Raw genomic sequence first — 56087 nt, 5'->3', positions numbered from 1 at the left:
AGCGACATCGCGCACGATTGAGTGATGAAGCGCAGGTCGGCTTCTTCATCCCGGGACAACATTGTGATGTCGGCATTGGAAACCGCAGCCGACAGAAGTTGCTTGCAATAGATGGCAAAGTGGCAGGACGCCGAGCCGACGTCGGAATGAACGATCAATAGGTCCACGTCGTGCGCCGGCGTCTTCCCATGAAAGCGTGATCCGAAGCCGGTAGATTTGAACCCTCTCCGTCATCCGCGCCGCGCGGCCTTCTCGCGCTCGCGTTCCGGTGGAGTCTGATAGTTCCAGAAGGCCTCTTGTCCCAGAGCCCCCATGAACTCGGCGATGGTACCATATATTCGAGGGGCTCGGACATCGTCGTGACCTGACCTTGAGCGGGCTTCTGCAACGACAGCGTCGATCGGCCGGGAGCCTGAAGAACAGTCATTGCGTAGGGCTACAACGTCGGCTGCGTCCAGTTCGATCGCAACCGAGAGCACTCTGAGCAGCGGCTGAAAGTTCTTTCTTGCTCCCTGTCTCCCTGCTATCCTGAAAGTGAGGAGACGGCGCCATGAGCGAGAGCCGAAAGCTGGCTGCAATCCTGGCTGCGGACGTGGTTGGGTACAGTCGTCTTGCCGGCGCCGACGAGGAACGCATCCTGGCGAGGCTACGGGCACTGCGCAGCGATCTCATCGATCCGACGATCGCCGTTCACCATGGCAGGGTGGTGAAGCGAACTGGCGATGGTGCGCTCGTCGAGTTCCGCAGCGTGGTGGACGCCGTGCGTTGCGCCATTGAGGTGCAGAACGGCATGGTTGAACGCAATGACGGCGTGCCGCAGGACCGTCGCATCGAGTTCCGGATCGGTATCCATTTGGGCGATGTCGTCGAGGAAAGCGACGGCGATCTGATGGGCGACGGCGTCAATATCGCCTCGCGATTGGAGGGCGTCGCCGCGGCGGGCGCTATCTGCCTATCCGAGGATGCCTATCGCCAAGTCAAGGCGAGGCTCGACCTCTCGGTCAGCGATCTCGGCAACACGCAACTCAAGAACATCGCCGAACCAATCCGGGTCTATTCGCTGCAAGTCGGCAACGCCGGGACCAAGGCAGCCGCGGCCTCGGAAACCGCGACGAGCCAACCTGCGACGGCAACGTCGCCGAAGCTGTCGATCGCCGTCCTGCCCTTCGCCAACATGAGTGGTGACGCTGAACAGGACTACTTCGCCGACGGCATCTCGGAAGACATTATCACGGCGCTATCGAAGTTGAGGCAGCTCTTCGTCATCGCCCGCCATTCGTCGTTTACCTTCAAGGGCAAGAACGTCCATGTGCAGGAGGTGGGCACGAATCTCGGCGTGCGGTATGTTCTTGAGGGCAGTGTCCGCAAATCGGGGAACAGGGCACGCATTACGGCGCAGCTTATCGACGCGACCACCGGCGGGCATCTATGGGCGGAGCGGTTCGATCGCGACCTGACCGACATATTCGCTGTTCAGGACGATGTAACGCAGCAGATCGTCGATGCGCTGGCGGTCAACCTGACAGAGGGCGATCGGAAAAGGCTGGTGCCGGGGCAGACCGGGCATCCCGAGGCGTACGACTGCTTCTTGCGCGGCCGGGAGCTGTGGCATCGCCTGACGAAGCAAACGAACAGCGACGCCCGCGACCTTTTGCAACATGCCGTCGAACTGGACCCGAACTTCGCTTCGGCGCACGCCTTTCTCGCCCTGACCCACGGGCTCGACTATTTGAACCGGTGGAGCGCGTTGCCGCAGCGCTCGATTCAGCAGGCCGAAGAGGCTGCGACGCTTTCGGTGGCACGGGATGACAGCGATCCCGTGGCCCACTGGGCACTGAGTGTGGTCAGTCTTTACTCGCGACAGCACGATAGAGCTCTCAGCGAGGCCGAGCGTGCAATAAGTCTCAATCCGAACTTCGCCGAAGGGCAGGTCAGCCTCGGGGAGGCACTTCTCTATTCAGGCAGATCCGAGGAGGCACTCGCCTGTTTCGATCGGGCCAGGATCTTGAACCCGTACTTTCCGGATGTCGTTCTCCACTTTCAGGCCTGGGCCTGGTTTCAACTGCGAAGGTACGAAGAAGCGGTTGAATTGTTGGTGCAGCGCGTGACTCGCAATCCCGTCACCGACGTCTCGCGCGCGCGCTTCTGGCCGCCTGTTACGGACACCTCGTCCGTTTCGAAGAGGCTCGGGCGACGTGGCAAGAGGTGGTGCGCGTCAATCCCGACTACTCCTTGGAATACCGCCGCAAAGTCTTGCCCTTCAAGAACCCCGCCGATTTCGAGCTCGTCATGGGAGGGCTACGCAAAGCCGGCGTCGTATAATGATGGGTGACAAATGTCCGATCTTGAACCACCATTTCCACAGAAGATGAGCAATAGCCAATGCCGGCTTAACCACCACCTCCAGCGTAATCGCCAGCAAGGTCTGCTTCGAGGAGTCTGCAAAGCCTCTCTCTAAGGCCGGCATGGCGGCGCAAAGCGGAAATCATTTCCGAAAGGCTACTGAGCGATTGCGTAAACCGCGATAGTTGTGACAAACAGCGGGTGATACGGCAATGCGGACCCTGTCGGGCTCACTGGAGCGGACCGGCCCAGTACAAATGTCAAAGCGGACGGTTCCGTATTCGGAATGCGATGCGTGATCAACAGAGGCGCTGCCTTGCAACACGCGATTAGCTCCAACGCCATGCGATCTCCCCCCGTATGCGCCTGAGAACACGCCCCAGTTCGTTTCGACCTCGACCCGCTTGTCGTTCCCGGTTTTTCCGATTGAAACAATCGTACATTCCCGTTTCCTCCGCCACCTCCGGACAAGTAAACCTTCGGCCAATCCGGCACGCCGCTATGCGCGCCACCAAAAGCGGAAGGGACAGAGCAATGGAAGCAAACAAACATCAGGAACATATACTCGTTGTCGGCGGCGGTTCCGGTATGGGTCTGGCCGTGGCCAACAGGCTACTGGAATGGGGAGCAACGGTGACGATTGCCGGTCGATCTTCCGAACGGCTCACGCTGGCTCGCGAACGGCTTGGCGCTGATACGCCACGACTCCACACTGTCGTCGCAGATGTCACGCGTGAGGACGACGTAGAGCGACTGTTCGCATCGACGGGTGATCTCCACCATATTGTCTGGACCGCCGCCGACGTTGGTGGCGTCTACGTGCCTTTGGACGATATGGATATTCCGACGGCGCGCCGGGTGGTCGATTCGAAAGTGATCGCGCCGGTCATGCTCGCTAAGCATGGGGCTCCGCGCCTGATCCCCGGCGGCTCAATTACCCTAACCTCCGGTATCGCTGCCTACCGACCGGCGCCGAAGGGTTCTGTCGTCGCCGCTATCAACGGAGCACTTGAGTCTCTGGTTTACGCCCTCGCCGTCGAACTGGCACCACTGAGGGTCAATGCCGTCTCGCCGGGTTGGGTCGACACCCCTATTTGGGAGTCCGTTGCGGGCGCGGGCAAAACCGCCGCGTTGGAAGCTATGGCAAAGCGGTTGCTTGTCCAACGGATCGGACAGCCGGACGATATCGCACAAGCGATCGAAGCGGTGATTCGCAATACATTCATGACCGGGACCGTTGTCCATGTCGACGGCGGGCAGCGTCTGGTCTAGCGCCCGAAACTTTCCCTGGCGACGGCGAGAAAGGCAGCCGTCGCCGGAGGTCGCGCGCGTCGGGCGCGCCAAATCATTGTGAGGGGCACTGTCGAGCTGGTGCCCGACCACGGAACGGCGACGACAAGATCGCGCGCGGGAACAAGGGCCGATCTCGGAACCATCGCGCATCCCAGCCCGGCCTCGACCAGCCCTTTTATCGAACCAATACTTGCGAACTCCCCGATGATCCTTGGGCTTGCCGGGAGCGTTGCTGCGAAGGCCTCATCGAACATCCTTCGATAGATGCATCCAGTCGGAGTAACGAGGAAAACCTCCCCGGCGAGGCTCTCCGGCCCGATCATCGCGTGCTTTGCCAGACGATGGCCGGCCGGCATGACGATCATCAGCGCATCTTCCGCAACGGCCTCGCCTTGGATGTCTAAGGATGCTTTTGCCTCCCCGAAAAGGAAGCCGATATCCAAGGCGCCGCTTTTCACCCCGCTGCGCAGACCGCCGCTGTCGGCGGTTTTCAGAGCGAGTTCCACCGCCGGGTAACGGCGGTGGAACTCCGCCAGCAGTTGCGGCAACCGGTTGGCACAAAGCGTTTCAAGGCCACCGATAACGAGACTTCCAGCCACCACGCTGCCAGCGTCGGCAATAGCTGAATGCGTTTCCTCGGCCAGCCTGAGCAGCTCCGCCGCGTAAGCGACCAGCCGCTCTCCGGCGGGCGTGAGCATCAGCTTTCTGCGGGACCGGTCGAAAAGCCGAGTACCAAGGTCGGCTTCCAACGCCTGGATTTGCTCGGTTACACTTGATTGAGACAGGTGAACGCGTTCGGCCGCGTGGGTGAAGTTGAGTGTGTCGGCGACAGCGGCGAATGTGGTGAGATGGCGAAGCTGAATGTTTGCCTCCAGTCGAAAAGAGCGAGAGTGTCTCCGATGTAGCATTGCTTATTACAAACTGCCACTTGTCGTAGATTTATCGCTCCGCTCCTCCGATCACTCGAATAGCAGACTGACCGCCTTTCGGAATTAGGGCGGGTTGTGTCGACGACCGGCATGGAGGCGCGAAGCCGACCTTGGTTGGGCTCATCCTCTGCGGTCGCTTCGGGACCGAAAGCAGTCAATGCGTAGTAGCGCTGCCATCAAAAATTTCAAAACGACTTGCCAGAGTCGATTCTCAGGCCGCAATCAAAATATCAACCAAGCGCGTAGCGGCAGCTGCCTTCCAACTCACCCCGGCGACGGGATTGGCGACAGCCGCAACCGCGCGCAGTAGATCGAGGGGATCTATCGAGTCGGATTTCACCGCTCGCAACAGCGATGCGGGCAGTCAACATCCCGATACTCTCCCTGATTTGCGCACCCGAGGCTGCCTAGAGATCCGACGCAACATAGACCTCAAGAAGGAAAAACTGGCGGCGCGCATGCAGACGGCGGTCCTGAGGGCCGCCGTCAATTTTGATCAGGCGAAGCCTTCGAGTACGACCTTGCCGATCGTCGAGCCGCTTTCGAGTTGCTCGTGAGCCTTCTTGAGATTCTCGGCGTTGATCGCGCCGAGGTTGACCGTGGCTGTCGACCGAATACGCCCGGCATCGACCGCGCTGGAAATCTCGTTGAGGATTAGGCCTTGCTGATACATGTCGGGCGTCTCGTAAATGGCGCGGGTGAACATCAGCTCGTGGTGGATGGAAACCGCCTTGCGCTTGAACTTCATGATGTCGAAACCCGACGGATCGTCGATGAGGCAGAAGCGACCCTGCGGCGCTATCAATTCAGCGATGTCATCGACGTGCTGAGCGGTCTGCGTCGTCGAGAAGACGAAAGCAGGAGCGCCGATACCCAGTGCCGCGATCTCGCCTGCGAGGGGCTTGGAGTGATCTATGACGTAGTGCGCGCCCAGCGACGTGACAAAGTCCTTCGTTTCTGGACGCGAGGCAGTCGCGATGACAGTCAGGTCGGTGAACTGCCTGGCAATCTGGACGGCGATCGATCCGACACCGCCCGCACCGCCGATAATAAGGACCGAGGGAGCCGCACCGGGGACAGGCTTCTTCACGTCGAGGCGGTCGAAGAATGCTTCCCAAGCGGTCAGCGAAGTCAGTGGAAGCGCTGCGGCTTCGGCCCATCCGAGCTTCGACGGCTTCTTGCCGACAATTCGCTCGTCGACGAGATGGAATTCGGCGTTCGCACCAGTCCGGGTGATGGAACCCGCATACCAGACTTCGTCGCCAGGCTTGAAGTTGGTGACAGCGTCACCGACCGCGGCGACAACGCCGGCGGCGTCCCAGCCGATGACCTTCCACTCGGCATCCCCTGCAGGTGGCGTGCTACGGCGGACCTTGTAGTCGACCGGATTGACCGAGACGGCTTTTACCTCGACGAGGATGTCGCGGCCCTCAGGCATCGGTTGCGGCAGCTCGATGTCGACGAGCGAATCTTGCGCCAAGATGGGTGACGGCGTCTTGTATCCGATGGCTTTCATTGATGTCTCCATTTCCTGTTTGTCAATGTCACTTGCCGAAGTCGCGAAGGGCCGCCTCGCCAGCCTCCTGGTCCTGGGCCCAGCTTCCGCCCGAAATCCCGAGGCCGCCGATAATCGCGCCGTCTTCCATGATCGGGAAACCGCCCGCAGCCGCCATGACACGGGGGACGTGCCTGAGGTTCGACGCGCCTCGATCTTCCAGGAGATCGACCCACTGCGCGGTTGAAAGTCCGAACGAGGCCGCGGTGTAAGCCTTGTCGATGGCGATGTTGACCGCGAGGTACGAGCTCCGATCACTTCGTTCGAAGGCCTTGAGATTGCCTGCCGCGTCCACGATCGCGACGACCGGCTCGAACCCGACGCGCTCGGAGGCGGCGATGGTAGCGGCAACGAGACGGGCCGCGGCTTCGCGGGTGATGGAGCGGGAGATGAAGCTATTTTGAGACATGCGTGTTCCTATTGCATTGGTGCGAAGCTAACGGTTTTCGCCAGCGGTCGCCGACTGATGTGTTCGTCAGTGATCCCAATGTAGCGATACATTCACACATGCGGGATACGCACAACGTTTGCCAATAGTATCCGTTTTGATACTGTGAAAGCCGCGGCAAGCGCTTGGAATTAGCTCGTTTAGATATCAGCTAGTTGCATCGGCGGCGCAGGTCGCCGGACACGCGACTGCCTGGCCTAGTGTGTCTGGACGGGCCGGCTTTCGGCCTTGTCGGCGCAGTACGTGCCCTGTAAATGCTGAACAATCGAGTACATGCCAGAGTGCATGTAGGTGCACAAAGGATACTAGCGTGGCCAAGGTCCGACATTCGCGTTTCGACTGCAATCCCGGCTGTTCCGTGGAGGCGGCCATTAGCCTGATCGACGGTAAATGGAAGTGCGTTGTGCTCTTCCATCTCTTGGGTGGAACGATGCGGTTCAACGAAATCCGACGCCATGTCGGCGGCGTAACGCAACGAACCCTGACAAACCAACTCCGCGAGCTTGAGGACGATGGCCTTGTCGAGCGAAAGGTCTATGCGCAGGTGCCTCCGAAGGTGGAGTACACGATCTCGCCACTGGGCCGCAGCCTGGAGCCCATCCTTGTCTCCCTGAAGGCATGGGGAGATGAAAACATCGGTCGGTTCGGAAAGCCCGTGGCGGCGAACGCCGCTTGACCGCCGCGCCCCCAGGTTCTCCAGGATCGCCGCCGCTTCCATGGCGGCGAGGATCGAGGCGCGACAGCGATTGTTTTCTGGGACGTCAAGCGACTGGCATTGCGCTCAAGCGCGGCCACCCGCTCCTGCGCATCTGGGCGGTAACGAACGATGAGGGTTCGAACCAGATCCACCTTGCTCGGAAAATGGTGGTGTATGCTTGCCTTGAGAAGGCCGACGACTTCAGCGCCATGGTCAATAAACTGCTCATAGGACGCACTAACTTCCAGTAGGAAGGTCAATCGAGTTTATGGTTTTCCGGTATGATTGGCAGCGATCGCACGATGCCGTTTGACGACTTCACCCATAATGAACTTCATCAGGCTCTCGATGAAAGTCGGATCGAGTCCGGCGCTCCTTGACAACTCCTTGAGCCGAACATGCTGGCGCTCTTCTCTCTCCTTATCCACGGCAGGTAGACTGAACTGTGCTTTGAGCACGCCGATCTCGTTTGTGCTACGAAAGCGCTCCGCCAATATATGAACCAGAGCCGCGTCGATATTGTCGATTGTCTGCCTGTGCGCCAAGAGCTGCGCTTCTGCGTTTGCATTTTGCATCACATTACCTTTCGCTACTTAATGCCGTCCTTTATCCGAGATCGCCTCACGCGTTGTGGTTGAATTCGGATCATTTCAGACGTTCATATCCGTCAATTCTTGGGATGATGCCCCCGTCGCTATTTGCCTAGGCCGCCGCTATTCGACGCTCAACTTGCAATTCCACTCGTCATCTTGGAGTTTCCACACAGCCTCGGCCGATAGCGGTCATCACCGCTCACCAGAGCGCCCGCCAACAAGCTGCATCCGGCGCTCTGGTCGTCTCTTGGTCAACCGTCGGTCGAGAGGGTGACCGCCCTCCATGCCTCGATCTCATCTTGCATGCGCTCAAGCCTTGCCGATACGAATTTGAGAGCATCGCTTCCAAGCAGGAGTTGCGGCGGCGGATTGTCGGAGGCGATCAGCGTCAACACGGCGGTCGCCAGCTTGTCGGGATCGCCGAGCTGGTGACCGCTCTTTTCCTGACGCGCCTCGCGGATGGGATCGAACAGGGGGTCGTAATCGGCGATCGACCTGTCGGTGCGAACCATCGAACGTCCTGCCCAATCCGTCCGGAACGACCCGGGACATAGGGTCGTCACATGCACTCCGAACGGAGCCATCTCGGACCGCATGACCTCCGATATGCCCTGCAGAGCGAACTTGCTGCCGCAGTAATAGGCGATGCCCGGCATAGTGATCATTCCGCCCATCGAGGTTACGTTGACGATGAAGCCGCGACGCCTTGATCGGAAACGGGGTAAGAACGCCTTGGCGACCGCGACGGCACCGAAGACGTTGACGTCGAACTGACGTCGCATCTCTTCAAGCGAAGATTCCTCGAGCACGCCCTCGTGACCATATCCAGCGTTGTTGATGAGAACGTCTACCGGGCCGTATTCGTTTTCGACGTGCTCGACGACGTTCGGAATTCGATCAAATTCGGTTACATCGCAAAGCACTGTATGGGCAGCCGGGAGGAGTTCCTCGAGCTTCGCTCTCGAAGCTTCAGAGCGGACAGTGCCAATGACGGTATGCCCATCGGCTATTGCCGCCGTCGCGATTGCCAGACCGAAGCCGGAATTCGCGCCGGTTATGAAGAAGGTTTTCTTAGACATTTTTGCTTTCCACATTGTTGCCCGAGGACTTGACTGATATTCTTTGTGCAGCCGTTATTCGATCTCATTTTGTCTAAAGATTTTGCCAATTCCTATGACAGTGCAGCTAAACCAAGAAAAGCGGCGGGAGCTGGTTGAGCTAGCCGGAGCTCTCGCACCGCGCCAAGGCTACAACGCGACCGGACTACGTGACGTCCGGCTCCTCAGAACCGAAGCGGTGCTGAACAACGGCGCTGGCCCAACGTCCGCATCATCCTGCGGGCCGATTCCGGCTTTGCCCGCGACGAACTGATGGACTGGTGCGAGGCAAACGGCGTCGACTATGTATTTGGCCTTGCCCGCAACAAGCGGTTGGAAAAGAAGATCGCCGAGGCCCTGGAGGAAGCGAGCTTTGCGGCCAAGGCAAGCGGCCAGGCTGCCCGCGTCTTCCGCGACTTCCTGTGGTCGACGAAGGACAGCTGGTCATGCCGACGGCGGGTGGTGGCCAAGGCCGAATGGACGGTGGCGGGGGCCAATCCGCGCTTCATCGTCACCTCGCTGGAACCGGAATACTGGGAGGCACAACCGCTTTACGAGGAGCTCTACTGCGCGCGCGGCGACATGGAGAACCGCATCAAGGAATGCCAGCTCGATCTCTATGCCGACCGCACCAGCGCCCACACCATGCTCGCCAATCAGTTGCGGCTCTGGTTTGCATCCTTGGCCTATGTGCTGATCTGTGCGCTACGCCGCCTCGGCCTCACCGGTAGCCGCCTTGCCGATGCCACCTGCGGCACGATCCGATTGAAGCTCTTGAAGATCGGCGCCCAGGTCCGCATCTCGGTCCGCCGCATCAAGGTCGCGATGGCTTCGGCCTGCCCCTATGCCGAGGAATTTGCCCTGGCTCACGCCCGAATATGCGCTGCGGCCCGATGATGCCGCCGGACCCGAGCCCTTCCCGCCAACGACAGAGGATACATCGCCGGCCCAAACAAAACGCCCCACATCGCGGCGACGACCGCGCGCGTCCCCGGTATCGACGCCACGCCACCCGACAGCGCGCCCAATCAATACCAGAGGCGCTGTGAGAAAAGCGGGCTAGCGCTCGCGGCCGCTCACCGGGCGGCAAATTGCGCTTCCGCCTGATCGTCGGATACGCCGGGTTTTGTGTCTTCCAGCGCTACGAAACCAGGCGTCGTGCGCCTCGCTATTAGGGACCAGTTCAATTGGAAGTGTGCCTTCATTGGCGGTACGGGTCAGAAGATTCCTAACGGCATCCGAAACGGTGAGACCCAAACGGGCGATCGCTATGCCTCGTTACCTTGACGGCACCGCAGCAACCTATGCTTGGGGCTCCCTGAGGAGTATTATCCAATCCTGAAATACAAGCTTGTAAGCGGGACAAAGCAAGGCCTGCATAGGGCGAGGAGGTCCATGCTTTCGGGAGGAAGAGATGAAATCCAGAACCCAAATCAGTGGAAGCCCGTCGCGTCGCCGATTTCTGAGCGGCGCAGCCATGGCCGGTGCGGCGATGATTACGACACCGAGCGTGGTCAAGGCACAGGGCCCAGTCAACATGCGCTGGCAGAGCACTTGGCCGTCAAAGGACATCTTCCACGAATTCGCGCTTGATTTCGCAAAGAAGGTTACTGACATGACCGGCGGCGATCTCAAAATAGAAGTGTTGATCGCCTGCGACAAGATCATGAATTGGACGGGCGTCATGTTGAGCGACAGCACCCACTGCTCGATCAACGCCTGGCCGCCAAGAATGGCGAAGACTGCGGAGAAGAGTGCCGAGCCGACGAAGAGCCAGCAGACCATGGCAGTGGTCTTCGCCGTGAGGAACACTGCCTCCTTTGTGCGTTTCCAGTTGAGCGTCCGGGCCTGGAACGCTAGCAAGAAAGCGCCGGCGGCACCGACGGCGGCGGACTCGGTGGCCGTCGTGATGCCGAACAGAATGACGGCGAGGACGACGACGGTCAGGATCCCGAGCGGCATGACCGACGAGGCCAGCAGCTTCACCACCTGCAGCCGCTCGGCATTCATATTCCTGTAGTAGCGCACGAGGACCACCATCGCCATCGCCGCTATGATCCCGAACGTCAGGTAGAAGCTGGTTGACGGCCCAGTTAAAACCGCCGGGCCGGCATCCGCTCCGGGTCCGCCGAGCTCTTCTAGCCCTTCTGGCACTTCCGCCTCCGCCGAATCCTGGGGGTGGATGACGACATACCACCAGATGAGAGCCAGGGTGAAAGCCGTCAGCGACAAAGGCACGAGCGCGGCGAAGGCATTCTTGACCAGCTTCCAATAGGTGAGCCGTCCCTCCTCCGTTTCGATAGCCATCGCCTTTGATGGTGAAACCAGTGCACGGAGAAGCCCGGCGAGCATGTTGTTCGAATAATGCCCCTGAAAGCGTCCCATCCAGGCGGCCACGGGAACTCGCGTCTGTTCCTCGGGCAAGGCGGGCGCGATCCTTGGGTTGATCATCGCCCAGGCGAGAACGTAGACGAGATAGAGAAATGCCAGAAAGAAGCCGGGAAACATCGTGGCCGCATAGAGCTTGACCACCGATTGCCCCGCGACGGCAGCGTAGACGATGATCATCACCGATGGCGGGATCAGAATGCCCAGCGTGCCGCCCGCGGTGATCACCCCGGAGGCAAGCTTGACGTCATAGCCGGCGCGCAGCATCGGGTTCATCGCGATGACGCCCATCAGCACCACGACTGCGCCTACGAGGCCGCTGGCGATACCCCAGAAGGTGCAGATAATCAGCGTCGCTACGGCCAGCGAGGCAGGCACCCGCCGGAACGAAAGCTGGATGCTGTAGAACATCTTGTCGACCAGCGCGCCGCGCTCCATCACGTAGCCCATCAGCACGAAGAGCGGGATCGAGACCAGGACGTCGTTAGTCATAGCGCCGTAGGTGCGCTGAACCATCAAATCGAAGACGCGATTGTCGATCCAATGTTCGGCGGGATTGTAGAATGCGTAGAAGCCGAAGACCATGCCGAGCCCCATCAGCGTGAAGGCTGTCGGGAAGCCCATCACGATGACGACCACAATGAGAACTAGCATCGTCAATCCGAGGAACGGATCACTCACATCTCCATGTCTCCACCTCGGCCTCGTTGCCGGGCCGCCCTGTCGATATCCTGAGCACGCTCGATCGCCGCCTCGCGCGTCTGCGTATCTATGTGCTCGCTATTGGCAAGCTGCTCCGCGACGACGTCGATTTCCTCCACATCCTTGAGCCGGCCCGGCCATGCGCCGGTTTTCAGGCAGACGATGCAGCGCGCGATCTCGGCGAGCCCCTGTAGCATGACAAGCGCGCCCGCGATCGGAATGACTGTCTTGAAGTAGTAGATCGGCGGACCTTCGGCCGTGATGGTCGAATGCTCGCCAATCCGCCAGGAAAGTGCTGCATAGTCATAACCGGTATAGATGAGCGCGGCGACGCCTGGCAGGAAGAACAGGATGTAAAGGATGAGATCAAGCGTCGCCTGTATTCGGGGTCGCAGCGAGCTGTAAAGAAAGTCGCCGCGGACATGGGCGTTCTGCGCCAGCGCATAAGCTCCAGCGAGCATAAACAGGGTGCCGTAAAGCATGTTGGTGGCGTCGAATATCCACGCGGTTGGCATGTTCATGATGTAGCGCTTGAAGACTTCGACGCAGACGAGCGTCATCAGCCCGATGATCAGCCAGGCGGCGGCTTTGCCGACCCATACGCTGATCGCATCGACCCTGATGATAAACTGCTGAACCTGCACGGCTGGCCCCGAAATAGCCGACTATCTTCGCCAGAGCTTCATCGCTTTCCGGCGATAACGTTATAGTTCCTTCGCAACACCGTCGCGGCCGAAATAATGATCGAAGGCTATCCGACGGTTGGCAAGGGTATCCTGTTCCCATCGCGTTACCCGTTCCGCAAAGGCTATCTGGGACTCGATGACTTCCTTGAACAGCGGGTTTTCCGCCTTCTTCTTCGTCACAACATCGTCATAGATTTCCAGTTGCCTCTTCAGGATTGCGTCCGGCGTTTTGTAGAACTTGACCTTGTCGACTGTCTGCATCTCCACGTAGTCTTTCGAATAGCGGTCGACCGCCTTCCAGGCCATATCCTGGGAAGCGGCCTCCGAGGCGTTGGAGATGATCGCCTTCATCTGGTCAGGCAAAGCATCGTACTTCGTCTTGTTGAACAGAATCTCGAACTGCTCGGCATTCTGGTGAAAGCTTTGCAGCATGCAGATCTTGGAAACGTCCGGAAAACCGAGGGCCCGGTCGGACGAGGCGTTGTTGAACTCGGCCGCGTCCAGTAGACCGCGGTCCAATGCCGCGACGATCTCGCCACCCGGCAGCGCGTTGACCGCGGCACCGAGACCGGTGAACACATCAATGGAAATACCGACGGTGCGGAACTTCAGGCCCTGAAAGTCCTCGACCTTCACCACCGGCTTCTTGAACCAGCCGAGCGGCTGGGTCGGCATCGGTCCGTAGAGGAACGAAACCACATTGGCTCCGATCGATTGATAGAGCTTTTGGAGCAGGTCTTTGCCGCCGCCGTATTTGTGCCATGCGAGCAGCATGTTGGCATCCATGCCAAAGCCCGGCCCCGAGCCCCAAAGCGCCAGCGCCGCCTGTTTGCCGTAATGGTACGCGACCACGCCGTGCCCGCCGTCGAGCGTCCCTTTGGAGACGGTCTTCATCCTCGGCTGGCCGCTGGAATGGACCGAAATCATCATCATCTTCGTACCGATCTTCCTGCCGATGCTCCGACACTTCGGCATCGATCCGATCCTCTGGGGCGTGCTCGTCTTCGTCAATCTGCAGGCGGCGTTCCTTTCGCCGCCGGTTGCGATGTCGGCCTATTACCTCAAGGGTGTCTCGCCGCCGCACGTCACCCTCAACCAGATCTTCGCAGGCATGATGCCTTATATGCTGATCGTCATTCTCTGCATGGTTATCATGTATGTCTGGCCGGGCATGACGCTCTGGCTCCCAGCCTATCTGTATGGCTAAACGAAGTCTCAGCGTTGTATCTATGCACAGCATGGCTTGGCCACATCTGTTCCTAGAAGACATCCTCACTTATTCGGATCGCGTCGACCGCGAAGGAGCGTCAACTGCGGTCTCTGCCCGCATTCGGCTTGAAGTTCACCAGCTGGGATTTGAGCTCAATTTCACGAACGCCCGAGCCGCCTCACTTGGGCTCACCCAGTCAAAGACGCGTTGTTCCTCCGCTACCGTGGGCTTGGCTCATTGAGCCGGTGTGATCAACGCGACAGTTGGGAAATAAGATCGGTACCGACCGACATCTCGCGTTAACAGCGGGAGCAGTTGAACCGCGGCATGGGCGCCAACGATAAAATCCGGCAGGACTCCTGTACGAGAACCACCGGCTCGACGATACCGTGTGAATACTTTTCCGGCGAGAAATAGCGCGGCTCGCGGAATGGGCGCGACTACCAGTCCCGCGTCGTCTATGAACGCATCAAGTTCCTCGATCCGCTCATAGCGAACCGCAAGTTCGGCATAGACTACATCATTGATCAACAATGGACCGGCAAGACTGGCCGTCTCAAGTTGCTCGACCGACCAGTCTGCCCAGGTCGAGTCATTAGTCACAAGGTCGAGCAAGACATTCGTGTCGACAAGCGTCACGCTTCACCACGCGTGAGTGCCATGATCGCATCCGTATCGAGCCCTTTTCCGGCATGCCCCCGAAGCTTTTGAAAGCGGCTGGCAGGTTGCTGTCTATCAGCCCTTGTCAGCACTATGCTACCATCCGCAGCTCGACGGAAGTCGACCTCGCTTCCGGGCACAATGCCAAGCAGCTCTCGCACCGCTTTCGGGATTGTCACCTGTCCCTTGGCTGTTACTGTCGTTGTCATGCTGTGCGCCTCGTAATACCTTTCTTTGACTAGGTATTACTTTCTGATTCCGATTTCAAGATATTTGTCCCATCCGACTGTTGGCTGGAAACCGCTCAAAAGTAAGCGGTGCTAATGGCGTCAGGTCTGAAGTTCCAGGGCATGAGCGCCTCATTGCACGTTGCGAACATGGAATGTGCGTTCGCAATCCTTACCTATGCTCGCACGCCGTGCCCGTTCCCCAAACGACCGGCGGAGGTCGGCTTCCCCGACATTTTGTGTCTGGGCGAGCCCACCGCCCTAGTCCGCCGGACTTTCCTCATCAGACAAACGGTGGGGTCGCCATCGCCAGCGGAAGAAATACTCCACTAAGGTTTAAGCTTGCATTATTCGAGTGTCCCGCAGAAGCCGCGTTGCGACAAAGTCATTGCGGTAGGCTATCCAAACCGAAATTGCTCCTAGATAGTTCCACTGTATCTGGACGAATGGAAAAGCACCTATGGCAACTGGACTTCTCGCACTGCTCGATGACGTCGCGGCAATTGCGAAACTTGCGGCTGCGTCGCTGGATGATGTCGCCGCTCAAACAGCAAAAACAGGCGCGAAAGCGGCGGGAGTCGTGATCGACGATGCGGCGGTAACACCGAGATACGTGGTTGGCCTGTCGCCCGCGCGAGAATTGCCAATTATCGCTAAGATCGCCCTCGGATCCTTGAAGAACAAGCTTCTCTTTCTTCTGCCGGCGTGTATTTTTCTCGGCTACTTTGCGCCTTGGGCGATCACGCCGCTACTGATGGTCGGGGGCGTTTATCTTTGCTACGAGGGAGCCGAAAAGCTCTATGAAGCGATTGCCCCACACGACGCGCACAAGCATGAGGCGGCAGAGATGGGAACATCCGACCCGGTCGCGTTGGAAAACCAGAAGGTTGCGGGCGCAATCAGAACGGACTTTATACTCTCAGCAGAAATCATGGCACTAACCCTCGCGAACGTCGCCGCTTCCAATATCTACACGCAAGCTGCTGTCCTGGCGTCCGTCGGCATCCTCATCACCTTGGCCGTCTATGGCGTTGTCGCCCTCATTGTGAAGGCGGACGACATAGGGCTCGCGCTCGCTACTTCCTCAGTCGGCTTGGTCAGGGCGTTCGGCCGCGGCCTCGTTATCGGCGTCCCCTTGTTTCTCAGCATCCTCGCAATGATTGGGACCGCCGCCATGCTCTGGGTGGGCGGCAGCATTCTCGTCCACGGAATGGCCCAACTGGGCTTCCATGGACCGGAACATTTCATTGACACGATTGCAGTCGGCGTCGGTGCCGTATCGGCATATCTCACGGGGGTTCTGCATTGGACGACCACATCCGCGCTTCAGGCAGTGCTGGCGATTTTGATCGGCGGCATGACCATTGTGTTGGTGCATGCGTCGGCCCGGTTGATCAGGCGGCTCCGACCTCAAAATCCGTAAGTGGGTGTCACCTAATTCTTTCTGGGTGAACTCTGACGAACCGCGATCGGTTTCGGGCGCGCCGTTCGAGCTCCGTCGACACAAAGGCCCACCCGTAGTCGCTGTTGATGGCGTCGGCATCATATCCCTTGTCGGCCAGCAAGCGGCGAGGCCTGTTTACCGGCATCGCGAGAGGAGCTGGAACAGCGAGATAATGTTTCGCCACCCGTTAGGACGAAGCCAAGGGGGCGTCAGCTCGGGCATGGATTGTCATAAAGCCGCCGCGATCGACCAAAAGCCTCCTTATGAGTCCCCCTTTAGCGCCCGCTGCCTGTGAATGGCCCCGAACCGTGGTGCTGTCCAGCATGTGCTGCCAATCGTCCGTCAGGCCCATCTCGACAAGCCAAGAGGGCATCCCATACCCCTTGCTCAGCCCAGCGCCGGAACCGGACATAGACAGAATTCCACTTCCCGTATCGCTCATGCATATCCCGCCACGGGCAGCCGACCCGCAAAACATGCAGCATGCCGTTCATGAACTGACGGTTATCATGGGAAGGGCGCGATTTGCGGCCCGAACAAGCGCTCTTTCAGGATCGTATCGCGCTCGTTCCAGAGCGCGAGCGCAAAGCAGAGCCGCTGGCCGTCGTTCGAGATGCCGCCAAGGCCATCTTCGCCCCAGCGACAGGCCCGCGAGCGCGCCTGGTCGTGGGTGAAATAGTTCCAGAAGCCGCCCTGCGGATGTGTCAGCTGGCATTTGAAAGGCTGCTTTTCCATTGACCACTTAATGATCTACATTCTGGTCAATAGGGAGTATGTGCATGAAGCTTTCAGAGCAGGTCAAGCCAATCAGTTATCTCAAGGCGCATGCGCCTGAGATCATCCGGACGCTAAAGGACAATCCGCAGCCGGTCGTCATTACGCTTCACGGAGAGGCGAAAGCCATTCTTCAGGACGTCGGCCAATACGAAGAAACACAAGAGACGCTGGCGCTCCTGAAGGTACTGGCGCTCACCAACCGGCAGGTGGAAGAAGGGAAAGTGCGCCCCGTTGCGGACGCCTTCTCGCGCATCCGCAAGCGTCTAGCCGACAGCCAATCCTGATGCCATATCGTGTCGTTTGCTGAGGAAGCGGAACGCGACATCGAGGATCTCTATCGCTTCATCGCCAGCCGCGATGGGACCGAGGCGGGAGAGCGCGGGCTGTTCTATGGCTGCTCGAGTGAATTAGGCTTCGCCCCCTCGCATTCTGGCAATCGCACTGGTTTGGCGAGCTTCGCCAGCGCCTCATCCTTTGAGCACGGGGGGAAGCCAGCTAGCGGCATCGTCTCTATGAACCGACTGCGCTCCACCGAGCTTAGGCCGGGTTCGTTGATCATGCTCTCTACAGTCAGGTCCGGGTGCTGCTTGAGAGCTTCTGTAGCCGAGGCAGTCGCTTCATCGGTTCGGCCGAGAGCCGCGAGGGAGCTGCTTCGAACCACCCATGTCCACTTTTGGTAGTTGTTAGGCGTCATGCGCTCCAGCATTTTAACCGCGTCCTCATACCGGCCCGCCATAAAATAGGCAGGTGCGAAGAAGTTGGACGCCCACATCGGATAATTCGGGTCCAGCCTCATTACCTGGTCGACCATTTGAGCGCCGCGATCGGGTTCGCCGAAGCGTGCTGCAAAGCCAGTATAAAAAGTCAGGATTTCGGACGAACCCGGAGCTAGACGAAGGGCCGTATCCAGCTCAGACTTGGCACGGCCCATGTCCCCCTTGTTGGCAAGACTCATACCAAACACCGCGTGTGCTTCAGCATCGCTCGGATCAAGCTGCACCGCACGTTCGGCCACATCGTCGGCCGCCTTGCGATTGCCCTCTGGATCGACGCCAAACAACTCCAGAATCTCATGAGCATGGTAAAGTTCTACCCAAGCCCGTGCCAGCGCCGGGTCCAGCTCTACGGCGCGGTTGAGAAGCGTGATGGCTTCCTCCTCATCTGCTCTAGTGAGCTTTTCAATCTTCTCGGACCCCAGAAGATAGAAATCATAAGCATTCAGGTTTTCAGGCCGCTTGCGTTTGGCTGCCGCCCGCCCGGCCTCTTGAACCAGTCCCACACCGCCGCCGAGGCGGTTGGCGACCTGCTCTGCGATTTCGGTTTGAACGGCGAACACGTCCTCATCCGGCCGGTCCCAATTTTCCGACCAAAGATGGTGGCCGTTTTTTGCATCGATCAACTGTGCTGTGATCCGCACCCGACCGCTCTGCCGCTGGATCGAGCCTTCCAGCACAAAGCCGACATGGAGCGCATTTGCGACCTGGCGGACATCCACCGGCTTGCCTTTATAAGCATCCGTCGAGTTCCGTGCGACCACCTCGAATTCAGGAAACCGCGCGAGGTCGGTGATGATGTCCTCAGTCAGGCCATCGGCCAGACGCCCGGCAGCCCCGTCGCCGCTAAAATTGTCGAAGGGCAACACCGCCACCGACGGCTTGCCGCTTAAAGGTTCTGGATGCAGGAACCACCATACCCCGCCGCCCGCCAGAGCAAGCGCCACGATCGATGCTGTCGTCGTTTTTGCCCAGCGCGGCATCATTCCGAAAAGCGGGCGACGCGCCCGTTTGCCATTAAGTCTCAGCCGATACATCCGCACCGGCCGGCTGATGTTCTTGACCTGCTGCTCGCCGGCGAAATCGAGCGGCCAGTCGAGTTTTCCCTGGAGATGATCGTATGCCGTCCCCGACACCATCACGCCGCCCGGCTCGGCAAAATGCTCCAGCCGCGCTGCCACATTCACCCCATCGCCATAGACATCCCCATCCACCAACACCACATCGCCCAGATTGATCCCGACGCGGAACACGATACGCTCAGGCTCCTGTAGGTCGGCGTTACGCGCCGCCACGGCATTCTGAAACTCCGCAGCGCAGGCAACGGCATCAACGACGCTGTCGAAGGCAACGAGCGCGCCGTCGCCCATCAGCTTGATGACACTGCCATGGCGCTGGGAGATGGCGGGATTGATCAGCTCGGCGCGGATGGCTTTCAGTCGCTTGATAGTACCGGCCTCATCGGCCTCCATCGCCTTCGAGTAGCCTACCATATCCGCCGCCAGGATCGCGAGCAGCTTCCGGTCGAGAGCGGGAGTACTCATCTTCGTTGCCCTGCATGAACATGCAATATGTCGGAAGTCTACACCCATCGACGCGCAGCAACTAGCACACCGCCAAAACCGTGAGAGAAGCACGGGCCGCGAAGGACGCCGGTTGGTCGGTCACAGCTCCTATGGAACAGTGATTTTCGGTTGGATTGCGCCAACGCGGGACATTGACAGAGGTGGATGTCATCGTATCTTCGCGTGAAGGTTCGACGGGGTGAGTCATGTCCGCGGTTACGCAACACATCATCGATCGAGGCGACGGCGCGCGCGTCGAACTTTTCCAGACTCAACCTACACCAAACAATGGGGCGATACTGTTCGTACATGGAAATTAGGGTGGGCTTCTCTTAGGTGGAAGAGAGGCTGTCGATGACGGATCGCTGGTTCGGTTTTCATTTCGCCTGGGTGTCACGGCGGCGGCAATCTCTCAGCCTGGTTTTGGTGCATCGGACTGGCCTGCCGATTTCTGCGGGCCGACCACTCAGCAAGCTTGGAGTTTCTGAGGCAGCAGCCATCAGTCGATCCCGGGCGTATAGTTCTCTACGGAAATAGCCGAGGGGCTGTGGCGTCCGCAATGGTGGCCGCGAAAGTTGATGGCCTCAGGGCGCTAATCCTAACCGGTGGCATTTACGATTTTACGAGAAGCCTATGGAAGCAGTTCGAGAGGCTTGCAGCAAGCTATTCAGAAAGAGGCAGGCGTTTCAAACGAAAGCTTTTTGGAACGGTCCGCACTCCATCATTCGCAACAAATTCAAGCTGAAACCTTGCTTCTACACGGCAAGTACGATGATCGTGCATCGGTCGATCAAGCTGAACGATTTTACGAGGCTCTCGCACAGTTGGGTGTGCCGGTACAGTTCCATGCGCTCGAAGGCGGTCATCGCCTTCCCCGAGAACAGGTCACGCCCATCCTCCGGGAATTCTTAACGCGAATATTTTCGCCAGTCGCAGCGCTTCACTGATCTGCGCCAGCTTCGGGGCGACTGCGGACGACATCTCAACCCGCTCCGCTCAGAAATGCGCTTGACGTCGACGCGCCGATTAGAGAAGCGCAAATGCTCTCAAATTCGACGGTCGTAAATGATTGCGCGATCTGGCATTCTTTGGGTCACAATCAGGATTGAACGGAGGATACGAAAATGAGTGAAGAACACAATCAATTTGATGGTCCTCAGTTGCAGGGAACCCATTACAAGCGGGCCGATATGTCAGGCGCTAATTTCGATGGCGTAAACCTTGCAGATGCTCGGTTTTATGCTGTTTTGACTAAGGCAAGGTTCACCGACACCAATTTAAGCGAAGCGGTTTTTGACGATATCACCCTTGCGGATGCGCGCTTTAGTAACGTCAATCTGTCTGGGGCCGCCATCACGAACGCAAACCTTTCGCGCTTAATCATAAGCGGCGTCACGTTGGCAGATTCGGACATCAAAGATGCCGATTTAACTCGGATGCGAATCAACGGCGTTCTGGTGACCGATCTGTTCATTGCCTATGAACAGGCGAAAACCTCAAAGCCATTTACTGCTGAGATAATGGATGACGACTCGCCCCACAAACCGGACACGGCTCGGTGACTACACCTCCCACCCTGATCTATACCGACGCTCTTGCAGCAGGGAGACGAGTTCAAGTTTAACGTCCAGGGTTTTCCTCAACCGTGTTGAAAGAGCATCTGACAAATGATCGCCGCTCCAATCTCGCGTTGTGGTATATACGACATAGGGATTTATCACGCATTTGAAGTCCAACATTAGCGAGATGGCGGTTGGTGCGTAGGCCATATAGCTATGGGGTAAGCCCCCAGCGCAGACAAAAGTCACGACCTGATCGAACCACGCCGCTTTCTTGCCACCTTCTCCTGTAGCGCCTGTTAGCTCTATCAGATTTTTAGCCGCGCTGCCGATGGACCAATTGTAGATTGGGACCGACAGCACAATCCCGTCGGCATTTTTAATAGCATCGTGTGTGTGAAGATATGATGGATGAAGATAGCAATCAGCGTTGTCGAAATCGGGGAGAGAGGTGTTCCGTAGATCAATGAATTGCGATTCATGACCGCGTAATTGCAGAAGGCGCTCCATTTCCCGAGCAAGAACATAACTGCGACTTCGGGGATCGAGACTACATGACAAGATGGTGATCTTCAGCGCTTTCGAATGACCGGTCATACATTCCACAATCGCTTGACAAAATTCCGCTACGAAAAGCAATTCGCCACCTCAACCATGGTTGAGGTCAAGTTAAATAATAACCCGCGGTGCGCCGCCCCATCGCAGAAATTGCAACAATTGATGACCGCAATGGGCCGGCAGGATCTTTAGATCACGTCTCACCCTGAGGGTTGCAGGCTCGGCGGTGCCTTGGCGTCGAGCCGGACAGTACGGCCCTATTATGGGATAAGAACGCAGCAACCAAGAGGGCTTTATTCGCCGGTCGCCACCTGGACCAGCCACCGCCGAATTGTAGCCTCCTCCATCTCACCGAACCCGGCAACCAACTGCTCTTCGAGGAATTGTACCTGTGTACGGCATTCGGCCAATAGGTTCGATCCTTTCTCTGTAAGGCTTACTCGGAGAATGCGCCCGTGCACGGGATGGGGTGATCTGAAAATGAGCGCAGCTCGCTCAAGGTTGGCAATGATCACGCCTACAGTCTGCGGAGTAAGCAAGGCCATCCGGGCTATGTCCGCGCTCGACAATTCTGGATATGCCTTGATCATGGTCATGACTACGAACTGAGGTGGAGTCACGCTCAGGTGGGCGAGAGCACGGTCCATACGATTTCGATGCCCCCCTGCTGCTTGTCGCAACAGATATCCGAGGTGGCCAGTCTCGCCGCGCTTACCCTCACCTGCCTGCGGCGGGATATTTGTCGAACTTTCGACCAGCTTGCTCATGTAGTAAGGACTCTTATATGTTAGCATAGTTCTGGCAACTTGCATATCACATCAAGTTTGAGGCTTTAAGGAGCGCAACGATGGTCAAAACGGTTTTTCTCGCGGGAGCCAGTGGAGCTATTGGACGACGCCTCGCTCCACTGTTGGTATCCGACGGCTGGAGGGTTTTTGGGACAACCCGAACGGCGACAAAGGAGGAATCCTTGCGGGACCTCGGAGTTGAACCGATTGTCGTTGATATTTTTGACAAAGCGGCTGTCATTGGAGCGGTTCTGGAAGCCAGGCCGGAAGTTGTCATCCATCAGCTAACGGATCTGCCACCTGCACTCGATCAGGCCCGCATGGCTGAAGCTGCACCACGAAATGCGCGAATTCGTGACGAAGGCACTCGTAATCTGGTTGAAGCCGCAAGCAAGGCCGGCGCAACCAGGTTTGTTGCTCAGAGCATCGCCTTTGCCTACGCCGATAAGGCCTTGCCGTACGAGGAAGGAGATGCACTAGCCGTCACAGCCGATGGCCGTGCGGGAGTTTCTGCCCGCGGTATAGCAAGTCTTGAAACACAGGTTCTCGGTGCTCCCTTTACCGGTATCGTCCTGCGTTACGGGCGACTCTATGGTCCGGGAACGGGATTCGACAACCCGCCCGGACCTGCTGCTATCCATGTAGATGCTGCTGCTAAAGCCGCCGCGCAAGCGGCGAAGACCGGCGCTTCGGGGATTTACAATGTGGCGGAGGATGATGGCACGGTAACCACTGACAAAGCGCAGCGAGCGCTTGCATGGCAGCCGGCATGGAGAATGAGTTGAGGGTTGTGCCAAGCACCTGAGTGCTCGATGAGGAAGGCTTGGATTTCGTCCAAGGATCGATCCGCCGTGCCTTTTGCCTGGGCACGTGCAACCTTTCGGCCGATTACTTCCCCAACTTGGGACTTTCACCGGCTGATGCTCCGTCTTTGGTGGAGACAATTAGTCTGAAATTTAGCGTGAGATATGGAGACGAGAATGCCCTACATGGCTGAGACCGGCATGGAGAAAGCCGCTTTGCTGATCATGCATTATCAAGCGGACGTCTTTTCGATCCTAGCAGATAATATTCCCACAGACTTGCTCGACCGCACCAATTCACTGATTGCGAAATGGCGCGTGAGCGGCAATCCCGTGATTTTTGCAAATTTTGCGATCGACTATGGGTCCCGTCATGAAAACAATATGCTGATCAACAATATAAAGAAGACTGGATTCTTCCGTGACCCAGCGCCGGTCAGTGGGCTGGATATTGTTGATAGCGACTGGCGATACGCTTGTCCGCGCGCGAACGTCTTTCACGATACATCTTTGCACGCCGACTTGCAGGCTCATGGGATTAATACGCTAGTCATGGCGGGCGTAGCGAGCAGCGGCGTCCTGTTTTCTACCGTCGGATGGGCGAGCGATGCAGACTATCGAATGTACATCGTGCAGGATTGCTGTTTTGATCCGGATCCTACTGCCCACGAAGCGCTATTCCGGACCAGTTTCGCCACGCGGGCGGTAATTCTCTAGTTCGATGCAGGATGCGACCCGCATTCGAGGCAAGGTGCGAAATGGGTCGCCGACGCTGCGTGAGGAAGGCCGAACGGCTGCAAGACCGGACTGCTCAGCGACCGCACCGGCGTCAATCGCTTTTGCGCACTTCAGCACCTCTGCAGAAGCCAAACGCCTGCCGGGCTGAGCCCTGCTCCGATCAGAAAGACGGAAATCCTAGGTTTTCGGATCGCAGATCGGCTGATGCACACAGCCGCAGCGGTTTACGATCCAGACAGCCCCTGCCTTACGCACGCCGGCCAGTGCCGCCCTGTGGTGGGTGACGCCAAAGGGACCGACAAGGGCCGGCGTCTCGCCGTCGGGCTCGAACGGCCACTCGACGTCCCCCGTCGCAACGCGGGTCGGAATCAGCCAATAGTCGCCGCTCCTGTAGTAGCCGAGACTTTCAAACCAGACCTGAAGGCCGCGCTCGAGTTCAACCCAGTCGTCCCGACGCCGCTGAGGGATACCGCAGCGCGTCCGATAATTTTATCTAACTTGACCGATTACGATCTTTTGATACCTGTGACGAAAATAGGCAAAATGAGTGAGGATACCTTCTGACCTTGCCCCCTCATCGAGCAGCGCTGTTTGGCGAAACGGGGGCTGGCCGAGGCGTCGCCAATACGATCATCGAAAAGGACTTCTGGGTCTGCTGGACATTGAAGCGGCTGTTCGGACTGCACGAGAACGGTACGGCCACTCTTGTCTTCACCTGACCACGTGCTGGTGTAGGTCTTCGCCGTTGCCACTCTTGTTGCGCCCCGCCGATAGCTAGAACGTCATCGCACCGCTGCCCCACGGGCCGTGGTGGAAGTCCTTGCCGTCGAGGCGGTCGAAACCATACGCGCCGAAGAAGTCACGCTGCGCCTGGATCAGGTTCGCGGGGCCGCGGCCTTGGCGATAGGCGTCGAATAGGTCAGCGCCGGAACCGGCAGTGCCTCTGCATTTAAAGGCGTTCGAATTTATCAGAACGCGAGTTGGACCTTCATCGACTTCGTGCGGTCGCCGGCAGCTTCGAATGCGCTGACGGCATCCTCGATCGAATAGGTGCCGGTCAAGAGAGGCTTGAGATCGACCCGTCGCTGATTGATGAGATCGACGGCCAGGCCGAACTCCTCATGGAAGCGGAAAGTCCCCTTCATTTCGATTTCCTTGGCAACAACCATGTTCTGTGGGATCGACACGTCCCCACCGAGCCCGAGTTGGACAAGCGCTGAGCGCGGGCGAAGAACCTCGAGGCCGGATCGGACGGCACGCTCGTTACCAGACGCTTCGAACTGAACGTCGAAATATCCCTTGTTGGCGGAATAGACCGAGAGTTCCTCCGGATTATTGGCAACGTTGATCACGCGGTCGGCCCCGATCTCAAGCGCCTTGCCGAGCACCGTGTCCATTACATCCGTCGCGACAACTTCGCGTGCGCCATGAGCACGCGCGGCGATGATGGCAAGCGCCCCGATCGGGCCACAACCCGTGACGAGAACGCGCTTGCCGATGAGCGGGCCTGCGCGGTTGACAGCGTGGAGCGTCACCGCAAAAGGCTCGGCCATTGCCGCTTCGTTGATCGAGATGCCGGCGGCGACCTTATGGCACTGCCAGGCCTCGGCAACCAGCCGCTGGCGGAATGCGCCCTGGATGTGCGGCATTGGCATGGCGGAACCGTAGAACCGCATGTTGAAGCAATGGTTCTGCTCGCCGCGCAGACAGTATTCGCAGGCGTTGCAGGGTCGGCTTGGCGACACCGCGACCCGATCACCGACAGCAAGGTGAGAAACGCCCGTTCCAAGCGCCTTGACCGTCCCGGCCACTTCATGACCGAGGATCATCGGCTCGCGGACGCGCACGGTGCCGAAGCCGCCATGATTGTAATAGTGCAGGTCGGACCCGCAGATGCCACCAGCCTCTATGGCGATTTCCACCTGACCGGCTCCAACCGTTTCGACCTCACGTTCCTCGACGCGCAAATCCTTGGCCGCGTGAATGACGACTGCTTTCATGATGATTTCCTCACACGACGGGGGTCGGTCGAGACTTGCCGGCGAAATGCGCAGCCAAATTATCGCGCACGAGTTGGCCCATTGCCTTCCTGGTCTCGACCGTACCAGATCCGTGATGCGGCTGCAGCACCACATTGTCGAGCTCGAAAAACCGCGGATCGATGCCAGGCTCGTTGAGAAAGACATCGAGACCAGCGGCCTTGATCGCTCGACGTTGAAGCGCGGCAATGAGCGCATCTTCGTCAACGGTCGAACCACGTGACACGTTGATGAGAATGCCGTCCCGACCCAGCGCCTCGAGCACCTTACCATTGATGATGTTTTTCGTTCCATCACCGCACCGCTCGCGATGACGGAGTAGCCCTCCACCGCCCGCTGGATCTTTACCTGAACGGCCGCACCTCGGCCGGTAACCACTACGCCGGCCCAGCCTTCTGCGGCGCCGTACTGTTCATGTCTTTGTACTGTTCTATCGCAACACGTGCATTGAACAAAAGACGGCGGGGGCCAAGTTGCTTGTCCAATCCGGACTTGCGAACTATCTCGAGCACGCCCGGGTTCAATCCCACGAGCCAAACCGTGACACCCTCTCTCACCGCGCGCTCATCATTTTCGATCATCATCTGGAGAGCTGAATATTCGATGTCGGAGACGCGGCTCATGTCGATGGCCAGCACACGAGGCTTGTGCTCTGTGACCAAGGCCCCGATCTGGTCGGTCACGTCCTGCGCATTGATAAAGAAAAGACGACCTTCCGGACGCACGATTAGCAGTCCCTCGAAGGTTTCGTCGTCGGGATGATCGGGAGAGACGGGGCGAAGCACGTCAGCCCCGCGCTTTTTTCCGATCACTGAGACGCGCGGATGCGCCGCCTGGTAAGCGAGGGTGATGAGCGACAGGATGATTGCGACAATGATGCCCTGCAATGTACCGAATGTCAGGACACCGACCGCCGCAACCAATGCCCACCAGAACTCCATCGCTCGGATCCGCCGAATTTGCACAAACTCTGCCGGCTTTATCAGGCCGACAGAGTAGACGATGACGATCGCCGCCAGGACGGCATTCGGCAGGAGTCCGAGGATCGGCGCGAACAACAACATCGTGGCCAAGGCCGCGGCCGCTATGACGAACGAGGCCCTTTGCGAGCGACCGCCCGCCGAGCGAACGACACTCGTCTGGGACGTTCCGCCGCCCGCTGGCATCGCCCCTAAGACGGCGCCCGCGAGATTGGCGGCACCGGTCGCTGTGAGTTCGCGGCTTGGGTCGATGAGCGGGTCCCCGGGAGCTTGAAAGGCGCGACCTGCCGCAATGGTCTCTGTGAAGCTCATCAGCGCGAGCCCCAACGCGGCTGGCAACAGGCTCTGTGCCAAGGTGAAGTCGGGCAAGGCAAGAGACGGTAAGCCCTGAGGGATATGTCCGACCGTCGAGACACCGAGCTGTGAAAGATGGAAGAGCCAAGAGGCGGCAATGGCTCCCGCTACAATGACGAGCGGAGCTGGAGAATGGGGCTTGAGGTTTTCCATCGCCACCAGCAGAACAAGCGTCAGCCCGCCGACGAGAAGTGTCGGCAAATGAATGTCCGGAACATGGAAGATGACGCTTGCGAGATCGAAGAAGAAGGAATGCTTTTGGATATGAATCCCCAGAAGCTTCGGCAGTTGATCCAGCAAAATGACGAAGCCGATTCCAGCCTTGAAGCCGGTTAACACCGGCGATGATATGAAGTTTGCGATAAAGCCGAGGCGCACCAGCCTAGCCACAATCAGCGCTGCACCGACAAGAAGAGTGAGTGTGGCGGTTGCGGCCGCAAGCCTTTGCGGGTCTTCGTCCGGCACGACCAGACCGAGGGCGGCGCCGGTGAGGATGGCGAGCGTTGTTGTCGAGGTAACGCTCAGTACCCGCGACGACCCGAGCAGGCCATATACGATAGCGGGGATTAACGCGGTGTAGAGCCCAACCGCCACAGGCAACCCCGCGACCGTGGCGTAGGCCATCGCCTTGGGCAGCACCACGGTTGCGGCCGTCAGGCCGGCAATGACATCGAAGCGAAGAGCAGTGGAACCTGATGCCGCACTGCTGCTATCTGTCGGATGGGCCTGCATCGGTCTGACCTTTACGGGAACGGCACCCCAAGCCTAGTCTCTGATCAGCGACGCGGTCAATGCCCGAAGAGCGGGGCTTGGGTAGGGCGCCCCGGAGGGGCGGCTGCTATTGCTGGTACGCGTTATAGTTTGCCGATCCTAGCGTAGGTTCGGCCGCTCGCGGCACCAGCGATCGTATCTGGATGCTTCGGGGCAACCTTGGTATAGTGTGGGCCTCCGGAGCCAAGTAGGGTCGCTCTTCTGTGGAAAATCCCGTTGCTGCGGTCTCATCCCGTAACGCGCCTTTGCGAACCCTGATGTCGGCACAGGCAGCGCTGTCGCCGGCGGAATCCTCCCTGGACCGTCGCGAGCTGGTCCAGTGCATCGGCAGGATCCGAGCGGGAGCCGCGACGACGGGTGATCCCATGCCTTCGACGGTTTCTCTGACGGGTGACCAAGATGCCCGATGAGACGACTCCTGCCGGCGGCACCCACCGTCAACTCGGGCTTGGCACAGCCGGCCTGATCGAGCGCAGCATCACTTTGCTGATGGTCGTGGTCCTGCTTGTCGGCGTGCTCGCAATATTGAAGCCCTTCGCCGCCGCCATCCTTTTCGGGGCGACGTTGGCGATTGCCGCCTGGCCCTTGCGGCAATGGATGATCGGCCGGGGTGTCGGGCCTCGCCTGACTGCAGTGCTGCTTCTCCTGCTTTCGCTCCTGGTGATCGTGTTGCCGGCACTGATCATGGCTCCGGTTCTCACCGACGAACTGAAGGCGTTCACGGAGAGCGTCGAGAACTACTTCTCGGCAACACCACAACGTCCCGGCTGGATCGAGAACGTCCCCCTGGTCGGTGGCAAACTTGCTTCTGCATGGGATGGCCTACTAGAAGCGAAGGGTGACGTCGCCACTGCACTTGCACCCCAATCCGAGATTTTGCAGCGGTGGCTAATCACGGCGGCGCGTGCGCTTGGCGACAGCGTCGTCCAGATGATCCTGGCGCTGATCGTGGCAACCATGTTTTGTATCAACGGGAGCAAGCTGGTTGAAGAACTGGATAGCATCGTCGTCCGGCTGGGCGGGGCAACGGCGCATGCCAGCCTTCTTGCAGCCGCAGGCGCGGTTCGCAGCGTCTCCTATGGCGTGATCGGCACAGCTCTCGCGCAGGCAGCGCTACTGGTGCTCGGCCTGGCACTTGCAGGTGTACCTGGTGCGACCACGCTCGGCTTCGTCGGTCTACTGCTCTCCATCAGCCAGATCGGAGCCCCCCTCCTGGTGCTGATCTGGGGTGGTGCGGCGTGGTGGCTGTTCGGGCAGGACCAGGTCGGATGGGGGAGCTTCATGGTCGCATGGGGAATTTTGGTCAGTATGGTCGACAACGTTCTCAAACCATGGCTGATCGGTCGCGGCATTCGAATGCCTATGCCTCTGACGATCCTGGGCGTTTTCGGTGGCTTTATCGCCTTTGGCTTCCTTGGTCTGTTTATTGGACCGACGCTGCTTGCTGTCGCTTTCGTCCTGCTGCAGGCATGGCGGACGAGTCCGCCCGGCTAACAACTTGCTTCCAATTGGACCGCGGCAAAGACGAGTTACCGAGGATTGCCGCTTAAACTTCCAGAAGATGTCGTCGGACTTCGTCTCCTTGGAGACAAGCGGAATCGGAGGCGCCGATGCAAGTGCTCTAGACATCAACATGGACGCAGAAACGCGCAAGAGCGCGGCGCCTTGCCCGCATCCGGGACAGCGGTGGGTCAAATGCGTTGGCCGGCGAAATATGATATACCCGTGTATATCACGAGGAGGTGAACCTGCCAGATGTAACTGAAGAGGCGCGGTCGACAACGATGATGGGGGGTGAAAAAGGTAAGTGGCTGACGCAACCCAAAACCAATTGGCGCGCTGGCTGCGGGGGTTTCAAGTTCTTCGTCAGTTCCATGATTTTGTTGCAGGGATCGTGCTGACCACCATGCTGGTGCCGGTCGGCATCGCCCATGCCGCAGCGTCGGCGATACCTGGATTTTACGGGCTCTAGGCGACGATTGTCCCTTGTTAGCCTATGCGGTGTTTGGCGTGTCGCCGTCGACCGAGCCGGCTCCATCAGGCGCAGTTCGGGCCGACAGCGAGAGCCGGTGGTTCCTCCGAGCAACGCCGGCTGGCACTCGCAACAGATTGCAGAATGTCCACGCCGCTGCACGAATGCGTGAATGCTGACATACAAGGATGTCGACTTCGGTTGCCAAAATGGGAGCATGTCATGGCAGAGGACAAGATGAAACTGGATGTGGATTTTGACCAGAAGCGTGAGATCCCTGTGGGGGACAGCGGCCGCGTACGCTTTCGTTTCCGCGACATTGCCGTGGAGCCCGGAAAGGCGGTTTCGCTTAAGGATTTCGACCCGGATTTTACCGGCGGCTATGACGACAAGGCCGGGGCGCTCGAAAAAGTGGCGGCAAACGTCGATCGACTGTCTGCGATGCAGGAAGTTCTCTATGCACAGGATAACTACGCCCTGTTGATCATTTTTCAGGCCATGGACGCGGCGGGCAAGGATGGCGCGATCCGCCATGTCATGTCCGGGATCAATCCGCAGGGCTGCCAGGTTACAAGCTTTAAGGCGCCGTCGGCGGAGGATCTAGACTATGGCTATCTTTGGCGCGCATCAAAGGCGCTGCCAGGGCGCGGCATGATCGGCATTTTCAACCGATCCTACTACGAGGATGTTCTGGTCGTCAGGGTTCATCCGGAGTTGCTTGAAAAGCAAAAGCTTCCGCCGCGCGCTCGCAAAGGAGATATCTGGCAACGCCGGTTCAAGGAGATAAACAACTTTGAAAAATATCTTCGGCAAAACGGCACAATCGTTTTGAAGTTTTTTCTCAATGTATCCAAGAAGGAGCAGAAGAATCGCTTCCTGGCGCGGATAGACGAGCCAGAAAAGAATTGGAAGTTTTCGCCGGCGGATTATGCAGAGCGAAAACACTGGGACGACTACCAAAAGGCGTTCGAGGATATGCTGGAAAACACCAGCACGGAGTGGGCTCCCTGGTTCGTCATTCCGGCCGACAACAAATGGTTTGCCCGGCTGGCGATTTCGGAGGTGATCTCCGGGGCCTTCGAGAGGATCGATCTGCAGATGCCTGTGGTCAGTGAAGCGCGAAAGAAGGAACTGATGCAGATACGAAGACAGCTTCTCGACGAAAAGGACTGATGGCGCGGCTCTGTCGCTGGCATGTTGTCCGTGGCCACCCGTGCCTGTCGCCTCAGGGCAGCGCGGTGATTTGAAACACGTGGTAGCCCCACGGCGGCAGATCGAGATAGAGCCCCCTTGAGACGAGGGCGCTCCCGTCGCGGTCATAGCTGGCGAGACCCATCAGATCCTTGAGCCGCACGGCTCGACAGGCCAGGTCGGAGAACGGGAGCTGGACAAAACACTGGCTCTGGTTTGGAGCATAGTTGACGACGATCATCTGCCGCTGGCCGTCATTCTTCTCCCAGGACCAGGAGATGAAGCAATCCGACGTCCAGTTGCCCTCCCAGGCCGGAACGCAATCGAGCAGACGCCACTGGCCATCGCGGACGATCGGCTCCCGGAGCACCGCCAGAAGGTCTTCGTAGAACTGCTGGCAGGCCTCACTCACCGGCTCCAGTGGCGCACGGATCAAGTGTGGCGAGATGCGCTTTTTCCGCCCCTGGAACTGACCCTGATGGAAGAACCGCAGCCCAGGCGAAAGGAAGGTCACAATCGCCGCGGCTTGGTGCATCTCGGGCGTGAAGGTCGCAGCGACCCGGGGCTCGTCGTGGTTCTCCAAAAACCGAGCAAGCTTCTGCTGGTAGTCGAGCCCCGCGTACAGATGCTCGCGCACCGGCCGCGCGCGCCCCTCGCGCAAGCGATCGTAAAGCCCCTTGTCGTAGGCGTAGTCAAAGCCCTGCTGCTGCAGCGTCCATTCCATGTCCCAGTACACCTCGGCCATGAAGGTAAACCGCGGGAATTGTTTGCGGACGCGTTGCGTCGCTTGCGGCCAGAACAGCTCGACGTGGATGTGCCACGTCCGTTCGAATATCTCCGGCAACACCAGCATCGCCATGTCGCAGCGGACCCCGTCGCACTGCTTGGCGATGCGCAACAGCTCGCCGATCATCGCGCGCTGCAAGTTCGGATTGCCGTAGTTGAGCTGTAGCGTGTCGGGCCAGCCGTCGAAATATGGGTCGCGGCCGTAGGCTAGCACCAGCGGCCCTCTGGACGTTCGCACGCGGCAGTAGTTCTGCGGTGCCTTTGCGAAATCGGCGTCGCTGCCGTGGACGAAATAGTCGGGATGCTGTTCGACCCACCGGTGATCCGGCGCCATGTGATTTGGCACGAAGTCGAGCAGCAGCCGCAGCCCACGCTGCTTGAGCCGTTCGCGCAGGCGCGCCAGCGCAGCATCGCCGCCCAGACGGGAGTGCACCGTGTAATCGGCTATGGCGAAGCCCGATCCTGCGATGTCTGTCTCGCGCAGGTCGGGCAATGTCTCCTCAAACTGGTGGCGCCAGTCCAGGTTGGTGCGAGATACACTTTGTGCCGCTGGACCGGTCTGCCAGACGCTTAGCAACCAGATCCAGTCGAACCCCATCTCGGCAAGGCGCTCCAGCTCAGTGTCCGGAATGTCATCAAGCGTGGCCGGCCGGCCGAGCCCTTGGGACAGCTCGGTAAGCCAGACGCGCGTGTTGATCTGAAAGAGCGAGGGATGGAATGCCGTGTTCACCTCAGTTCCCTCTCCGCAATGGCTGCTCTTCTATGCGCTGCCTCGCGAGGCAGCTCCATACGCCCGTTCCCGGACGAGGCGGTCCACGAGCCGCCTTTTCTCCTTCTCCTCCAGAATGTCGGCGGCGCCGGTACGGCCGAAGAGGTCGAGCAGGCGCGCGATCACGCCCGTCCAACCGGTCTGGTGACTCGCCCCGAGGCCCGCCCCGTTGTCCCCGTTGAAATACTCGTAGAAGAGGATGAGGTCGCGCCAGTGCGGGTCCTCCTGAAACTTCGCGGTCCCTCCATAGACCGGGCGACGGCCGTTCGCATCTCTCAGGAAAATGCTCGCGAGCCGCTGCTTTATCTCCTGAGCCACCTCGAAGAGCGTCATGTGGCGACCGGAGCCGGTCGGACACTCGACCTTGAAGTCGTCGCCGTAGAAACCGTAGAGATTGAGGAGCCCACGCACGATTAGCGCGTTGACCGGCATCCAGACGGGGCCCCGCCAGTTCGAGTTCCCGCCGAACATCCCCGTGTCCGATTCGGCCGGCAGGTAGGAGACGCGGTGGGCGTCACCCCCGACATGAAGAACGAACGGGTGGTCCTGGTGGTAGCGGGAGAGAGAGCGGATACCGTACGGGCTCAGGAACTCCCTCTCGTCGAGCAGATAGGCGAGCACCCTCTCGAGGCGTTTCCTGGACAGCGGCGAGAGCAGGCGGCGCCCGGCATAGCCGACAAAACCGTGCTCGGTTGGAGCGACCTGCGCCACGACGTCGGGATGTCGCTCCCTGAAAAGGTTGACGAGTTCGCGAAGCTTTGGATATCGCTCGAAATCGTCTGGGCCGAAGATTGTGGAGGCGCAAAGCGGGATAAGCCCTACCATCGACCGGACCTTGAGGCGGGTCGCCGATCCGTCCGGCAGCCGCAGCACGTCGTAGAAGAATCCATCCGTCTCATCCCACATCTCGTCATTGTGCTCACCGATGCGGTCCATTGCGTAGGCGATCCACATGAAGTGCTCAATGAACTTGAACGCCGCCTCCTCGTAGACGGGATCGTGGTCGGCGAGTATGAGAGCGATCTCGATCATGCTCTGGCAGTAAAACGCCATCCAGGCGGTGCCATCGGCCTGTTCGAGCGACCCGCCGGTCGGAAGCGGCGCGCTGCGGTCGAAGACACCGATGTTGTCGAGGCCGAGGAACCCGCCGGCGAAAACGTTCCGGCCATCGGGGTCCTTGCGGTTCACCCACCAGTTGAAGTTGAGCATGAGACCCTGGAACGAGCGCTCCAGGAAGTCGATATCCTCCTGCCCGAGGGCTTGCTCCGTCCTGTAGAGAAAAAGCGTCGCCCACGCATGCACGGGCGGATTGACATCGCTGAAGTTCCACTCGTAGGCCGGGATCTGCCCATTCGGATGCACATACAGGCTTCGCAGCATGAGGAGGAGTTGCGCTTTTGCGAAGTCCAAATCGACGAGCGCGAGCGCGAGCGTGTGGAACGCGAGGTCCCATGCAGCGTACCACGGGTATTCCCATTTGTCGGGCATGGAGATGATATCGCCATTGAACATGTGGAACCACTCGGCGTTGCGCATCCGCCGCCTGGAGGTTCCGACGAGAGGATGCGCCTCGTGCTCCTTGAGCCAGGTGTCCACGTCGTAGAAGTAGTACTGTTTCGACCAGAGCATCCCCGCAAGCGCCTGGCGGTGGACCCGCCGCTCGTCCTCGTTCAGCGACCCGGGGGTAATCCGCTGGTAGAACTCGTCGGCATCCTTCTTGCGGGCGGCCACCGTCGCATCGAAGCTCTTCGCGAACGGCCTCGCCGGCAGCCTTGCCGACAATCGCAACCGGACGATCGAGGCACCGCCCGCCGGCACGTCGAGGATGTAACGCGCCGCGGCCTTCGTGCCGGTCTTTTCCGGGTTAATGGCCCCGGTGTCACCAGAAACGACGTATCGGTGGAACGCGTCCTTGACGAACGCCGTCGGGTTCGGCTGCCCCCAGAGGAGGGAAACATTGCTCTCGTTCTCGGTGAAGAGAAATTCCGGACGTCCGTCGCACGCGAGCGTGTAGTCGCCGACCTCGGGGTGCGAGGCGTGGAGGGTCCCACAGGCTTCCCGCAGGAGCGGCTTGGCCCCATTTTTCCCCCACGACCACGTGTTGCGGAACCAGAGCGTCGGCAGCACGTGGAGCCGCGCGGCCTCGGGCCCCCGGTTATGCACCGTCACCTGGATCAGCATGTCCTCCGGGTCTTCCTTGGCATACTCGAGGAAAACGTCGAAGTAGCGGTCGTCGTCGAAGACAGCGGTATCGAGCAGCTCATACTCGAACTCCTCCCTCGACCGGTGCCGGCTGGTCTCGACGAGGTCCCGATAGGGGAACTCCCGCTGGGGGTACTTGTAGAGGTACTTCATGTAGGAGTGCGTAGGAGTCGAGTCGAGGTAGAAGTAGTATTCCTTGACGTCCTCGCCGTGATTTGACTCGCTGTTCGTGAGCCCGAACAAACGCTCTTTCAGGATCGGATCGCGCTCGTTCCAGAGCGCGAGCGCAAAGCAAAGCCGCTGGCCGTCGTCCGAGATGCCGCCGAGGCCATCTTCGCCCCAGCGATAGGCCCGAGAGCGCGCCTGGTCGTGGGTGAAATAGTTCCAGGCGTCGCCCGACTCGCTGTAGTCCTCGCGTACCGTGCCCCACTGCCTCTCGCTCAGGTAGGGGCCCCATTTCTTCCAGGCCCCCCCTGCCTCTCTGTCCTCCTCGAGGCGACGTTGTTCCGCGACAAGGACGGATCGCGACGGCTGCGCCGGCTCGGCTTGCGCCCTTGCGCCCGATGGACCATTCGACATAGTTCGGTCCCCTCATTTTCCGTGGATGCGCATGCGCGGTGTTCTGGCTCGCGGCATATGTCGATTGTAGCGGAAATGCTGGGGTCATGTTGACATTTAGCGGAGAGCTTTCGCGGGCAACGCAAAGCGAAGAATTTCAAAGCCCCAGAGGACTGGCAACGTTTTCACAGGTTGTCGAACTGCTTTCGAAGGGCGTCGGTCGGCTTCCATGCGCCGATTTTTGAATGCAGACTTTGAGCCTGGCGGGCGCATGATCTGACGCGAGGTGGACCTTCGGTCGCCCTCGGCCGAACGCGCGCCCCCCTTCGGAAGTACGGAATCCATGGTTTCCCGCCCACTATTTCAGCCGATGCACTCCCTCAGCATTTGTTACTTTTGATGGGAATCGAACCGCTGGCGCATTCTCTCCAGCTTTGCCTATGACACGATCATCGCCGCCGCTAGGTGTCGACCGGCAAGAACGTCATGCCGCGCGTCGCCGCCCTGCTAGACGTCGCGTGGGGTACTTGTAGAGGTGCTTCATGTAGGAATGTGTAGGAGTCGAGGTAGAAGTAGTATTCCTTGACGTCCTCGCCGTGATTTGACTCGCTCCTCGTGAGCCCGAGCAAGCCCTCTTTCAGGATCCGCTCGTTCCAGAGAGCGAGCGCAAAGCAGAGCCGCTGGCCGTCGTCCGAGATGCCGCCAAGGCTATCTTCGCCCAGCGATAGGCCCGCGAGCGCGCCTGGTCGTGGGTGAAATAGTTCCAGGCGTCGCCCAGCGGATGCGTCAGCTGGCATTTGAAAGGCTGCTTTCCATTGACCACTTAATGATCTATATTCTGGTCAATAGGGAGTATGTGCATGAAGCTTTCAGAGCGGGTCAAGCCAATCAGTTATCTCAAGGCGCATGCGCCTGAGATCATCCGGACGCTAAAGGACAATCCGCAGCCGGTCGTCATTACGCTTCACGGAGAGGCGAAAGCCATTCTTCAGGACGTCGGCCAATACGAAGAAACACAAGAGACGCTGGCGCTCCTGAAGGTACTGGCGCTCACCAACCGGCAGGTGGAAGAAGGGAAAGTGCGCCCCGTTGCGGACGCCTTCTCGCGCATCCGCAAGCGTCTCGCCGACAGCCAATCCTGATGCCATATCGTGTTCTTTTTGCTGAGGACACGGAACGCGACATCGAGGATCTCTATCGCTTCATCGCTAGCCGCGATGGGGCCGAGGCGGCAGAGCGCATCCTGACGGAAATCGAAAGCACCTGCGCCGAACTTGAAGATTTCCCCGCCCGCGGGAATGTACCGAAGGAGTTGGCGGGTATCGGAATCTCCGAATATCGGGAGCTGCACCATAAGCCGTGGCGCATGATCTATCGTATCTTGGCCACTGATGTCGTTGCCTACTGCGTCGTGGACGGACGCCGTGACATGCAGGCGTTTCTGGAGCGAAGGCTGCTGCGCTGATGTTAGGGCGGCGCGGTTTTTGGTTGTCGACTACGACGGGATCCCGGCGGGCGTCGCTGAATGGAACCGACCAGCCTCAGTGAACAGCAGCCGACGTCGGCGCGTTTACCCTGGTGGCATCTTGGCCAACATAAGTGGATATCAGCATTGCGGCAATCTCGTCCAAGGACCGGTAACCCTCGTTGTATAGTTCTATCGCGGCCAGGCAGAGCACGCTTGTCGACTGCTCATTGGGGATAATGCCATAATGGCGATGCCAGGCCTGTACAGCTTCGGACATCGTTCGAAAATCAGGTTCCAGCTTCTTTGGCACAGGCTGTTCCTAGTTACTTGTTCCGGAGGCCAGTTGACCCGGCTTGAACGAACGAACCCTGCACGCCTTCTGACGAAATGGCATCTGAACTCGTCTTATCGTCTCCAGGTATCGTTGTCGCACTGTGATGCGAAGGCGAAGACGTCTGGGGCAAGTCGCCGTCTTCGGCCACGAAGCGGTCAGCCTCATACCAATGTCGATCCTGCTGGCCTTCCGGACGACCCTCCGATACCCACTTCTCGAACGCCCGCCGTCTCACGTGCTCCGTGTCCATGAAAGCCTCCATTGTTGGCATCATAAACGTCCGCTGCACGGAGTGGTTCCTCGATTACTGGTGGGGTCGAAATGACATTTTTGTGCACAATCGAAGCCGCTTACTCGAAGGACTTCGAGGGTTATAACGAACGCATGTTCCAGACCGGCGGTTCTTATCGCGGCGGCAATGCGCCACAAGCGAATCTGGAATACCGAACAGAAAAAAGCGGGTTTCACAACGCCTAAGCAACTGAACGCCCCGTCTGCCGCCAAGGTGGAAGAGTGTGTTCGCGTGCTGAGGCGTCGCCCCGTGACCCCGCGAAATGGTTTCTAGGGGAAGCCACTCGTCGATTTCGGCGGTATCTTCAATGCCGTGCCAATTCAATTTTCCTGCGGACCTCAACATGGCTTCGATCGTGCCTCTTGATTCTAAATCTGCAAAAGCGACTTTCTGACTGTCGTTCTGTTGACTCATGAGCGCCCATTTTCGCTCTCGCAGGCAATTGCAAGCGTCGCCTGTGCCAGCACATCACAGCCGATGACGGCATGCGCAGGCTCGACATACTCGGCTTCGTTGTGACTGAGCCCATCGCGGCACGGAACGAAGATCATCGCTGCCGGCGCAACGCGATTAACGAACAGCGCATCGTGAAAGGCCCCTGATAGCATTACCGTGCTTTTGACCCCCCGCGCAGCTACTGCCTGCTCGATTGCCCGTTGCAATGCTTCGGAAAAGACGCAGGGCGCCATATCGAACGATCGGGCGATCTCGGTCGTGCATCCGTGCCGCATCGCGTCCTCCGCTATGCGCGATGTCACGAGCCGTTCGATATCATCCAGCCGCGATGGCTCTGGATGACGCATATCGATAGTGCAGTGGACCTTGTCGGGGATCGCATTGACCGAGCCAGGCTCGGCTGAAATCCGCCCAACCGTAAACCGCGCGTCCGGATCGGCTGGCATCACCGCCCCGTAGAGGCCCGACAGGGCGGCGGTCAGCGCGCGCAGTGGGTCGCGGCGATACGACAGTCCCGTCGTGCCGGCATGGGCCGTCTGCCCCGTAACCGACACATCCAGCCAACGCGTGCCCTGGATACCCTTTACCACGCCGATCGGAATGTCGTTCGCCTCGAGAGAGGGCCCCTGCTCGATATGGACTTCGATATAGGCGCGAACCGGAAATCCGAGCGGCAGCATCTCGGCCTCCGGCAGGCTCGCAATCGTCAGCGCCAGTTCCTCGGCAAAGCCTGCGCCATCGGTGGCGACCTTGCCCTGCCAGGCGGCCGGAATCTCACCCGCCGAAAAGGCCATGGATCCCATGCATCCCGGCGCAAAGCGGCACCCCTCCTCGTTGGTCCAGGAGACCACAACGACGGGACGCGCCGTCTCGATCCCCGCATCCTCCAGGCTCTCCAGCACCTCGAAGGCGGACAGCGTCCCTAGCGCGCCGTCGAACCGGCCGCCAGCCGGCTGGCTGTCGAGATGACTACCGATGATCACCGGCGCGAGCGTATCGTCCCGGCCCTTTCGTCGGATGAAGAGGTTGGCCACCGAGTCCTGAAAGACGAGGAATCCCCTCGCCCAGGCAAGCTCGGCCAGCAGCCGCCGCGCCCGGCGGTCGCCTTCTGTCAGCGCCTGGCGATTGACGCCGCCCTTCGCCGTGCCGCCGATGGCGGCGAAGGTTTCGAGCCGGGCGTTGAGACGATCGCCGTCTATATCGAGCATGGTTTCACCTCAGAGATAAGGAGCGTCGTGGAAGGCGATCTCCAGCGCCTGCGCGCGGCCGAAGATGCCGCTGAGGCGGGAACGTTCCTCCAGGCTCATGCCCTCGCCGGCGTCATCGAGCTCTGCCTTCAGCCACAGCGCCTGGGCCGCGAAGTCCTCATGCGCGTGCAGGTCCACCCACTCCTTGAGCAGCAGATCGCTCATCTCGTAACGGGTGGCCTCCTTCGACCAGGTCCAGTACATCCACTCGGCGGCAAACATGGCGGCCACCGTGTCGAGGTAGCCACCATCCCGAGAGATCGCCAGCATGTTGTCGCGAAACGCCGCCACTTCGGGGATCGCGGTGTTGTAGGCCGCGGGATCAATACCGCGCTCGGCGAAGGTCTTTTCGAAATAGGCGATCTGCTGGTTGGCCAGCGCATCGAGAACGCCGATCAGCCAGCGCTTCTGGGCGATCGTCTCGGCCTTAGCGGCTGCAAAGGCAAAGATCGAGATGGCGGTATCGACGAAGGCGCCCTCGAAAACGAGGTAGCGTTCGAAGACTTCCTTCGAGAGCCTGCCTGCCTTGATGTCCTTGACGAAACGATGGTTTACCATCGCATCGAAGACGGCGGCATTTTCACGCAGGATCTGCTCGGACAGTGTTTCGCTCATATCAGCCTTCCAAAACCGGACGCGCGGCTTCGACGAAGGCCTTGACGCGGGAGAGCTCCACAGGATTCCACCAGACGCCGCCTTCCTTGAGCGAGGACGCGACGATGACGCCGTTCGTCCGCTTCAGGATCTCGACGATATTTTCCTTCGTAACGCCAGAGCCGACGAGCAACGGCAGATGGGTTGCGGCGCCGATCGTCTCGATCTCCTCCACGGTCGCCGAATTGCCGGTGCGCTGGCCGGTGGCAATCACCACATCGGCGTCGAAGAAGGCGAGATCGCGGGTCAGTTCTTCGATCGTCCGGTCGGCGGTGATCGCGTGCGCGCCATGCTTCACATGGCTGTCGGCGAAGACCTTGATGTGCTCGGCACGCAGAGCCGAGCGGTAGCGCATCGCTTCGGCCGCGCGACCTTCCATAAAGCCCTCGTTGGCGACATAGGCGTTGGCCCACTGGTTTACACGGATAAACCTGGCGCCGCCGGCCATGGCGATGGCGAAGGCCGGGATTGGGGCGTTTGCAAGCACGTTGATGCCCATCGGGATGCCGGCCGCCCGTCTGATCCGGTCGGTGACGACGGACATGAAGGCGGATGTCTCGGGACCGATATCCTCGGGCTTCGAGAAGGGAATGTCGCCGTGGTTTTCGATGATCAGGCCATGCAGCCCGCCCTCGATCAGCGCCTCGGCATCGCGCATCGCGACATCGTAGATCGCATCGACAGTCGCGCCGCGGTAGCGCGGGGCGCCGGGAAAGGGCGAGCAATGGATCATCCCGATCAGCGCCTTGTCAGTGCCGAATATTTCCCTTATGGCGCTTGAATTGTTATCCGAAATCGTCTGCATTTTCATTTCCTTTCGAAGGCCAGCCATGCCTGCCAATGTTCGTGCTCATGTCATCGGTAACGTCGCCGTCGACGAAACCATATCCGTGTCGACCATGCCGGAAGCCGGGGCTTCGATCCTTGGCCGCGAAGAAACGCGCGACCTTGGCGGCAAGGGTGCGAACCAGGCCGTGGTCATGGCCCGCACAGGCCTCCCCACCACCCTCGTTGCGGCCGTGGGCGAAGATTTCCGCGCCCAGACCATTCGCGATCAACTGGCGCCAGAACCGGTCGAGGCCAAGCTGATCGCCCTTGCCGGCCGTTCCAGCGACTTCTCCATCATCTTCACCACGCCTGATGGCGAGAACGCCATCGTCACCACCACCGATTCAGCCGGATCGCTGACGCCGGGAGAGGCCATCGCTGCGCTCGACACCGCCGTGTCAGGCGACCTCATGGTCCTGCAGGGCAATCTCAGCAAGGCAACCACGCTTGGCCTGCTCCAGGAAGCCCGCCGCCGCGACCTCGTTACCGCCTTCAACCCCTCGCCCCTCAGGCCCTATTTCGGCGACTTCTGGCCGCTCGTCGACATCGCATTCCTGAACCGAGGCGAGGCGGAGAGCCTTACCGGTTCATCCGACACGGCAGCGACCGAAAAGCTGCTGCAATCAGGCGTGCGCCACGTCGTTCTGACGCTCGGCGGCGACGGCGCCCTGCTGGCAAGCCGTGGGGCCGCTATCGCCACCATTCCGGCCGTCTCCACCAAGGCGATCGACACAACAGGCGCCGGCGACACCTTCATGGCGGTGGCACTGGCTTCGGCTGCGTTGCGCGGCGTCGAGCTCGACCCCCGCGCCATCGGCCATGCCGCATCCGCCTCCGCCCTGACAGTCAGCCGTCGCGGCACGCGCTCGGCCTTCCCGACCAGCGAGGAACTGCAGGCGATCCTGGCGCGCTGAGGCCGCGCCAGGGGCCATCGGTGCCTCAGCGCTTCTCGCTCAACCAGCCGAGAATATTCTTCCACAGGCGGCCATAGCCTTCCCATTCACAGAAGGCGGGCGACAGCCAGTGCGGGCCGATATCGGATGTCCAGGCCGCGCTGCGCCCCTTTCCGAACGTTCCGGTGACGAGCAGCGGATGGCCGCCCTGATCATCCGGCAGGCGGGCGACGACTTCAACGTCGGCGCGGTCGCGCACTTCCACCTCGTTGACGCCGAGCAGCAGCGGCCATTCACCGCCCATGCCGGCAATCGTCGGGTGGTCCGCCTTGGTGATGACAGCTCCCGTGCCTTCCGGAATCTCTACGCGGTCGTCATAGGGAAGGCAGGTGACGGGGAGCGCATCCTCGACCGGCGTGCGGCGCCAACGCGCCTTGCCGTCGATGCCTTGGAAGGAGAAATAGCCGCCGACCATCAACAGGCCGCCGCCCTTTTCCACCCAGGCCTTGATGAGCTTCAATCTGTTGGGCACCGTCTTCGAATGCAGCCAGACAGCGGGCGGCAGCAGGAGCGAGTTCGCGCCGATATCCGACAGGATGATCACGTCATAGACGTCGAGCCCCGCCATATCGAAGGGGAATTTTTCAACTGCCTCATGGGCCGGCATGTAGGTCAGCTCGTACTCACTGCCTTCGAGCGCCTTTACCAGCGGCTCGGCGCCGAGATGGAAGGTGACGCTTCCGAACTGGTCGAAGCCTTTGTAATGGGTGGCGGAGCTGACCCAGCTCTCGCCGACGAGGAGGACTTTTTTTGTCATGGTTTTTCCATTTCTATAAACGTTCTGTGATCAGGCCTTGGCCTCGAAGACCGATCTCGGATTGTCGCGCATGAGAGTATCGAGCTGTTGATCGGTCAGCCCGTGGCGCTTCAGCCGCGGCAAGAAGTGCTTGAGAATGTAGGCATAGCCATTGCCTCCGTAGCGCGTCAGCATCATCTTCAGGAAGACGTCGTGGGAAAGGAGGATGCGATCGATATGCCCCTGCTCCACCAGCTTGACGATGGCGCGCGCCACTTCCTCGTCGCTAGGGCACTGCACCTGCTGGTCGGCGTAGAAGAAATCCATGCCGATCATGTCGTATTCCAGGAAGGCGCCGCGCGAGGCGAGCTCGCCCTGATAGGCAAGATCGTCATGCGACGGGTTCATGTGGCAGAGCACGGTGTGGCGAAGCTCCGCTCCCTCCACCGCCGCGATGTCAAGCACCTTGTGGCCGAGCCGGAACCAGCCGGGCAGATGCACCATCAGCGGAAGACCGGTGCGCGCCTGCGCCCGCGCCGCCGCCCTCAGTGACTTCTCTTCCTGATCAGTGAAATCCGAGGACACCCCGATCTCGCCGATCAATCCGACCTTGATGTCGGTGCCATCGACACCGGCGGTTGCTTCCTGAACGATCTCGTCGGCGATCTGGTCGATCGTCATGCCGGCGACCTTTGCCGGATGCGACGAGCCAAGATAGTAGCCGGCGCCCATGATAATATTGAGCCCGGAAGCCTGCGATATCCGCTTCAGTGCCCGGGGATCTCGACCGATGCCCTGGCAGGTCGGCTCGACAACGGTGTGTCCCCCATGTGCGGCGAAATCCTTGAGCTCGGTGATGGCCAGCGGCTCATCATCCAGCGTGATGTTGTGCTTGTTGACGAAGGGATCCTGGCGCAGCTCGCTCAGGATCTCTATGCAGACGAAAATGTCGGAGAGGTACTGGCGCTCCGGCGTCTTCGGTGCATGCCACCAGCAGCGGCAATCGTTGAGGATATGCTCGTGCATCAGCGTAATGCCGAGAGCGGAAGCAGGAATTGCCCCCGCTACCGTCATCACCTTGCCCGAGCGCACATGGGCTTCTGAAAGTTCGCTCATGCCGACCTCACTTCTTCTTTCCGCCGAAGCGGAAGTTAGTGGTAAAGATCTTGGTGTTGAGCCAGATTGCCACGAGGATGATGGCGCCCGTCACGATCTGCGTGAAGAAGGGCGAGATGTGCATCAGGATCAGCCCGTTGCCGATGACGGCGATGGTGAGTGTCCCGAGCACCGTGCCGAGAATGCTGCCGCGTCCGCCCATCAGCGATGTGCCGCCGAGCACCACGGCCGCGATGACCTGCAGTTCGAAACCGACGGCTGCGTTGGACGAGCCGGAGCCGAGACGGGCAGCAATCAGAAGTCCGGCCAATGCGCAGGCAATCCCTGACACCATGTAGACCGAGGCAACGATCCATTTCGCCGGCATGCCGACACGGCGTGCGGCCTCGAGATTGGAGCCGACCGCGACGACCTGCCGGCCGTATTTCGTGTAGGCGATCACAACGTAGCCGATCACGGTTACAAGCACGGCTATCAGCGCCGGAACCGGAAGCCCGAGGAACTCGCCCCGGCCGAGCCAGAAGAAGCCGGGCGCATCCTTGATCGGGATCGAGTATCCCTGCGTCAGCCACAGCGCGAAACCTCGCAGAATGGAGAGGCCCGCGAGCGTGACGATGAAGGCCGGGATGCCCTGATAGGCAATGAACCAGCCCTGGGCGATGCCCATCAGCGCGCCAAAGGCGATCATGCCGATCACTACAGTCGGCCATGGATACCCCATGGCCATGATGATTGCCGCCACCGCATTGACCAGGGCCACCTGCGAACCGACGGAAAGGTCGATGCCGCCGGTGATGATGACAAGCGTCATCGCAACCGCGACAACCAGGATGGGAGCCGCCTGGCGCACGACGTTGAGGATATTGCCGAGCGTCAGGAACGTATCCGTGGTGGCGGAGAAGAAGACGAGGCAAGCGAGGAAGAACACGGTGATCGACAGCACCTGCGCGTGTTCGGAAAGGAAGTCCGCGACCGGCGATCCGGCCGCGCGTTCGGTATAGGCGCTCAATGCTTCTGCCCTCCGACGATGAGCTGCACAAGATCCTGCAAGTCGGTCTTGGCGATATCGCGTTCGGCGACCTTGGTGCCTTCGTACATGACGGCGATACGGTCACAGACGCGGAAGAGATCCTGCAGACGGTGGGTGATCAGGATGACCGACACCCCTTTGGCCTTGACGCGGTTGATCAGGTTGAGCACCGCCTCGACTTCCGCCACGGCAAGAGCCGATGTCGGCTCGTCCATGATCAGCACCTTCGGATTGAAGGACGCGGCGCGCGCGATCGCGATCGCCTGCCGCTGACCGCCCGACAGTTTCTCCACCTTGGCACCAAGTCGTGGGATGCGGATCTCGAGTGCATCCAGCATGGCGCGGGCCTCGGTCAGCATGCGCGGGCGGTCGAGGAACGGTCCCTTGGTCAGTTCGCGGCCCAGAAACAGATTGCCGACCACATCGACATGGTCGCACAGGCTGAGGTCCTGGAACACCATTTCAATATTCCGACCGCGGGCGTCGGCCGGTCCGCTGAAGCGAACCTCCTGTCCGTCGACGGCGATCGTGCCGTCATCGGGGATATAGGTACCGGAGATCACCTTGGTCAGCGTCGACTTGCCGGCTGCGTTATCGCCGACCAATCCCAGGCATTCGCCGGGATAAATGTCGAGATCGACGCCGCGCAGCGCCTGATGCGAGCCGAAGTTCTTGCGGATGCCCTTCAAGGAAATGCGGGGCTGGCGATTGCCGCCTTCGCCGGACTGCCGGGGAAGGATTTCTCCGCCCCCGGATCCTGCGACAGCGTTTGGGTGCTGTCCGTTCGAGATCATTTGAAAACGGCCCGGTAGGGTTCGACATTCTCCTTGGTGACGATAGTGATCGGCACCGAGATCGTCTTCTCGACGCTGCCGCCGTCCGAGATCTTCTTCAGGGCATCGACGGCCGCCGCACCCATGGCGGACGGATCCTGCTGGATCACGGCGGTGACGTAGCCCGCGTCGATGCCGGCGATTGCCTGGGCGGTCAGATCCCAGCCGAAGATCTTGACATCAGACTGCTTGCCCTGGCTTTCGACAGCGGCGATGGCGCCCATCAGCGCTGGCTCGCCGGTGGCGTAAACTGCGTTCATGTCGGGGTTGCCGGTGATGAGGTTTTCAGCGGCGGCCAGCGCGTTGTCCTGGATGTTCTGGCCATCGACGACGCCGGCGGTGGTGACGCCTTCGACACTTTTGACGCTCTTTTCGAAGCCTTCCTGGCGGACATTCTGGATGAAGGAGTTCAGCGCGCCGACAACGCCATACTTCGCCTTGCCGCCCATGTTACTCTTCACATAGTCGAGGAAGAACTTGCCCATGTCGGCACCGGCCTTGGCATTGTCGACGCCGATCTGCGCTTTTTGCGGGCCTTCCGGGAGAATCGCATCGATGGCGACAACGGGAATGCCCGCGGCGGCGGCCTGCTGCACGGCCGGCATGATGCCATTAACGTCGATGGCAACGACCGCGAGGCCGTCGACCTTCTGCTGGATATAGGTTTCGATGGCGCTGTTTTGCGCGGCCGGGTCGTTGTTGGCGTTGAAGATCACCAGCTTGGCGCCGGCCGCGTCGGCCGCCTTTTGCGCGCCTTCGTTCATCTGGTTGAAGAACAGCGCCTGCTGGTTGATCTGCACAAGCGCGAAGGTCTTTTCAGCGGCGAAGGCACTCCCGAACGAGATGCCGGCAAAGACCGTGGTCGCGATTGCAGTCGTAAACGTCCTGCGTGTCAGAATAGTCATGTCTTGTTCCTCTGGTTAGGTTCATCTTCGTTGCTTTTTTATTGTTTCGACGGCGGTGCAACGGAGTTCCGCACGACGATTTCGACCGGCAGCAGTTCCTCGGAGCGCAAGGTCTCGGGCTCCTGCCAGTTTGTTTCCAGAAGCAGCGCCAAGGCGCGTTCGCCAAGCGCCCGGACGGGCTGGCGTATGGCGGTCAGCGGCGGCGCAAAAAGATGTAGCGGTCCGACGTCGTCGAAGCCGATTACCGAAACCTCGCCGGGAACCGAGACCCCCTCGGCAAGCAGCACTTCGATCAAGCCGATCGCTATTTCGTCCGAACTGGCAAAGATGCCCGTCGCCTGCTTGCCCTCATCGATAAAACGGCGCGCCGCCTGCCGGCCGAATTCCACCGTGAAGCTGCCCTCGTAGCGTGTCACCTGGAACGGCTCTCCACGCTCCATAAACGCGCGTTCCAGGCCGAGGAAGCGGCGGCGCGTGCTGATCATTTCCTGTGGGCCGCCGATGTAGACGATGTGCCTATGCCCATGGTCTGCAAGATGCCGACCCGCGAGATAGCCACCCTCCTCGTTATCGGCGAAGAGTTTCGGCACTATCGCATTCGGCACGTCTTCGTCGACGATGACGACCTTGCCAGCCTGGTTGATCACTGCCGCCAGTTCGCCGTCGTCGGGATGGTTGGTAACGAAGATGAGGCCATCCACATGGTTGCGCGCAAGCCCTGTCACATATGAGATCTCGCGGCCAGGGCGGTTGAGCGTCGCATGCAGAGACAGGGCGAGACCGCGCTTGTCCGCCTCTTGCTCGACCGCGGCAACAAGCGTTGCGAAGAACGGATTGGCAATATCCGGCACCACAAGACCGATTGTCTCCGAACGGCCGCGGCTCAGACGGCGCGCATGCGGGTTCGGCTCGTAGCGAAGTTCCCGGATTGCCTTGTCGATACGCTCTTTGGTTTCAGGGGGAAGTTGAAGCGAACCGTTCAGAAGCCGTGATACCGTCGCTACCGATACGCCAGCGGCGTCGGCGACATCCTTCAGGCTTGTAGCACGCTTGCTGGACATCATGTCTCCCTGACAAGATAGCTAAGCTTGTAAAGCGATTTACTAAACCGCTTTACAATGACACTCGCAATCCCGCTGTCAAGCGTGAAAATTAGGCACGAAGAAAAATTAGGCGGAAGAGAGAGGCGGCAGCAGCGAGGTTATTACACCTCCACCGGAACGCAGCTCGACCTCGGAAAGGAATTTGTCTGCGGCAGAGCTGGGCCCGATACCTTCGACGATGCCGCTGTCAGCGGCTCGTTATTCGAGACGGGGCTTGGTCTACAGGCGGCGTTGTCTAAGTCGAACACTGGCGCCCACGATGTCTTCTCAGGCCTGTATCGGATCGTCTTCAATTGTCTCGCCTATCGGAAGAATTCCGCCACCGACCGTCGGGTCTCGCAGGAGAACGCTGCCGAGCTACATGTCGTCCAGGAGGTGCCGTCGCTCAGGGTTATTGGCGACGGTCTCTGGCAACGCGTGAATATGCGCAAGGAAAACTGGCGCGAGGCTAGGACAGAGCGTCATCCCGCTGGGCCGGGGTTCAGTCCGCACACGTGCCAAGGATTGGCGTCATCAGCTGCACATGTGCATCGATCCGCTCAAGACCCTTCTCCGGAACCGCCTCTCGCTCTGGCATAGTAGTTTATTCACCCGTTCGACGGTCTCGACAACCGCTCTGAGAACGGCCTGCTCCCGGCAGGCGTGCGCGATGATGGTCGTCCGTGACGCCGTCATGGGTTTTGACATGCCGCGCGAGCAGCTATCCGCGCCCGTGATTTTCGATGTAACAATAGCTCATCTCAATTCCGACTTTGCGAAAATCATCGGTAGCGATGCGATCATGGCGGCCAGCTAGCTTGTAACCAGCACTTTAAAGGGCTGCGACGCCCTCTATGCAAGTTGTAACGGCGCCACCGACCCAAATCCGATCTTCGACCAGCTCCACATGAACACGTCCTTCCCGTCCAAGGACGGTACCTTGGCTGGCAATGTATGATGAAGGAGCGATGCCGTTACCAATCAACCATTTAGCGATGCCTGCATTCAAGCTGCCGGTTACCGGGTCTTCAAAACCGGCCGCGGAAAAGGCACGCACCTCGAAATCCGCTTCCCGCCCATCCTTTGTTGGATCCCAGGGGGCAACGACACCGACGCGTAATCCAGACAGGATGGGGAGATCCGGACGAAGCGCGAGGACGTCAGCCCTGGATCGCAGTTGGACAGCGAGCCAACCAGGGCCATTGTCCACCCAGTTGGCATCGACGATGTCATCGGATGTCAACCGTAAGCCTTTGAGGACTAGCGCCAGTGTGTCGAGTTCCACCGGGCCTGATCGGCGCAGTTCGGGGGCTTCGAAAGAAAGTCGTCCATTGTTGCGCCGAATGTGGACTAGCCCCGCCTCGCACTCCTGGACAATCTCGCCGCTCTTTGGCCTTCCACCGGACGACAGCCATGTGTGGCAACTCCCCAAAGTGGGGTGGCCTGCGAAGGGCAACTCCGAAACAGGTGTAAAGATGCGAACGCGGTAATCGGCATCTGCCGACCTCGGCTGTAGAAGGAAAGTCGTTTCGCTAAGGTTCGTCCAGCGCGCGAAAGCAGCCATCTCAGATGCGGTTAAAGAATCTGCTCCAATGACAACCGCCAGCGGATTGCCCAGCAAAGCTTTGGAGGAAAAGACATCAACCTGCTGGAATGAAAATTTAGCGATTCCGTGTCTCATTATGATGTCCTGGTGCCCTAATGTATGCAGCGTTTCGGGGCAGATTGGTTCACCGCCCGGTTTGGGGCAGCATTTGTCGCTATTTATAGCGCAATCAGGTCGTCCCGCCCAATCGCTGGTGACGTCTGTTTTGGGCAGCAAAGCCGCTCGATCGCGCTGCTAATACCCCATTTCCCCCACGTCCATCATTTGTGGGGATGGGTCCTGAACCTCCTTTGAGCGATGTCTCCCACCTTACAGCATCACGCGTCCGCTTTCGACGCAGGCGCTGGCGCAAGGATGCCTCGCTCGACAGCAAGTTCTATGAGTCTGGTGCTGAGGCTTCCCAAGGTCTCGGAGGCCACACCGATCGGCCGCATGCGTCGATGCACGTCGATTGTCGTGACACCCGCGGCAGGCCAGGTGCCGCCGTCCGTGAAGAAGTTATGCAACAAGGGCTGCAAGCGATCGATGGCGTTTGCGAACCGTGATTCCGCAGAAACCTTCGCCTCGAATTCGTCCCACAGCGCCCGGAACTCTTCCGCCTGGTCCTGGGGCAGCAATGCGAATATCCGCTCGGCAGCCTTCAGCTCCCTTTCGGCCTGATTGGCGGCACCGACGCTATCGTAGGCAAAGGTGTCCCCGGCATCGATCTCCACGACATCATGGATGAGCAACATCCTCAGCACACGCAGAATATCGACAGGTTCGTCGGAATGCTCAGCCAGCACCATCGCCATCACCGCCAATTGCCATGTGTGCTCGGCGTCGTTCTCGACGCGCGAGCGATCCAGCAGAGGGGTTCTGCGCAAGACTGTCTTCAGCTTTTCGACTTCCAGAATGAAAGCCAGTTGCTCGGCAAGGCGCTGATTGCCCAGGAAGTATCCGATAGAATCCGCAGTCGTTTGAATGGTCACATCAACACTCCTTGGCGTTCGACACCCGCTGCCCACCGAGCTTCTGATGGTTCTGTATCGGCCCGTAGACAGTTTGTCGCGGATCCAATTAGCCTTAAGCGCATGCGAAGGAAAGATGCCCGAAACTCTCGGGTGAAGCGCCTTCCGAACGGAACGACGCAAAATGAGCCTTGATCGCATTGGCCGTTTTCACCCTTGTTTCCTGGACGCCAGCCGCCCCGGAACCCGTTCCCTGAACGGAAAAGAACGTCAGGTCGCGCAGTCCAGGTCGCCAGAATGGTCGTCAAATAGGGCGTCAGGAAATCCGGCTGACGCGCCTGCTCGCCGGAAAATCGGCCGCCGGAGGCAATGGCGACGAATACCGGACGATCCTCGAGCATACCGACCTTTCCGCCGGCACCGATCGTGAAGGTCCGGTGGGCGCACAACATGATCAATCCACGCCTTCAAGGAGGACGGAATAGTCAGATTGTGCATCGGGGTGCTGATGACCAGGTAGTCCTCGGTTTCAAGTTCCCGGACAAGCATTTCAGACTGGGCCATCGATCCTTGCCCCGAGACGTGTCCGCCGCCGACGATTGCGAGATGGCGTAGTCCTCGTCGATATGCAGAATGGAGCCGCCGACGATCACCCGATCGACAATGCGCGCCCCGGGGATCCCGTGCCAGCAGGCCCCGTTCTCACTGCCGCAAAATTTCGAATCTAAGTCTTAGCCGTGAATGACCGCTGTTGGCGGCCGAAAGGCGACATTGACAGTAGACCGCTCTGCACCCGCAAGCAGCGGTCATACACAAGCTCGTTCCCGAGCGACATCAGCCTGTTACCTGAGTGTCGCTCCAGACAAGAGAGCGACCATCGGCGGATCGGACCTCAAGCCGAGCGACTGGCGCGCGTTTTTCTCGGTCCACAAGCGAGGAACGATCCTCCCCGTCAGTGAACAGGTAATCTTCACCCCATTGTCGGAGTGCAACGATAACGGGGAACAGACCGCGTCCCTTTGCCGTGAGGACGTATTCGCGGTATGCGGTTCCATCCGAGGCTGGCACGGTTTCGAAAATCCCTCGCTTCGCAAGGTCGCGCAATCGGGTCGACAACACCCCTTTGCTTATGCCCAGCCCGTTCTGGAACTCGCCAAAACGACGCTTGCCGTCGAAAGCGTCGCGGATGATCAAAAGCGACCACCAGTCGCCGATTGCATCAAGGGAACGCGCGACCGGGCACCCGGCATTCCAAAGACTAACCCGTTTCACCATCGCTATCGATCTCCAATCCGCAAGCTGGTTCTATCTTAGAACTAGCTTTGAGTTGAGCCAAGTGGTTTCAACGTCAAACGAGTTGAAACCACGAGGAGCAGCCACGATGAGCGAGAACACAGCGGATGCCGCGAATAGGGTTCCAGCACATGGGTTGTCGAGAGTACAGACGCTGATCATCGCGGTGGCAGCAGGCATGAGTGTGGCCAATATCTATTACGCTCAGCCCCTGCTCGATCTCATGGCGCATGACCTCGGCATCTCGTCCTCCAGCATCGGTCTTGTCGTCACGCTGACGCAAGTCGGATACGGGCTGGGCTTGATCTTCATCGTGCCGATCGGCGATCTCACCGACCGCCGAAAGCTCACCATCATCCAAGGGCTGCTTTCGGCGATCGCTCTTATCGTGGTGGCGACGGCCGGGGCCAAGACGATACTGTTCGCTGCCATGAGCGCGGTCGGATTGCTAGCTGTTCTCGTTCAGATACTCGTTGCCGAGGCCGCGGCCCTGGCGACGCCGGTTCAACGCGGCGGCGTGGTAGGCACGGTCACCAGCGGCGTCGTAACCGGCATCCTCGCAGCTCGATCCGTTGCCGGCACGATTGCCGATTTCGGCGGATGGCGGACGGTTTATCTGACATCTGCGCTGCTCATGGTCGCGATGGTCGGTATCCTTGTGCGGGTGCTGCCACGGCGAGCGGCAGAGCGGCATTCCGAAACGTATCTCAACGCTCTCGTCTCCGTTCCATCCACGTTCCTGCGCGAGCCGATTCTCCTCTTTCGAGGCATTCTCGCGCTTCTGATCTTTGCATCCTTCAGCACGTTCTGGACCTCGCTGGTGCTTCCACTCAGCGCTCCGCCATTTTCCTATTCCCATACCTTGATTGGGCTGTTCGGATTGGTTGGACTGGCAGGTGCGATTGGAGCAACATCCGCTGGAAGACTTGCAGATAAAGGCTACGGTCGATGGACGACCGGAATTTCTCTTGCGCTCCTGCTGGCATCCTGGGGTCTGATCGCTTTCCTTCCACTCTCCATTTCAGTGTTGTTAGTTGGCGTGTTCGCGCTCGACTTGGCAGTCCAAGCCGTACACGTGACCAACCTCAGCGTCGTGGTGGGCGTGCATCCGCACAAGAGTGGCCGCCTAATTGGAGGCTACATGATCTTTTATTCGATTGGCAGCGCTCTGGGTGCGATCGCCGCAACGGCAACCTACGCGCGGTACGGCTGGTCGGGGATTACCATCTTGGGAGCAGCTTTCAGCGCGTTTGCGCTCGCAGTGTGGATCTCCAGCCAGCTTTTCAGCGTACGCAGATCGAACAATCGTTCGGTCGAATGTCCCCACGGATGAAAGCTTTGGGGCCGATAGCCGGGTGCAGCCAATATCCTGACTGTCACCGAAAGCAGCCACTGCAATAGTATATCAGCCGTGCTGTTCGGCATTCGGTCTAGCGTTCAATCGGCTTCTCGCCAGCGGGCGCTCGCGAGCGAGCTAAATGGTCAACCGACCCGGTTGAGAGCCCCTCTCCGGGGCCTGGCCAGCGACCGTGCGATATCAACGATGTCGTCGCGTGAGGCAGTTGGATCCTCCCGGTTCCAGGCAACCCCGAGCCCAATGCGGAAGTCGCCCCGATCAGCGTTGCACGCCCACTTGGTCAGGCTTGCTTTCCGAAAACGGCACTGAGGCCGTCAGCGCAACCAATAACGTCAGGTTCATGTAGAGGAAGGTAAGAGTGGCCGCCCCGCGCGTTGCAACTCGACCAAGGCGCGCTATCTTATGAACCAATCGTTGAGCGGTAACCTATGCCACGCCCTTCAAAATCCTCTATTGCGCGTGCCAGTGGCGCCGACAAGGAACCGAAAGCGGAGGCAAGCCTCGCACACGATCCCAATTCTCACGAGCGAGAAGAATCCGGGTCGTTCACTCAAACCGATCAGTCCCCCTCTCCCAGAACTTTTAGCGAGAGCAGGCAGGCAGTCTTCAATCTTTGCCGTGCGCTCCGCCACGATCTGGATGCATTCTTCACCTCGACCAAGGTGACGGCAAAGGCGGGAGCTTCCCAACTGTGGACGAAACTTAAGGCTTCGAAGCGAGCGTCTGCCAGACCGGTTGCTATTCGTCTCTGGTTGGCGATTGCACTTCCGAAAACCTTCACAGGTGTTCGCAGTCTTTTCATGGAGCTGGTCAGACGCAGCCGGCAGGAATGGCTTCACACCAGCGGACTGAAGATCACGGTCGCATCCATTTTTGTTGCCTTCGTGCTGTTTGGAAGCAGTCTGTTGGTGTGGGCGCTGAAGGATGTTCCCTGGAGCGAGATCCGCGCCGGGACGCTGAAGCCCATCGTGGTTTTGGAAACTTCAAATGGCGAGCCGTTGGTCAGACAGGGGCCCTATCAAGGCCCCTACGCGCAATACGAAGCGTTTCCACCGCATCTGGTCGATGCCGTCCTGTCGATCGAGGATCGGCGGTTCATGGATCATTTCGGTATCGATGTCCGAGGTATCGGAAGGGCGCTGGTTCGAAATTTCGCTGCTGGTTCGGTTGTAGAAGGTGGCAGCACGATCACGCAGCAACTAATCAAGCTGCAATACCTCGACAGCGACCGAACGATAAAGCGAAAGATCCAGGAGTTCGTGATCGCCATTTGGCTGGAGTGGAAACTGGGTAAGAAAGAGATCCTCACGCGTTATCTGAACACCGCCTATCTTGGGGCCGGCGCAACGGGGATGCCCGCGGCCGCGCGGATATATTTCAACAAGGACATTGGTGCGCTCGACTTGGCCGAATCGGCAATGCTTGCGGGATTGCTGCGAGCACCGAGCCAGTGGAATCCGATCGACAATTTCGAAGGCGCCCGGCAACGGACCTCGGTCGTTCTCGACATGATGGTTGCCAACAAAAAGATTGCAGCGTCGGTAGCAGAGAACGTTAGAGCGCGCTTTGCTCAGTTGCATCCGACGGCACCTCCGCCGCGCGCCGGAAGCTGGTTTGCCGACTGGATCTCGCCCCAGGCGAGCGAAATCGCGGGAACATCGCCGGGATCGACCACTGTCCGCACGACGCTCGTTCCACACTTGCAGCAGATCGCTGAAAGGGTCGTCAAAAGAGCTCTGGACACTGAAGGAAAAACTAGGGGGGCCTCGCAAGCGGCATTGGTTGTGATGATGCCAGACGGAGCCGTCGTTGCGATGGTCGGGGGTCGCGACTACAAGCAAAGCCAGTTCAACCGGGCGGTCACGGCGATGCGGCAACCGGGCTCGACTTTCAAACTGTTCGTCTATTATGCAGCCCTCAAGGCCGGCTTGGGCCTAACCGACCAAATCCTGGATGCCCCGATCGAGGTCAATGGATGGTCGCCGGAGAATTCCAGTGGCCGCTACCGCGGCTGGGTCACACTCGCCGAGGCATTCGCGCGGTCGCTCAACGCGCCCGCGGTGGCGCTCGCTCAGGAGGTTGGGCTCGACAATGTGATTGCAGCAGCACGAGAACTCGGAATTAGCGCGCCGCTCGCCAACACGCCATCACTGGCTCTCGGCACATCGGAAATCAGCCTTCTTGACCTCACGAGTGCCTATGCATCCGTGCACCTCGGCAAAGCACCCGTTGAACCTTGGGGCATCGTTGATTTTCAGGCGTCGGGACACGAAAAGTCGTTTCGGGTTGGTCCACCGGCCACGCCAGCCACTGATCTAGCGCAGTATCAGCCTGATCTGCTTCGCCTCCTCCAGTTGGTCGTCGAGCGGGGCACGGGGCGCGATGCCGACCCTGGCTCTTTCGCAGCCGGCAAGACCGGCACGAGTCAAAATAATCGCGATGCTTGGTTCGTGGGTTTCACAGGCCCACTTGTTGCTGGCGTATGGGTTGGCAATGATGATGATACGCCGATGAAGGGCGTCACGGGCGGCGATCTTCCGGCGCATATATGGCGGGATTTCATGCGCGAAGCGCTGGCGGAGCCTGGGGCGAACCCACTTGTCGGTGCACAGGCCACGCCACAGTCCTGCAACGTCAGGGCCTGCTCCCGTAGCTATCGTTCTTTCCGCCCGTCCGACTGTACATATCAGCCCTATTCTGGCGAACGGCGACTCTGCGAAAAGTGAACCCAGATGATGGGACTGATGGAGCTGACCCACGGTCTGTTCCACCTGCCTGTCGTGCTGCTCGCTTAGGCACTAACGGCAACGTACTTCCCTAATTGTACCGCTAGCGCAATAGTCGCAGAACGTGATGAGCCGCTGTGCCTCTCACCTTTGCGATGACGGCCATGCGACATCCCGCCCTATCTCATGAACGTCGGCAGATGCGGGCGCTGACTATATCTTCGTCCTGAACCATCCGAGGCACGTTACTGGGCTCAAACGCTAGGCCTCAACGACGCGGACGCCATCCTTGCTGATCACTGGACACCGAGGCGGGATGTCCCACGACCCACTCTACCGCCCTGCCCGAGCCAGCGACCGTGCGATGTCGACGATGTCATCACGGCCAGCGGTTGGGTCTTCTTTGTTCCAGGCAATGCCAAGCCCGATCCGGAAGTCGATGCCCTTCACCTTCTTCAGTTCAAAGCCGCGATTGGGAAGATCAAGCGTCCACTCCGGCGCAAAGCCGATGCCTAGCCCGGCAGAGACCAGCGACACCAGCGCATAGGTGTCATCGCAGCTGAAGGCAATGTTGGCGGTGAGGTCGTATTCGGCGAACTTCTCATTGAAGTATCGTTCCGAAAAGGACAGGTTCTGCCGGTTGAAGGCGATGATCTTCTGAGTGCGCAGATCATCGATGCTGATCTCGTCCCTGGCTACCAGTGGATTGGCATGGCCAACCGCCAGGTAGTAGCGCTCATGCGCAAGCGAGACGAAGCGCAAGGAG

Annotated in this window: 51 protein-coding genes and 15 pseudogenes (1 of these 66 running past the window's edge); 23 read left to right on the top strand and 43 right to left on the bottom strand. The window is 59.5% G+C overall.

What is annotated here, in order from left to right; translation table 11 throughout:
* A protein-coding gene (locus C934_RS0121915) for a hypothetical protein (RefSeq protein ID WP_113164325.1) crosses the window boundary here: on the bottom strand, window positions 1–167 show its 5' portion. It extends 82 nt beyond the left edge of the window; the window shows 167 of its 249 coding nt (coding positions 1–167); the start codon lies at window positions 165–167; its stop codon lies off the left edge, out of view.
* A 383-nt stretch (window positions 168–550) separates the two neighbouring features.
* On the opposite strand from C934_RS0121915, the pseudogene C934_RS32340 reads away from it, so the two are divergent.
* Together C934_RS32340 and C934_RS0121905 are read left to right on the top strand one after the other, a co-directional pair.
* Window positions 551–2322 (top strand): annotated as a pseudogene (locus tag C934_RS32340) (adenylate/guanylate cyclase domain-containing protein).
* A gap of 555 nt (window positions 2323–2877) precedes the next feature.
* Entirely contained in the window at window positions 2878–3615 is a 738-nt protein-coding gene (locus tag C934_RS0121905; RefSeq protein WP_018858743.1) for an SDR family oxidoreductase, read from the top strand.
* Here C934_RS0121905 and C934_RS32335 read toward each other — a convergent pair.
* The 3 genes from C934_RS32335 to C934_RS0121890 form a co-directional block, all read right to left on the bottom strand.
* On the bottom strand, window positions 3612–4544 hold the full coding sequence (locus C934_RS32335) for a LysR family transcriptional regulator (RefSeq protein ID WP_083929884.1): 933 nt from the start codon (window positions 4542–4544) through the stop codon (window positions 3612–3614). The two genes, C934_RS0121905 and C934_RS32335, sit on opposite strands and share 4 nt — an antisense overlap.
* 517 nt (window positions 4545–5061) lie before the next feature.
* Window positions 5062–6081, bottom strand: a complete 1020-nt coding sequence (locus C934_RS0121895) for a zinc-binding alcohol dehydrogenase family protein (RefSeq protein WP_018858741.1) — start codon at window positions 6079–6081, stop codon at window positions 5062–5064.
* A gap of 28 nt (window positions 6082–6109) precedes the next feature.
* Complete coding sequence (locus C934_RS0121890) at window positions 6110–6529, bottom strand: GlcG/HbpS family heme-binding protein (protein ID WP_018858740.1); 420 nt, start codon at window positions 6527–6529, stop codon at window positions 6110–6112.
* Window positions 6530–6878: 349 nt separating this feature from the next.
* Here C934_RS0121890 and C934_RS0121885 point away from each other — a divergent pair, with 349 nt between their 5' ends.
* The gene (locus tag C934_RS0121885; RefSeq protein ID WP_018858739.1) at window positions 6879–7244 is read left to right on the top strand and encodes a winged helix-turn-helix transcriptional regulator; all 366 of its coding nucleotides are present in this window, start codon (window positions 6879–6881) and stop codon (window positions 7242–7244) included.
* A gap of 98 nt (window positions 7245–7342) precedes the next feature.
* Here the strand turns inward: C934_RS0121885 and C934_RS35800 are convergent.
* From C934_RS35800 to C934_RS0121870, 3 genes and pseudogenes are all read right to left on the bottom strand, one after another.
* Window positions 7343–7471: pseudogene (locus tag C934_RS35800) on the bottom strand (TetR/AcrR family transcriptional regulator); the annotation flags it as partial.
* A gap of 60 nt (window positions 7472–7531) precedes the next feature.
* Window positions 7532–7840, bottom strand: a complete 309-nt coding sequence (locus C934_RS0121875; protein ID WP_018858738.1) for a chorismate mutase — start codon at window positions 7838–7840, stop codon at window positions 7532–7534.
* 269 nt (window positions 7841–8109) lie between these two features.
* Window positions 8110–8937: an oxidoreductase gene (locus C934_RS0121870; protein WP_018858737.1), complete on the bottom strand. Its 828-nt coding sequence runs from the start codon at window positions 8935–8937 to the stop codon at window positions 8110–8112.
* A gap of 231 nt (window positions 8938–9168) precedes the next feature.
* Here C934_RS0121870 and C934_RS32330 point away from each other — a divergent pair.
* Window positions 9169–9852 (top strand): annotated as a pseudogene (locus C934_RS32330) (IS1380 family transposase); the annotation flags it as partial.
* Window positions 9853–10031: 179 nt separating this feature from the next.
* Here the strand turns inward: C934_RS32330 and C934_RS33915 are convergent.
* A pseudogene (locus C934_RS33915) lies at window positions 10032–10221 on the bottom strand (type II toxin-antitoxin system RelB/DinJ family antitoxin); the annotation flags it as partial.
* Between the two features lie 148 nt (window positions 10222–10369).
* Between C934_RS33915 and C934_RS36335 the strand changes: the two are divergent.
* Window positions 10370–10444 (top strand): annotated as a pseudogene (locus tag C934_RS36335) (twin-arginine translocation signal domain-containing protein); the annotation flags it as partial.
* 158 nt (window positions 10445–10602) lie between these two features.
* Here the strand turns inward: C934_RS36335 and C934_RS0121860 are convergent.
* The 3 genes and pseudogenes from C934_RS0121860 to C934_RS0121850 form a co-directional block, all read right to left on the bottom strand.
* Window positions 10603–12024 (bottom strand): annotated as a pseudogene (locus C934_RS0121860) (TRAP transporter large permease subunit); the annotation flags it as partial.
* Window positions 12021–12689, bottom strand: a complete 669-nt coding sequence (locus C934_RS0121855; protein ID WP_018858734.1) for a TRAP transporter small permease subunit — start codon at window positions 12687–12689, stop codon at window positions 12021–12023. The pseudogene C934_RS0121860 and the gene C934_RS0121855, both read right to left, overlap by 4 nt.
* A gap of 60 nt (window positions 12690–12749) precedes the next feature.
* A pseudogene (locus C934_RS0121850) lies at window positions 12750–13625 on the bottom strand (TRAP transporter substrate-binding protein); the annotation flags it as partial.
* On the opposite strand from C934_RS0121850, the pseudogene C934_RS0121845 reads away from it, so the two are divergent.
* Window positions 13618–13938 (top strand): annotated as a pseudogene (locus C934_RS0121845) (TRAP transporter large permease subunit); the annotation flags it as partial. The pseudogenes C934_RS0121850 and C934_RS0121845 sit on opposite strands and share 8 nt — an antisense overlap.
* A 237-nt stretch (window positions 13939–14175) precedes the next feature.
* On the opposite strand, the gene C934_RS0121840 reads toward C934_RS0121845, so the two are convergent.
* Both C934_RS0121840 and C934_RS0121835 read right to left on the bottom strand, forming a co-directional pair.
* Entirely contained in the window at window positions 14176–14580 is a 405-nt protein-coding gene (locus tag C934_RS0121840; protein ID WP_018858731.1) for a type II toxin-antitoxin system VapC family toxin, read from the bottom strand.
* Window positions 14577–14810 carry an AbrB/MazE/SpoVT family DNA-binding domain-containing protein gene (locus C934_RS0121835; protein ID WP_018858730.1) on the bottom strand — a complete coding sequence of 78 codons (234 nt, stop codon included), beginning with the start codon at window positions 14808–14810 and terminating at the stop codon, window positions 14577–14579. The genes C934_RS0121840 and C934_RS0121835 overlap by 4 nt, the downstream gene beginning before the upstream one ends.
* 478 nt (window positions 14811–15288) lie before the next feature.
* Here C934_RS0121835 and C934_RS0121825 point away from each other — a divergent pair, with 478 nt between their 5' ends.
* Entirely contained in the window at window positions 15289–16251 is a 963-nt protein-coding gene (locus C934_RS0121825) for a DUF808 domain-containing protein (RefSeq protein ID WP_018858728.1), read from the top strand.
* 100 nt (window positions 16252–16351) lie between these two features.
* On the opposite strand, the pseudogene C934_RS36485 reads toward C934_RS0121825, so the two are convergent.
* Both C934_RS36485 and C934_RS0121815 read right to left on the bottom strand, forming a co-directional pair.
* Window positions 16352–16805, bottom strand: a pseudogene (locus tag C934_RS36485) (IS5 family transposase); the annotation flags it as partial.
* Complete coding sequence (locus C934_RS0121815; RefSeq protein ID WP_018858727.1) at window positions 16780–17007, bottom strand: hypothetical protein; 228 nt, start codon at window positions 17005–17007, stop codon at window positions 16780–16782. The gene C934_RS0121815 and the pseudogene C934_RS36485, both read right to left, overlap by 26 nt.
* Before the next feature lie 44 nt (window positions 17008–17051).
* Here C934_RS0121815 and C934_RS0121810 point away from each other — a divergent pair, with 44 nt between their 5' ends.
* Both C934_RS0121810 and C934_RS36330 read left to right on the top strand, forming a co-directional pair.
* Complete coding sequence (locus tag C934_RS0121810; RefSeq protein WP_018858726.1) at window positions 17052–17333, top strand: type II toxin-antitoxin system Phd/YefM family antitoxin; 282 nt, start codon at window positions 17052–17054, stop codon at window positions 17331–17333.
* A pseudogene (locus C934_RS36330) lies at window positions 17333–17429 on the top strand (type II toxin-antitoxin system RelE/ParE family toxin); the annotation flags it as partial. The gene C934_RS0121810 and the pseudogene C934_RS36330, both read left to right, overlap by 1 nt.
* Before the next feature lie 8 nt (window positions 17430–17437).
* On the opposite strand, the gene C934_RS0121805 reads toward C934_RS36330, so the two are convergent.
* A complete protein-coding gene (locus C934_RS0121805; protein ID WP_018858725.1) occupies window positions 17438–19366 on the bottom strand; it encodes an adenylate/guanylate cyclase domain-containing protein in 1929 nt (642 codons plus the stop codon).
* A gap of 227 nt (window positions 19367–19593) precedes the next feature.
* Here C934_RS0121805 and C934_RS33905 point away from each other — a divergent pair.
* Together C934_RS33905 and C934_RS0121795 are read left to right on the top strand one after the other, a co-directional pair.
* Window positions 19594–20334: pseudogene (locus C934_RS33905) on the top strand (alpha/beta hydrolase family protein).
* A 177-nt stretch (window positions 20335–20511) separates the two neighbouring features.
* The gene (locus C934_RS0121795) at window positions 20512–20949 is read left to right on the top strand and encodes a pentapeptide repeat-containing protein (RefSeq protein ID WP_018858723.1); all 438 of its coding nucleotides are present in this window, start codon (window positions 20512–20514) and stop codon (window positions 20947–20949) included.
* Here the strand turns inward: C934_RS0121795 and C934_RS0121790 are convergent, their stop codons facing one another.
* A complete protein-coding gene (locus tag C934_RS0121790; RefSeq protein ID WP_018858722.1) occupies window positions 20950–21543 on the bottom strand; it encodes an NADPH-dependent FMN reductase in 594 nt (197 codons plus the stop codon).
* A gap of 254 nt (window positions 21544–21797) precedes the next feature.
* Window positions 21798–22271 carry a MarR family winged helix-turn-helix transcriptional regulator gene (locus tag C934_RS0121785; RefSeq protein WP_037090199.1) on the bottom strand — a complete coding sequence of 158 codons (474 nt, stop codon included), beginning with the start codon at window positions 22269–22271 and terminating at the stop codon, window positions 21798–21800.
* A gap of 80 nt (window positions 22272–22351) precedes the next feature.
* On the opposite strand from C934_RS0121785, the gene C934_RS0121780 reads away from it, so the two are divergent.
* Together C934_RS0121780 and C934_RS0121775 are read left to right on the top strand one after the other, a co-directional pair.
* Window positions 22352–23077 (top strand): NAD-dependent epimerase/dehydratase family protein, encoded by a 726-nt coding sequence (locus tag C934_RS0121780; protein WP_026371988.1) that lies wholly within the window; start codon window positions 22352–22354, stop codon window positions 23075–23077.
* Window positions 23078–23272: 195 nt separating this feature from the next.
* Window positions 23273–23812, top strand: a complete 540-nt coding sequence (locus tag C934_RS0121775) for an isochorismatase family protein (RefSeq protein WP_018858719.1) — start codon at window positions 23273–23275, stop codon at window positions 23810–23812.
* 198 nt (window positions 23813–24010) lie between these two features.
* Here the strand turns inward: C934_RS0121775 and C934_RS36480 are convergent, their stop codons facing one another.
* Window positions 24011–24301 carry a DUF6519 domain-containing protein gene (locus C934_RS36480; protein ID WP_442965931.1) on the bottom strand — a complete coding sequence of 97 codons (291 nt, stop codon included), beginning with the start codon at window positions 24299–24301 and terminating at the stop codon, window positions 24011–24013.
* A gap of 98 nt (window positions 24302–24399) precedes the next feature.
* On the opposite strand from C934_RS36480, the gene C934_RS34780 reads away from it, so the two are divergent.
* Window positions 24400–24552 carry a hypothetical protein gene (locus C934_RS34780; protein ID WP_018858717.1) on the top strand — a complete coding sequence of 51 codons (153 nt, stop codon included), beginning with the start codon at window positions 24400–24402 and terminating at the stop codon, window positions 24550–24552.
* Window positions 24553–24607: 55 nt separating this feature from the next.
* Here C934_RS34780 and C934_RS33900 read toward each other — a convergent pair.
* The 4 genes and pseudogenes from C934_RS33900 to C934_RS0121745 form a co-directional block, all read right to left on the bottom strand.
* A pseudogene (locus C934_RS33900) lies at window positions 24608–24763 on the bottom strand (NADP-dependent phosphogluconate dehydrogenase); the annotation flags it as partial.
* Window positions 24764–24801: 38 nt separating this feature from the next.
* Window positions 24802–25833, bottom strand: coding sequence for an L-idonate 5-dehydrogenase (locus C934_RS0121755; RefSeq protein WP_018858715.1), 1032 nt, complete (start codon window positions 25831–25833; stop codon window positions 24802–24804).
* 10 nt (window positions 25834–25843) lie between these two features.
* Window positions 25844–26170: pseudogene (locus tag C934_RS0121750) on the bottom strand (NAD(P)-dependent oxidoreductase); the annotation flags it as partial.
* Window positions 26171–26249: 79 nt separating this feature from the next.
* Window positions 26250–27938, bottom strand: coding sequence for a SulP family inorganic anion transporter (locus C934_RS0121745; protein ID WP_018858713.1), 1689 nt, complete (start codon window positions 27936–27938; stop codon window positions 26250–26252).
* Between the two features lie 438 nt (window positions 27939–28376).
* On the opposite strand from C934_RS0121745, the gene C934_RS32315 reads away from it, so the two are divergent.
* The 3 genes from C934_RS32315 (at window position 28377) to C934_RS0121725 (ending at window position 31122) form a co-directional block, all read left to right on the top strand.
* Complete coding sequence (locus C934_RS32315; RefSeq protein ID WP_018858712.1) at window positions 28377–29471, top strand: AI-2E family transporter; 1095 nt, start codon at window positions 28377–28379, stop codon at window positions 29469–29471.
* A 313-nt stretch (window positions 29472–29784) separates the two neighbouring features.
* A complete protein-coding gene (locus C934_RS34775; RefSeq protein WP_018858711.1) occupies window positions 29785–29949 on the top strand; it encodes a hypothetical protein in 165 nt (54 codons plus the stop codon).
* 222 nt (window positions 29950–30171) lie between these two features.
* Entirely contained in the window at window positions 30172–31122 is a 951-nt protein-coding gene (locus tag C934_RS0121725) for a polyphosphate kinase 2 family protein (protein WP_018858710.1), read from the top strand.
* 52 nt (window positions 31123–31174) lie between these two features.
* On the opposite strand, the gene C934_RS0121720 is transcribed toward C934_RS0121725, so the two are convergent.
* From C934_RS0121720 to C934_RS0121710, 3 genes and pseudogenes are all read right to left on the bottom strand, one after another.
* Window positions 31175–32656: an alpha-amylase family glycosyl hydrolase gene (locus C934_RS0121720; protein ID WP_018858709.1), complete on the bottom strand. Its 1482-nt coding sequence runs from the start codon at window positions 32654–32656 to the stop codon at window positions 31175–31177.
* Window positions 32657–32686: 30 nt separating this feature from the next.
* Window positions 32687–35476, bottom strand: a complete 2790-nt coding sequence (locus C934_RS32310) for an MGH1-like glycoside hydrolase domain-containing protein (protein ID WP_018858708.1) — start codon at window positions 35474–35476, stop codon at window positions 32687–32689.
* A 499-nt stretch (window positions 35477–35975) separates the two neighbouring features.
* A pseudogene (locus tag C934_RS0121710) lies at window positions 35976–36230 on the bottom strand (MGH1-like glycoside hydrolase domain-containing protein); the annotation flags it as partial.
* A gap of 85 nt (window positions 36231–36315) precedes the next feature.
* Here C934_RS0121710 and C934_RS0121705 point away from each other — a divergent pair.
* The gene (locus C934_RS0121705) at window positions 36316–36597 is read left to right on the top strand and encodes a type II toxin-antitoxin system Phd/YefM family antitoxin (protein WP_018858707.1); all 282 of its coding nucleotides are present in this window, start codon (window positions 36316–36318) and stop codon (window positions 36595–36597) included.
* Window positions 36597–36920, top strand: a complete 324-nt coding sequence (locus C934_RS0121700; protein ID WP_018858706.1) for a type II toxin-antitoxin system RelE/ParE family toxin — start codon at window positions 36597–36599, stop codon at window positions 36918–36920. The genes C934_RS0121705 and C934_RS0121700 overlap by 1 nt, the downstream gene beginning before the upstream one ends.
* A gap of 76 nt (window positions 36921–36996) precedes the next feature.
* On the opposite strand, the gene C934_RS0121695 is transcribed toward C934_RS0121700, so the two are convergent.
* From C934_RS0121695 to C934_RS0121670, 5 genes are all read right to left on the bottom strand, one after another.
* Window positions 36997–37233 carry a hypothetical protein gene (locus tag C934_RS0121695; protein WP_018858705.1) on the bottom strand — a complete coding sequence of 79 codons (237 nt, stop codon included), beginning with the start codon at window positions 37231–37233 and terminating at the stop codon, window positions 36997–36999.
* Window positions 37234–37246: 13 nt separating this feature from the next.
* Window positions 37247–37507, bottom strand: a complete 261-nt coding sequence (locus C934_RS36475; protein ID WP_037090184.1) for a DUF2934 domain-containing protein — start codon at window positions 37505–37507, stop codon at window positions 37247–37249.
* 452 nt (window positions 37508–37959) lie between these two features.
* Window positions 37960–39213: a Zn-dependent hydrolase gene (locus C934_RS0121680; protein WP_018858702.1), complete on the bottom strand. Its 1254-nt coding sequence runs from the start codon at window positions 39211–39213 to the stop codon at window positions 37960–37962.
* Between the two features lie 9 nt (window positions 39214–39222).
* Window positions 39223–39867 (bottom strand): TenA family protein, encoded by a 645-nt coding sequence (locus C934_RS0121675; protein ID WP_018858701.1) that lies wholly within the window; start codon window positions 39865–39867, stop codon window positions 39223–39225.
* Window position 39868: 1 nt separating this feature from the next.
* Window positions 39869–40711, bottom strand: a complete 843-nt coding sequence (locus tag C934_RS0121670; RefSeq protein WP_018858700.1) for a BtpA/SgcQ family protein — start codon at window positions 40709–40711, stop codon at window positions 39869–39871.
* A gap of 25 nt (window positions 40712–40736) precedes the next feature.
* Here C934_RS0121670 and C934_RS0121665 point away from each other — a divergent pair, with 25 nt between their 5' ends.
* A complete protein-coding gene (locus C934_RS0121665) occupies window positions 40737–41648 on the top strand; it encodes a ribokinase (RefSeq protein ID WP_018858699.1) in 912 nt (303 codons plus the stop codon).
* A 25-nt stretch (window positions 41649–41673) separates the two neighbouring features.
* Here C934_RS0121665 and C934_RS0121660 read toward each other — a convergent pair whose 3' ends face one another.
* From C934_RS0121660 to C934_RS0121635, 6 genes are read right to left on the bottom strand one after another with little or no spacing between them, the layout of a single operon-like run.
* Complete coding sequence (locus C934_RS0121660; protein WP_018858698.1) at window positions 41674–42444, bottom strand: glutamine amidotransferase; 771 nt, start codon at window positions 42442–42444, stop codon at window positions 41674–41676.
* 30 nt (window positions 42445–42474) lie between these two features.
* Window positions 42475–43539, bottom strand: a complete 1065-nt coding sequence (locus C934_RS0121655; RefSeq protein ID WP_018858697.1) for a phosphotriesterase family protein — start codon at window positions 43537–43539, stop codon at window positions 42475–42477.
* A gap of 7 nt (window positions 43540–43546) precedes the next feature.
* Window positions 43547–44548, bottom strand: a complete 1002-nt coding sequence (locus C934_RS0121650; protein ID WP_018858696.1) for an ABC transporter permease — start codon at window positions 44546–44548, stop codon at window positions 43547–43549.
* Window positions 44545–45363: an ATP-binding cassette domain-containing protein gene (locus C934_RS0121645; protein WP_018858695.1), complete on the bottom strand. Its 819-nt coding sequence runs from the start codon at window positions 45361–45363 to the stop codon at window positions 44545–44547. Before C934_RS0121645 ends, C934_RS0121650 begins: the two co-directional genes overlap by 4 nt.
* Window positions 45360–46307, bottom strand: a complete 948-nt coding sequence (locus C934_RS0121640; protein WP_018858694.1) for an ABC transporter substrate-binding protein — start codon at window positions 46305–46307, stop codon at window positions 45360–45362. Before C934_RS0121640 ends, C934_RS0121645 begins: the two co-directional genes overlap by 4 nt.
* Window positions 46308–46345: 38 nt before the next feature.
* Window positions 46346–47368, bottom strand: coding sequence for a LacI family DNA-binding transcriptional regulator (locus C934_RS0121635; protein ID WP_018858693.1), 1023 nt, complete (start codon window positions 47366–47368; stop codon window positions 46346–46348).
* Between the two features lie 691 nt (window positions 47369–48059).
* Here C934_RS0121635 and C934_RS34770 point away from each other — a divergent pair.
* Window positions 48060–48206, top strand: coding sequence for a hypothetical protein (locus C934_RS34770; RefSeq protein ID WP_018858692.1), 147 nt, complete (start codon window positions 48060–48062; stop codon window positions 48204–48206).
* 15 nt (window positions 48207–48221) lie between these two features.
* Here the strand turns inward: C934_RS34770 and C934_RS0121620 are convergent, their stop codons facing one another.
* The 4 genes from C934_RS0121620 to C934_RS0121605 form a co-directional block, all read right to left on the bottom strand.
* Window positions 48222–49070: a PhzF family phenazine biosynthesis protein gene (locus C934_RS0121620; protein WP_018858691.1), complete on the bottom strand. Its 849-nt coding sequence runs from the start codon at window positions 49068–49070 to the stop codon at window positions 48222–48224.
* Window positions 49071–49312: 242 nt separating this feature from the next.
* Entirely contained in the window at window positions 49313–49966 is a 654-nt protein-coding gene (locus C934_RS0121615; RefSeq protein WP_018858690.1) for an HD domain-containing protein, read from the bottom strand.
* Window positions 49967–50215: 249 nt separating this feature from the next.
* Window positions 50216–50494 (bottom strand): NAD(P)H-dependent oxidoreductase, encoded by a 279-nt coding sequence (locus tag C934_RS35780; RefSeq protein WP_245267991.1) that lies wholly within the window; start codon window positions 50492–50494, stop codon window positions 50216–50218.
* A 285-nt stretch (window positions 50495–50779) separates the two neighbouring features.
* Window positions 50780–51220, bottom strand: coding sequence for a winged helix-turn-helix transcriptional regulator (locus C934_RS0121605; RefSeq protein ID WP_018858689.1), 441 nt, complete (start codon window positions 51218–51220; stop codon window positions 50780–50782).
* Window positions 51221–51326: 106 nt separating this feature from the next.
* On the opposite strand from C934_RS0121605, the gene C934_RS0121600 reads away from it, so the two are divergent.
* A complete protein-coding gene (locus C934_RS0121600) occupies window positions 51327–52571 on the top strand; it encodes an MFS transporter (protein ID WP_018858688.1) in 1245 nt (414 codons plus the stop codon).
* 149 nt (window positions 52572–52720) lie between these two features.
* On the opposite strand, the pseudogene C934_RS35230 reads toward C934_RS0121600, so the two are convergent.
* Window positions 52721–52846 (bottom strand): annotated as a pseudogene (locus tag C934_RS35230) (LysR family transcriptional regulator); the annotation flags it as partial.
* Window positions 52847–53023: 177 nt separating this feature from the next.
* Here C934_RS35230 and C934_RS32300 point away from each other — a divergent pair.
* A complete protein-coding gene (locus C934_RS32300; RefSeq protein WP_026371982.1) occupies window positions 53024–55321 on the top strand; it encodes a PBP1A family penicillin-binding protein in 2298 nt (765 codons plus the stop codon).
* A 333-nt stretch (window positions 55322–55654) separates the two neighbouring features.
* Here the strand turns inward: C934_RS32300 and C934_RS0121590 are convergent.
* A partial coding sequence (locus C934_RS0121590) for a LysR substrate-binding domain-containing protein (protein ID WP_018858686.1) occupies window positions 55655–56087 on the bottom strand: 433 nt, incomplete at its 5' end.

The sequence above is a fragment of the Rhizobium sp. 42MFCr.1 genome (assembly GCF_000377185.1).
Taxonomy (GTDB): Bacteria; Pseudomonadota; Alphaproteobacteria; order Rhizobiales; family Rhizobiaceae; genus Rhizobium; species Rhizobium altiplani.
Note: the sequence above shows the minus strand (reverse complement) of the source record. Positions and strands in the feature narration are given on the sequence as shown.

Bases quoted from the DNA above. Each gene is read 5' to 3' on its own strand.
- C934_RS0121905 (WP_018858743.1), top strand. From the start codon at position 2,878: ATGGAAGCAAACAAACATCAGGAACATATACTCGTTGTCGGCGGCGGT.
- C934_RS32335 (WP_083929884.1), bottom strand. From the start codon at position 4,544: ATGCTACATCGGAGACACTCTCGCTCTTTTCGACTGGAGGCAAACATT.
- C934_RS0121895 (WP_018858741.1), bottom strand. From the start codon at position 6,081: ATGAAAGCCATCGGATACAAGACGCCGTCACCCATCTTGGCGCAAGAT.
- C934_RS0121890 (WP_018858740.1), bottom strand. From the start codon at position 6,529: ATGTCTCAAAATAGCTTCATCTCCCGCTCCATCACCCGCGAAGCCGCG.
- C934_RS0121875 (WP_018858738.1), bottom strand. From the start codon at position 7,840: ATGCAAAATGCAAACGCAGAAGCGCAGCTCTTGGCGCACAGGCAGACA.
- C934_RS0121870 (WP_018858737.1), bottom strand. From the start codon at position 8,937: ATGTCTAAGAAAACCTTCTTCATAACCGGCGCGAATTCCGGCTTCGGT.
- C934_RS0121835 (WP_018858730.1), bottom strand. From the start codon at position 14,810: ATGACAACGACAGTAACAGCCAAGGGACAGGTGACAATCCCGAAAGCG.
- C934_RS0121825 (WP_018858728.1), top strand. From the start codon at position 15,289: ATGGCAACTGGACTTCTCGCACTGCTCGATGACGTCGCGGCAATTGCG.
- C934_RS0121815 (WP_018858727.1), bottom strand. From the start codon at position 17,007: ATGGAAAAGCAGCCTTTCAAATGCCAGCTGACACATCCGCAGGGCGGC.
- C934_RS0121810 (WP_018858726.1), top strand. From the start codon at position 17,052: ATGAAGCTTTCAGAGCAGGTCAAGCCAATCAGTTATCTCAAGGCGCAT.
- C934_RS0121805 (WP_018858725.1), bottom strand. From the start codon at position 19,366: ATGAGTACTCCCGCTCTCGACCGGAAGCTGCTCGCGATCCTGGCGGCG.
- C934_RS0121795 (WP_018858723.1), top strand. From the start codon at position 20,512: ATGAGTGAAGAACACAATCAATTTGATGGTCCTCAGTTGCAGGGAACC.
- C934_RS0121790 (WP_018858722.1), bottom strand. From the start codon at position 21,543: ATGACCGGTCATTCGAAAGCGCTGAAGATCACCATCTTGTCATGTAGT.
- C934_RS0121785 (WP_037090199.1), bottom strand. From the start codon at position 22,271: ATGAGCAAGCTGGTCGAAAGTTCGACAAATATCCCGCCGCAGGCAGGT.
- C934_RS0121780 (WP_026371988.1), top strand. From the start codon at position 22,352: ATGGTCAAAACGGTTTTTCTCGCGGGAGCCAGTGGAGCTATTGGACGA.
- C934_RS0121775 (WP_018858719.1), top strand. From the start codon at position 23,273: ATGCCCTACATGGCTGAGACCGGCATGGAGAAAGCCGCTTTGCTGATC.
- C934_RS0121755 (WP_018858715.1), bottom strand. From the start codon at position 25,833: ATGAAAGCAGTCGTCATTCACGCGGCCAAGGATTTGCGCGTCGAGGAA.
- C934_RS0121745 (WP_018858713.1), bottom strand. From the start codon at position 27,938: ATGCAGGCCCATCCGACAGATAGCAGCAGTGCGGCATCAGGTTCCACT.
- C934_RS32315 (WP_018858712.1), top strand. From the start codon at position 28,377: ATGCCCGATGAGACGACTCCTGCCGGCGGCACCCACCGTCAACTCGGG.
- C934_RS0121725 (WP_018858710.1), top strand. From the start codon at position 30,172: ATGGCAGAGGACAAGATGAAACTGGATGTGGATTTTGACCAGAAGCGT.
- C934_RS32310 (WP_018858708.1), bottom strand. From the start codon at position 35,476: ATGTCGAATGGTCCATCGGGCGCAAGGGCGCAAGCCGAGCCGGCGCAG.
- C934_RS0121705 (WP_018858707.1), top strand. From the start codon at position 36,316: ATGAAGCTTTCAGAGCGGGTCAAGCCAATCAGTTATCTCAAGGCGCAT.
- C934_RS0121700 (WP_018858706.1), top strand. From the start codon at position 36,597: ATGCCATATCGTGTTCTTTTTGCTGAGGACACGGAACGCGACATCGAG.
- C934_RS36475 (WP_037090184.1), bottom strand. From the start codon at position 37,507: ATGGACACGGAGCACGTGAGACGGCGGGCGTTCGAGAAGTGGGTATCG.
- C934_RS0121680 (WP_018858702.1), bottom strand. From the start codon at position 39,213: ATGCTCGATATAGACGGCGATCGTCTCAACGCCCGGCTCGAAACCTTC.
- C934_RS0121675 (WP_018858701.1), bottom strand. From the start codon at position 39,867: ATGAGCGAAACACTGTCCGAGCAGATCCTGCGTGAAAATGCCGCCGTC.
- C934_RS0121670 (WP_018858700.1), bottom strand. From the start codon at position 40,711: ATGCAGACGATTTCGGATAACAATTCAAGCGCCATAAGGGAAATATTC.
- C934_RS0121665 (WP_018858699.1), top strand. From the start codon at position 40,737: ATGCCTGCCAATGTTCGTGCTCATGTCATCGGTAACGTCGCCGTCGAC.
- C934_RS0121660 (WP_018858698.1), bottom strand. From the start codon at position 42,444: ATGACAAAAAAAGTCCTCCTCGTCGGCGAGAGCTGGGTCAGCTCCGCC.
- C934_RS0121655 (WP_018858697.1), bottom strand. From the start codon at position 43,539: ATGAGCGAACTTTCAGAAGCCCATGTGCGCTCGGGCAAGGTGATGACG.
- C934_RS0121645 (WP_018858695.1), bottom strand. From the start codon at position 45,363: ATGATCTCGAACGGACAGCACCCAAACGCTGTCGCAGGATCCGGGGGC.
- C934_RS0121640 (WP_018858694.1), bottom strand. From the start codon at position 46,307: ATGACTATTCTGACACGCAGGACGTTTACGACTGCAATCGCGACCACG.
- C934_RS0121635 (WP_018858693.1), bottom strand. From the start codon at position 47,368: ATGTCCAGCAAGCGTGCTACAAGCCTGAAGGATGTCGCCGACGCCGCT.
- C934_RS34770 (WP_018858692.1), top strand. From the start codon at position 48,060: ATGATGGTCGTCCGTGACGCCGTCATGGGTTTTGACATGCCGCGCGAG.
- C934_RS0121620 (WP_018858691.1), bottom strand. From the start codon at position 49,070: ATGAGACACGGAATCGCTAAATTTTCATTCCAGCAGGTTGATGTCTTT.
- C934_RS35780 (WP_245267991.1), bottom strand. From the start codon at position 50,494: ATGCTTGTCCGGGAACTTGAAACCGAGGACTACCTGGTCATCAGCACC.
- C934_RS0121605 (WP_018858689.1), bottom strand. From the start codon at position 51,220: ATGGTGAAACGGGTTAGTCTTTGGAATGCCGGGTGCCCGGTCGCGCGT.
- C934_RS0121600 (WP_018858688.1), top strand. From the start codon at position 51,327: ATGAGCGAGAACACAGCGGATGCCGCGAATAGGGTTCCAGCACATGGG.
- C934_RS32300 (WP_026371982.1), top strand. From the start codon at position 53,024: ATGCCACGCCCTTCAAAATCCTCTATTGCGCGTGCCAGTGGCGCCGAC.